The sequence below is a fragment of the Meiothermus sp. genome (assembly GCF_025056915.1).
Taxonomy (GTDB): Bacteria; Deinococcota; Deinococci; order Deinococcales; family Thermaceae; genus Meiothermus.
On the sequence record NZ_JANWVH010000003.1, the window covers coordinates 1 to 56,150 of the forward strand.

The 56,150-nt window shown below is 62.9% G+C and carries 54 protein-coding genes and 3 tRNA genes (1 of these 57 running past the window's edge); 37 read left to right on the top strand and 20 right to left on the bottom strand.

Annotation, left to right across the window (positions count from 1 at the left end; all coding sequences use genetic code 11):
• The 10 genes from NZN28_RS00880 to NZN28_RS00925 form a co-directional block, all read left to right on the top strand.
• Positions 1-195, top strand: a 195-nt coding sequence (locus tag NZN28_RS00880) for a hypothetical protein (protein ID WP_295394710.1), incomplete at its 5' end; no start/stop codon positions are given.
• An 89-nt stretch (positions 196-284) separates the two neighbouring features.
• Complete coding sequence (locus NZN28_RS00885; protein ID WP_295394712.1) at positions 285-758, top strand: type II secretion system protein; 474 nt, start codon at positions 285-287, stop codon at positions 756-758.
• Entirely contained in the window at positions 755-1,231 is a 477-nt protein-coding gene (locus NZN28_RS00890) for a type II secretion system protein (protein WP_295394715.1), read from the top strand. The genes NZN28_RS00885 and NZN28_RS00890 overlap by 4 nt, the downstream gene beginning before the upstream one ends.
• Before the next feature lie 9 nt (positions 1,232-1,240).
• The gene (locus NZN28_RS00895; RefSeq protein WP_295394717.1) at positions 1,241-2,107 is read left to right on the top strand and encodes a hypothetical protein; all 867 of its coding nucleotides are present in this window, start codon (positions 1,241-1,243) and stop codon (positions 2,105-2,107) included.
• Positions 2,095-4,008: a DUF4900 domain-containing protein gene (locus NZN28_RS00900; protein WP_295394720.1), complete on the top strand. Its 1,914-nt coding sequence runs from the start codon at positions 2,095-2,097 to the stop codon at positions 4,006-4,008. The genes NZN28_RS00895 and NZN28_RS00900 overlap by 13 nt, the downstream gene beginning before the upstream one ends.
• 28 nt (positions 4,009-4,036) lie before the next feature.
• Positions 4,037-4,621, top strand: a complete 585-nt coding sequence (locus NZN28_RS00905; RefSeq protein WP_295394723.1) for a response regulator transcription factor — start codon at positions 4,037-4,039, stop codon at positions 4,619-4,621.
• Positions 4,622-4,770: 149 nt separating this feature from the next.
• Positions 4,771-6,879 (top strand): pilus assembly PilX N-terminal domain-containing protein, encoded by a 2,109-nt coding sequence (locus NZN28_RS00910; RefSeq protein ID WP_295394726.1) that lies wholly within the window; start codon positions 4,771-4,773, stop codon positions 6,877-6,879.
• Positions 6,876-7,331, top strand: a complete 456-nt coding sequence (locus NZN28_RS00915) for a Tfp pilus assembly protein FimT/FimU (RefSeq protein WP_295394728.1) — start codon at positions 6,876-6,878, stop codon at positions 7,329-7,331. Before NZN28_RS00910 ends, NZN28_RS00915 begins: the two co-directional genes overlap by 4 nt.
• Positions 7,321-7,695: a prepilin-type N-terminal cleavage/methylation domain-containing protein gene (locus NZN28_RS00920; protein WP_295394730.1), complete on the top strand. Its 375-nt coding sequence runs from the start codon at positions 7,321-7,323 to the stop codon at positions 7,693-7,695. The genes NZN28_RS00915 and NZN28_RS00920 overlap by 11 nt, the downstream gene beginning before the upstream one ends.
• A 7-nt stretch (positions 7,696-7,702) precedes the next feature.
• Complete coding sequence (locus NZN28_RS00925; RefSeq protein ID WP_295394733.1) at positions 7,703-8,524, top strand: type II secretion system protein; 822 nt, start codon at positions 7,703-7,705, stop codon at positions 8,522-8,524.
• Here NZN28_RS00925 and lepA read toward each other — a convergent pair.
• Positions 8,521-10,320 (bottom strand): translation elongation factor 4, encoded by a 1,800-nt coding sequence (lepA, locus tag NZN28_RS00930; protein ID WP_295394735.1) that lies wholly within the window; start codon positions 10,318-10,320, stop codon positions 8,521-8,523. The genes NZN28_RS00925 and lepA overlap by 4 nt on opposite strands.
• A 275-nt stretch (positions 10,321-10,595) precedes the next feature.
• Here lepA and NZN28_RS00935 point away from each other — a divergent pair, with 275 nt between their 5' ends.
• From NZN28_RS00935 to NZN28_RS00945, 3 genes are all read left to right on the top strand, one after another.
• Entirely contained in the window at positions 10,596-11,435 is an 840-nt protein-coding gene (locus NZN28_RS00935) for an ABC transporter substrate-binding protein (protein WP_295394738.1), read from the top strand.
• Between the two features lie 269 nt (positions 11,436-11,704).
• The gene (locus tag NZN28_RS00940) at positions 11,705-12,682 is read left to right on the top strand and encodes an amino acid ABC transporter permease (RefSeq protein WP_295394740.1); all 978 of its coding nucleotides are present in this window, start codon (positions 11,705-11,707) and stop codon (positions 12,680-12,682) included.
• A gap of 175 nt (positions 12,683-12,857) precedes the next feature.
• The gene (locus NZN28_RS00945; RefSeq protein WP_295394742.1) at positions 12,858-13,601 is read left to right on the top strand and encodes an amino acid ABC transporter ATP-binding protein; all 744 of its coding nucleotides are present in this window, start codon (positions 12,858-12,860) and stop codon (positions 13,599-13,601) included.
• Between the two features lie 27 nt (positions 13,602-13,628).
• Here the strand turns inward: NZN28_RS00945 and NZN28_RS00950 are convergent.
• Positions 13,629-13,704 (bottom strand) — tRNA-Asn (locus tag NZN28_RS00950).
• Between the two features lie 277 nt (positions 13,705-13,981).
• Between NZN28_RS00950 and dnaB the strand changes: the two genes are divergently transcribed.
• From dnaB to uvrA, 3 genes are all read left to right on the top strand, one after another.
• Positions 13,982-15,334 carry a replicative DNA helicase gene (gene dnaB / locus NZN28_RS00955; RefSeq protein ID WP_295394745.1) on the top strand — a complete coding sequence of 451 codons (1,353 nt, stop codon included), beginning with the start codon at positions 13,982-13,984 and terminating at the stop codon, positions 15,332-15,334.
• Positions 15,335-15,370: 36 nt separating this feature from the next.
• On the top strand, positions 15,371-15,973 hold the full coding sequence (locus NZN28_RS00960) for a hypothetical protein (RefSeq protein ID WP_295394747.1): 603 nt from the start codon (positions 15,371-15,373) through the stop codon (positions 15,971-15,973).
• Positions 15,974-16,144: 171 nt separating this feature from the next.
• On the top strand, positions 16,145-19,084 hold the full coding sequence (gene uvrA, locus NZN28_RS00965) for an excinuclease ABC subunit UvrA (RefSeq protein ID WP_295394749.1): 2,940 nt from the start codon (positions 16,145-16,147) through the stop codon (positions 19,082-19,084).
• On the opposite strand, the gene NZN28_RS00970 is transcribed toward uvrA, so the two are convergent.
• The 4 genes from NZN28_RS00970 to NZN28_RS00985 form a co-directional block, all read right to left on the bottom strand.
• Entirely contained in the window at positions 19,081-19,701 is a 621-nt protein-coding gene (locus NZN28_RS00970; protein WP_295394752.1) for a deoxynucleoside kinase, read from the bottom strand. The genes uvrA and NZN28_RS00970 overlap by 4 nt on opposite strands.
• A 54-nt stretch (positions 19,702-19,755) precedes the next feature.
• The gene (locus NZN28_RS00975; protein ID WP_295394755.1) at positions 19,756-20,412 is read right to left on the bottom strand and encodes a deoxynucleoside kinase; all 657 of its coding nucleotides are present in this window, start codon (positions 20,410-20,412) and stop codon (positions 19,756-19,758) included.
• Positions 20,413-20,517: 105 nt separating this feature from the next.
• Positions 20,518-21,576 (bottom strand): trypsin-like peptidase domain-containing protein, encoded by a 1,059-nt coding sequence (locus NZN28_RS00980; protein ID WP_295394867.1) that lies wholly within the window; start codon positions 21,574-21,576, stop codon positions 20,518-20,520.
• Between the two features lie 150 nt (positions 21,577-21,726).
• Entirely contained in the window at positions 21,727-23,568 is a 1,842-nt protein-coding gene (locus tag NZN28_RS00985; RefSeq protein ID WP_295394757.1) for an arginine--tRNA ligase, read from the bottom strand.
• A 58-nt stretch (positions 23,569-23,626) separates the two neighbouring features.
• On the opposite strand from NZN28_RS00985, the gene NZN28_RS00990 reads away from it, so the two are divergent.
• Positions 23,627-24,745, top strand: a complete 1,119-nt coding sequence (locus tag NZN28_RS00990) for a M20 family metallopeptidase (RefSeq protein ID WP_295394760.1) — start codon at positions 23,627-23,629, stop codon at positions 24,743-24,745.
• Positions 24,742-25,218 carry a YbaK/EbsC family protein gene (locus NZN28_RS00995; protein WP_295394762.1) on the top strand — a complete coding sequence of 159 codons (477 nt, stop codon included), beginning with the start codon at positions 24,742-24,744 and terminating at the stop codon, positions 25,216-25,218. The genes NZN28_RS00990 and NZN28_RS00995 overlap by 4 nt, the downstream gene beginning before the upstream one ends.
• A gap of 358 nt (positions 25,219-25,576) precedes the next feature.
• Here NZN28_RS00995 and NZN28_RS01000 read toward each other — a convergent pair whose 3' ends face one another.
• From NZN28_RS01000 to wecB, 3 genes are read right to left on the bottom strand one after another with little or no spacing between them, the layout of a single operon-like run.
• Positions 25,577-26,362 (bottom strand): alpha/beta hydrolase, encoded by a 786-nt coding sequence (locus tag NZN28_RS01000; protein WP_295394765.1) that lies wholly within the window; start codon positions 26,360-26,362, stop codon positions 25,577-25,579.
• Positions 26,363-26,420: 58 nt separating this feature from the next.
• Positions 26,421-26,960: a peptidylprolyl isomerase gene (locus NZN28_RS01005; protein ID WP_295394767.1), complete on the bottom strand. Its 540-nt coding sequence runs from the start codon at positions 26,958-26,960 to the stop codon at positions 26,421-26,423.
• 51 nt (positions 26,961-27,011) lie between these two features.
• Complete coding sequence (wecB, locus tag NZN28_RS01010) at positions 27,012-28,145, bottom strand: non-hydrolyzing UDP-N-acetylglucosamine 2-epimerase (RefSeq protein ID WP_295394770.1); 1,134 nt, start codon at positions 28,143-28,145, stop codon at positions 27,012-27,014.
• 610 nt (positions 28,146-28,755) lie between these two features.
• Between wecB and NZN28_RS01015 the strand changes: the two genes are divergently transcribed.
• From NZN28_RS01015 to NZN28_RS01035, 5 genes are all read left to right on the top strand, one after another.
• Positions 28,756-30,141 (top strand): exopolysaccharide biosynthesis polyprenyl glycosylphosphotransferase, encoded by a 1,386-nt coding sequence (locus tag NZN28_RS01015; protein WP_295394772.1) that lies wholly within the window; start codon positions 28,756-28,758, stop codon positions 30,139-30,141.
• Positions 30,142-30,921 carry a WecB/TagA/CpsF family glycosyltransferase gene (locus NZN28_RS01020; protein WP_295394774.1) on the top strand — a complete coding sequence of 260 codons (780 nt, stop codon included), beginning with the start codon at positions 30,142-30,144 and terminating at the stop codon, positions 30,919-30,921. It begins immediately after the preceding gene.
• Between the two features lie 11 nt (positions 30,922-30,932).
• Entirely contained in the window at positions 30,933-31,922 is a 990-nt protein-coding gene (locus NZN28_RS01025) for an NAD-dependent epimerase/dehydratase family protein (RefSeq protein ID WP_295394776.1), read from the top strand.
• A 96-nt stretch (positions 31,923-32,018) separates the two neighbouring features.
• Positions 32,019-32,675: a M23 family metallopeptidase gene (locus NZN28_RS01030; RefSeq protein WP_295394778.1), complete on the top strand. Its 657-nt coding sequence runs from the start codon at positions 32,019-32,021 to the stop codon at positions 32,673-32,675.
• Between the two features lie 15 nt (positions 32,676-32,690).
• Entirely contained in the window at positions 32,691-33,305 is a 615-nt protein-coding gene (locus tag NZN28_RS01035) for a M23 family metallopeptidase (protein WP_295394779.1), read from the top strand.
• A 192-nt stretch (positions 33,306-33,497) separates the two neighbouring features.
• On the opposite strand, the gene NZN28_RS01040 is transcribed toward NZN28_RS01035, so the two are convergent.
• The 3 genes from NZN28_RS01040 to NZN28_RS01050 form a co-directional block, all read right to left on the bottom strand.
• Positions 33,498-34,652, bottom strand: a complete 1,155-nt coding sequence (locus tag NZN28_RS01040) for an MFS transporter (protein ID WP_295394782.1) — start codon at positions 34,650-34,652, stop codon at positions 33,498-33,500.
• Positions 34,653-34,747: 95 nt separating this feature from the next.
• Complete coding sequence (locus NZN28_RS01045) at positions 34,748-35,248, bottom strand: cupin domain-containing protein (RefSeq protein ID WP_295394784.1); 501 nt, start codon at positions 35,246-35,248, stop codon at positions 34,748-34,750.
• A 104-nt stretch (positions 35,249-35,352) separates the two neighbouring features.
• The gene (locus NZN28_RS01050; protein WP_295394786.1) at positions 35,353-35,871 is read right to left on the bottom strand and encodes a metal-binding protein; all 519 of its coding nucleotides are present in this window, start codon (positions 35,869-35,871) and stop codon (positions 35,353-35,355) included.
• 628 nt (positions 35,872-36,499) lie between these two features.
• Between NZN28_RS01050 and NZN28_RS01055 the strand changes: the two genes are divergently transcribed.
• The 4 genes from NZN28_RS01055 (at position 36,500) to NZN28_RS01070 (ending at position 40,109) form a co-directional block, all read left to right on the top strand.
• Positions 36,500-37,063: a TetR/AcrR family transcriptional regulator gene (locus NZN28_RS01055; RefSeq protein ID WP_295394788.1), complete on the top strand. Its 564-nt coding sequence runs from the start codon at positions 36,500-36,502 to the stop codon at positions 37,061-37,063.
• Positions 37,060-37,554, top strand: coding sequence for a CarD family transcriptional regulator (locus tag NZN28_RS01060; protein ID WP_295394791.1), 495 nt, complete (start codon positions 37,060-37,062; stop codon positions 37,552-37,554). Before NZN28_RS01055 ends, NZN28_RS01060 begins: the two co-directional genes overlap by 4 nt.
• Positions 37,555-37,656: 102 nt before the next feature.
• Positions 37,657-39,096 carry a circularly permuted type 2 ATP-grasp protein gene (locus NZN28_RS01065; protein WP_367275815.1) on the top strand — a complete coding sequence of 480 codons (1,440 nt, stop codon included), beginning with the start codon at positions 37,657-37,659 and terminating at the stop codon, positions 39,094-39,096.
• A 92-nt stretch (positions 39,097-39,188) separates the two neighbouring features.
• Positions 39,189-40,109: an alpha-E domain-containing protein gene (locus NZN28_RS01070; RefSeq protein ID WP_295394796.1), complete on the top strand. Its 921-nt coding sequence runs from the start codon at positions 39,189-39,191 to the stop codon at positions 40,107-40,109.
• Positions 40,110-40,271: 162 nt separating this feature from the next.
• Here the strand turns inward: NZN28_RS01070 and NZN28_RS01075 are convergent, their stop codons facing one another.
• From NZN28_RS01075 to NZN28_RS01085, 3 genes are all read right to left on the bottom strand, one after another.
• Entirely contained in the window at positions 40,272-41,108 is an 837-nt protein-coding gene (locus tag NZN28_RS01075) for a transglutaminase family protein (RefSeq protein WP_295394799.1), read from the bottom strand.
• Positions 41,109-41,246: 138 nt separating this feature from the next.
• Positions 41,247-42,197, bottom strand: a complete 951-nt coding sequence (gene rbsK, locus NZN28_RS01080; protein WP_295394801.1) for a ribokinase — start codon at positions 42,195-42,197, stop codon at positions 41,247-41,249.
• A gap of 133 nt (positions 42,198-42,330) precedes the next feature.
• Entirely contained in the window at positions 42,331-43,266 is a 936-nt protein-coding gene (locus tag NZN28_RS01085; protein WP_295394803.1) for a nucleoside hydrolase, read from the bottom strand.
• A gap of 79 nt (positions 43,267-43,345) precedes the next feature.
• On the opposite strand from NZN28_RS01085, the gene NZN28_RS01090 reads away from it, so the two are divergent.
• The 5 genes from NZN28_RS01090 (at position 43,346) to NZN28_RS01110 (ending at position 48,100) form a co-directional block, all read left to right on the top strand.
• The gene (locus tag NZN28_RS01090) at positions 43,346-44,362 is read left to right on the top strand and encodes a prolyl oligopeptidase family serine peptidase (protein ID WP_295394806.1); all 1,017 of its coding nucleotides are present in this window, start codon (positions 43,346-43,348) and stop codon (positions 44,360-44,362) included.
• A 41-nt stretch (positions 44,363-44,403) separates the two neighbouring features.
• Positions 44,404-44,667, top strand: coding sequence for a hypothetical protein (locus NZN28_RS01095; RefSeq protein WP_295394809.1), 264 nt, complete (start codon positions 44,404-44,406; stop codon positions 44,665-44,667).
• A gap of 173 nt (positions 44,668-44,840) precedes the next feature.
• Complete coding sequence (gene alr / locus NZN28_RS01100; protein ID WP_295394812.1) at positions 44,841-45,941, top strand: alanine racemase; 1,101 nt, start codon at positions 44,841-44,843, stop codon at positions 45,939-45,941.
• Positions 45,942-46,013: 72 nt separating this feature from the next.
• On the top strand, positions 46,014-46,334 hold the full coding sequence (locus NZN28_RS01105; protein WP_295394815.1) for a DUF3208 domain-containing protein: 321 nt from the start codon (positions 46,014-46,016) through the stop codon (positions 46,332-46,334).
• Positions 46,335-46,684: 350 nt separating this feature from the next.
• Complete coding sequence (locus NZN28_RS01110; RefSeq protein WP_295394818.1) at positions 46,685-48,100, top strand: DUF4832 domain-containing protein; 1,416 nt, start codon at positions 46,685-46,687, stop codon at positions 48,098-48,100.
• A 462-nt stretch (positions 48,101-48,562) separates the two neighbouring features.
• On the opposite strand, the gene NZN28_RS01115 is transcribed toward NZN28_RS01110, so the two are convergent.
• The gene (locus NZN28_RS01115; protein ID WP_295394822.1) at positions 48,563-49,099 is read right to left on the bottom strand and encodes an adenine phosphoribosyltransferase; all 537 of its coding nucleotides are present in this window, start codon (positions 49,097-49,099) and stop codon (positions 48,563-48,565) included.
• A gap of 159 nt (positions 49,100-49,258) precedes the next feature.
• Complete coding sequence (locus tag NZN28_RS01120) at positions 49,259-49,795, bottom strand: phosphoribosyltransferase family protein (protein ID WP_295394824.1); 537 nt, start codon at positions 49,793-49,795, stop codon at positions 49,259-49,261.
• An 82-nt stretch (positions 49,796-49,877) separates the two neighbouring features.
• Here NZN28_RS01120 and NZN28_RS01125 point away from each other — a divergent pair, with 82 nt between their 5' ends.
• Complete coding sequence (locus NZN28_RS01125; protein ID WP_295394827.1) at positions 49,878-50,309, top strand: bifunctional nuclease family protein; 432 nt, start codon at positions 49,878-49,880, stop codon at positions 50,307-50,309.
• Between the two features lie 14 nt (positions 50,310-50,323).
• The gene (locus tag NZN28_RS01130; RefSeq protein ID WP_295394828.1) at positions 50,324-51,088 is read left to right on the top strand and encodes a metallophosphoesterase; all 765 of its coding nucleotides are present in this window, start codon (positions 50,324-50,326) and stop codon (positions 51,086-51,088) included.
• Between the two features lie 173 nt (positions 51,089-51,261).
• Here NZN28_RS01130 and NZN28_RS01135 read toward each other — a convergent pair.
• Positions 51,262-51,338 (bottom strand) — tRNA-Ile (locus NZN28_RS01135).
• A gap of 122 nt (positions 51,339-51,460) precedes the next feature.
• On the opposite strand from NZN28_RS01135, the gene NZN28_RS01140 reads away from it, so the two are divergent.
• From NZN28_RS01140 to NZN28_RS01150, 3 genes are all read left to right on the top strand, one after another.
• Positions 51,461-51,537 (top strand) — tRNA-Pro (locus tag NZN28_RS01140).
• A gap of 210 nt (positions 51,538-51,747) precedes the next feature.
• Positions 51,748-52,194: an archease gene (locus tag NZN28_RS01145; protein WP_295394830.1), complete on the top strand. Its 447-nt coding sequence runs from the start codon at positions 51,748-51,750 to the stop codon at positions 52,192-52,194.
• 9 nt (positions 52,195-52,203) lie between these two features.
• Positions 52,204-53,631 (top strand): RtcB family protein, encoded by a 1,428-nt coding sequence (locus tag NZN28_RS01150; RefSeq protein ID WP_295394833.1) that lies wholly within the window; start codon positions 52,204-52,206, stop codon positions 53,629-53,631.
• Here NZN28_RS01150 and NZN28_RS01155 read toward each other — a convergent pair.
• Together NZN28_RS01155 and NZN28_RS01160 are read right to left on the bottom strand one after the other, a co-directional pair.
• The gene (locus NZN28_RS01155; RefSeq protein ID WP_295394835.1) at positions 53,628-54,218 is read right to left on the bottom strand and encodes a DUF305 domain-containing protein; all 591 of its coding nucleotides are present in this window, start codon (positions 54,216-54,218) and stop codon (positions 53,628-53,630) included. The genes NZN28_RS01150 and NZN28_RS01155 overlap by 4 nt on opposite strands.
• A gap of 27 nt (positions 54,219-54,245) precedes the next feature.
• Positions 54,246-56,150 carry the 3' portion of a heavy metal translocating P-type ATPase gene (locus NZN28_RS01160; protein ID WP_295394838.1) on the bottom strand. 591 nt of this gene lie beyond the right edge of the window, so 1,905 of the gene's 2,496 nt are visible here — the last part of the coding sequence; the start codon falls outside the window, past its right edge; its stop codon occupies positions 54,246-54,248.

Sequence of the window (56,150 nt, forward strand, 5' to 3'; positions counted from 1 at the left end):
GCCGCCTGGAAACTCGAAAACATGCGTCTCGGCCCAGACGCATTCTTGTTTTCGTGGGCGGCCACGTCTTTGAAGGGCGCGGTAAAAGGGCAGCTTGTGAAATTTGAACTTTTGGACTCAGCGCAAGTGGTCTTTGTAATCGAAGGGGAAAAGCGCTGTTTGGGAGGCCACGTAAAGGCCAATAGTCTCTTTTGAGTTTTTGATTATCGTTCGGATTAATGTAACGAACCGACCCCCAACTGGGGGTTCTTGGCATTTGCGTGTCAATCCAGACTGAAGCAGGTATGCATAAACCATCTGAGGCATCCTGTTGGCACATAAAAAACCCCAGAGGGTTCACCTTGCTGGAACTTTTGGTGGTCATGGCGATTCTGGGAGTAGCGGCTGGTCTTGGTATTGCGCAGTTGCGCAACCTGGGTGAACGTCAGCAAGCAGCTGCGACGGTGGACCAGATTCGCCAGCTTTTTTGGCAGGGGGCCACTGCGGCTGCTAGCCGTGGGGGCACCAACTTCCTGCTGGTGCGAAGCGGTAACACCCTGCGGGTGCAGTCCCAGACCGATGGAAGTATCTTGCGAAGCGTCACCCTACCGGCGGGCGTTACCTGTAGCCTGAGCGATGGTACGCTTGCCACTTTTACCTCGCCGGGCAAGGTCAATTATTCCAGCAGCTTTCCTGCCAATCGCCAGTTCACCGTCTCGGCCAATGGGCGAACCTTTACCCTGACCGCAACCCTTATTGGGGAGGTGCGTCGGCAATGAAAAACAAAGGCCTGACTTTTGTTGAAGTGATTGTAGCGGCTGGGGCCCTGGCTATCGTGCTGGGTCTGTTTACTACCTTGCTGGTGGGGAACATGCGCCAGACCAGCGTGGTAGGAGGGCGTGCCCAGGCCAACCAGCTGGCTATTTTTCTGGGTCGGCAAATCCTCGAGGCCGATGATAGGGCTCTACCTCCATCTAACAGCAGTCTTAGCTGGAACTATGGTCAACTGAACAACTCGAGTACCGGCTTTGCCAGCCTTACTGCCGAACAGCAGTTCGGCAACATCGCCCTCTACCGGGCAAGCATCACCAATCAGGGGGTTCCTTCTTGGGCCGGTAGTGGTTGGCAGGTCAACCAGTACCGCATAGAGGTTTGCTGGCGAAGCCCGGAGGGTGAACAGTGTGTGCGTCAGGCCATCATCGGCCCCTCGCCTGCTCAGGCGGGCAGCGAGATCGTGACCAATATCAACTAGGAGGTTATCTTGCGTCCCCAAGCTTTTACGGTGCTCGAGCTGTTGCTGGCTCTGCTGGTGCTGGTGATAGTAATGTCCATTGCCTTCAACACCAGCATTCAGGGCCTTCAACTCAACCAGTCGAACGAAGCCATCAGCACGGCTCAGAACAAAGCCCGGCGGGTGCTGGAAGTGCTCAGCCAGGATTTGCGTACAGCCGCCTTTGCCATCGTAACCAATGCTCCTTTCAACAGCAACACCACCAGTATCTCTTTCGCCCAGGTGGCCGGCGGCGCCGGCTATACGGTGAGCGCAGTGGCAGGTAGCACCCTTACGCTGGTCAGCAACTCCGCCACCCTGGCCAGCGAGATTCCCGTGGGGAGCCGACTGGTGGTTGTGGATGGCAATGGCAACGCCGTACTGACCCGCACCAGCAGCCTGCCCGTAGCGAGCGGTTTGAGTACGTACACCCTGACCACCACCTGCAACAACCTCCCCGTCACCGCAACCTCGCAGACCCTGGCCTCGGTCATAAACCTGATGGGATATAGCTACGATACGGCTAACCAGAAGCTGGTTTATCAGGTTCAAGGGGATGCAGCTACAACCGATGTGGCCTTTGATGTGACCAACTTTCGCATTGACTACGTCTATCAGCGCCGCACGAGTACCGCAGTTACTGAGGAGCGCAACCCCAGTGGCTATCTGGTCAGTGGTCGCGTGCAGCCCTACTTTACCAGTGGTGGAGCGGAGTTCTTCCTGCGTCGCGTGCAATTCACCCTGGGTATCCAGATACCCCTACGGGGACGGAATGTCGAGCGTACCTACACAGGACAGGTAGATATGATCAACACCCTTTACTACCAAGCAAAGGTGGTGAATGTATGCAACCCATGAAGCACCCCCAGGGCATTGCCATTGTGGTGGCCCTGACCGTTATCTTGTTGCTAAGCGTAATCAGCGGCCTTATTTTCACCCGAACCATGAACGACCTGCGCACCAGTCGGGACAACACCGCACTGGCCCAGGCCATTAACCTGGCCCGGGGGGGAGCTGTGGCCGCTTCGGCCTTGCTATCCAACGAAGTGCGGGCCAGCTTAGAGAGCATTGCCCGCTCTGCCAACCCCAGCGCGGGCGGCATCAGCACCAGCGATGTCTGGTACTACGGGGGCAATAGCACCCAGCCCATCCCGGCCACGGTTGCTACACGACTGGCCATCCTGGCCGCCAATCTACAGACCAGTGTCAACAGCACGATTTGCAGTCGAAACTTTGCCCCAGATGGCTCTGGGGCCACTGTGCAGGTGCGAATCTTCTTTACCACGGCAGCGGCCTGTGGCCAGGCTTTCCCCTCAGCCGCCCAGCTACCCTCGGGGTATGTGGTGGATAACGACAACAACCCCAACACGCCGCTCACCCGCCAGGTGCAAGGTTATGCGCTGCCCTACGTAATGGTGGTGACTGCCTCGCCCGGCACTCCCTACCAGCGCAACGTTCTGGTACAGGGTGAGTATCGCTTTTTGCTGACCAACGGTAGCTTTGCCCGTTATGCCCTGTTTACCAACCAGCACCGAACCCGTTCCAACACAGCAGTCTGGTTTACCGGCAGTACGCTGTTTGATGGGCCGGTGCATACCAACGAACGCTTCCGGTTTTCCTTCAATCCGTGGTTTGGGGGCTATGTGACCAGTGCGGGTTGCTCCGATGCCGGGGCAAGCAGTTGTAATGGCACTATCAGTCCTGGGGCCCATTTTGGCTCGGGTAACAACACCACCTTCCTTTCACCCTCCCAGATGGCCAACCCCAATGCCCCTACCTGGACCAGCGGGGGTATCACCCATGCGCCTGTATTCGAGGGCAATCCCAAGGTCAACTGGCAGGAACCTTTTATTCCCATGCCGGTCAACGCCCAGAATCAGCGTGACGCGGCAACCGTGGGGGGACTTCTTCTCAACTTCAATGTGGCCCGCCTAACCCTGTATGCTGGCGATGCGACCGGAGCGCGCCCGACCTGTAATAGTTCCGGGGTGTGCAGCCCGGCTACCTCGACGCATCAGTATATTGAGGTTTGTCGTACCGCAGCCTGCACCGGTAGCGACCGTATTCTTTACCGCTATGCAGCCGACGGCATCCTCTACCGTCACAACGGGAGCTGGCCTGGCGTGGTGGAGCGGGCCAGTTTCAACGGGATGATCTTTGCTGAAGGGAGCATCAGCAACCTTACGGGCCCGGCTCGCACCGATAGCACCGACCCGGACACGGCGCCTCCTGCCCTGGCCCATTTCGCCCAGCTGACCGTGGCCAATGCTGGCAGCGGACGCAATATTCAGATTCAGGGCGATTTGAAGTATCAGAACCCTGCTTGCAGCGGGAACCCGTCCCGGAGCGGCAACACTGTTACCCGTGCCACCTGTAATAACCTTACGGCGGACAACATCCTGGGGGTGTATAGCCAGGATGGGGATATTCTGCTGGGCGACGGCACCAACAACTCCCTGCAAGACCTCACCGTGCACGGGGTGCTCATGACCTCCAGAGGCGAGGTTGCCGTGCAGAATTTCAGCACTATTGCGCCGCGGGGTTCCATTCGACTGCAAGGAGGTATTATCCAGTACACCTACGGAGCCTTCGGTCAGTTCAATAGTTCTACCGGAACCATGACGCAAGGCTACGCCCGCCAGTTCACCTACGATCCCCGGATGCAAGACCGCGCACCCCCTTTTTTTCCAACGACCGGAGTTGTGCAGGTCAGTGTGGCCACCCCCCTCAGCTTCGGCCAGCGAGAGCAGGTGTATTAGAGGCGAACGCAGTTATAGTAAATGACGGATGCGCCTGCTGATTGCCGACGACCACCCCCTGTTCCGCGTGGGCCTGCGGGCCGCCCTCGAGCGCGAGGGGTTCGAGGTGGTGGGGGAGGCCAACGATGGCCAGGAAGCCCTGAACCTGTGCTTGCAACTGCTGCCGGACGGGGTGGTCCTGGATGTGCGGATGCCGCACATGGACGGGATTACCACCACACGTATGCTTCGTGAGCATCGCTACCTGGGCCTGATTGCCCTCCTGACCACCTTCAACGAGCCGGTCTTGGTTCAGCAGGCGGCCTATGCAGGCGCCGATGCCTACTGGTCGAAGGAGCTACCCCCCGAGGCCCTGGCCGAGCGCCTGCGCCGGCTCAGCCTGGGGCAAGAGCCCCGCCTGCGGGCGCCCGAGCTGCCCAAACTGACCGTGCGTGAGCAGGAGGTCTTGCAGTGGATGGCCCAGGGGCTTTCGACCAAAGAAATCGCCCGCCATCTGCACATTTCGCCCGAAACCGTCAAGGATCACCTGGTGCGGCTCTACGAGAAACTCGAGGCCCGCAACCGCGTGGAGGCCCTCGAGCGCGCCCGCAGCCTGGGGCTGCTCAGCATTTGAGGATTCCGGGCATGGCTCTCGCTGCGTTCGGCCCGATATAGGCCCCCCTTTTTTCGAAGCTGCCCGAGCCTCACCCCCCAAATGGGGGTGTTAGAATTCAAGGGGCTTGCACATCATTCAAGTAGGTTTGAAAGACGCGGAGGCATTCTATGCCTAACACCAAGGGAATTACGCTGGTTTCGACGCTGGTGTTCATGTTTATCGTGATTATTCTGGTCAGTGTGGCCTCCCTCACCTCGCTCAACAACCGCCGCAACGCCCAGGATGCGCTGCGCACCTCGCAGGCCCAGTTTGCCGCCGAGGCGGGCCTCGAGCGGGCGGTGGCCCGGCTGTGGCACCAGGTGCTTTCGGAGGCCACCTCCTCCAGTGTGACCGGCTACCGGCAGGCCCTGGAGCGGATGGGCCTGACCAATGGAACCACCATCAGTAGCCTGTTTGGTCAGCCCCAAAACCTTGGGGATGGAAGCCGCTTTGAGGTGCGGGTCTCCAGGCGTGACACCACCACCCCCGCCGGTGAACCCCAGATCGAGCTCACCGTCGTTTCGACCGGCACCCTCGCCGATGGAACCACCCGCCGCTTGCAGCAGGTATTCCGAGTTGCGCGGGCCCCATTTCCCTTCGATTATCCCTTTCTGACCAACAAAGCCGACTGCATTTTTTGCCACCTCGAGGTGCGCAGCATGGACGCCTTCCGGGGCGACCCCAACCCCAACGACCCCAGCACCTGGTGGCGGCGAATCAAGGTGGGGGTGCTGGAAGACCTGGTCATGCGCGATGAGCAGGAGGCGGGCATTGTGCACGGCTCGCTGGTCACCCGGGGCACCGTGCGCCAGCAGTATAGCGGTCGCCTCGAGCCCTCTACCCGCTACTTCACCACCCTCGAGCCAGGCCAGACCCGAATCCGTTCGGCCACGCCCATCCGCCCCACCCCCGCCGACTGCCGCCAGCCCAGCAACTGCGCCACCACCCAGAACCTGTACTACAACTACCCGGACGGCAGCAACCTGGCTGCCTTCGGCAACCGCTACCCCGATGGCGAGCTACCCGACTTTTTCCCGCTGCCCATCCCCGACGATAACAACAACCGCCTGATTGACGATGCCGAGTGGCTCGATGAGGTTCAGGCCAGCCTGGAAAACCGCAACGAAAACTATTTTGCGGGCAGCATCACCGCTCCTGCACGGGTCAACCCCAGCGACATCGCCTGGCCTGGGGGTTCCGCGCTGCAAACGCTCGACTCGGCAGCACTGGGCCTCTCCCGCAACAACGTCATCCTGGACGGCTCGGTAACCCCCATCACCCTGAGCGGAACGGTGTTCATCAACGGCGACGTGGTCATCCGAGGCCGGGTGCGGGGCAGTGGAACCATCCTGGCTCGAGGCAATGTGTACATCCTCGGCGACCTGACCTACGACTGCGGGCAGGGCAGCACCCCGCAAGCCTGCGACTACCGGGAGCCGAGCCGCTTGCCGCAGCTCAACCTGATTGCCGGGGGCAATACCCTGATGGGGGATTTCCTGAGTATAGATACTTTTACAGCGGAAAATCTCAACCTGCTCCAGGCCAATCGAATTCAACTGCCCATGGGGGCCTGTCGGGCCAACCCGGCGCAGCCTGGGTGTGGGAGCGGCGCATCGGTAACCTGGCAGCGTGATCCCCTCTACCGGCCCAACCTGACCCTGACCGAGGTGACCAACTTCAACCGCAGTGAGTTGCAGCGCTGGTTGCGCAACAACGCCTACCGGCCTCGCTTTTACACCTATGGCGAAAACGAGGTTTACTTTGGCGATGGCTGTGAGCACGACCCCACGCGTTACAGCAGCTACCAGACCCTCCGGGCGGGGGCCCGGGTGCACACCTGCCAGGGGGATCGCTCGCTGGGCAGCGTAACGCTGAGCCAGGCTCAGGTGAACGCAATTCAAAGCCGCGCGGTGAGGTACGAGGTGACCTCGAGCTTCTTCGACAACACCTCCCTCAAGCAGCTCTGGAACGACTCGGCGCGCAACCGTCCGGCTGGCCCCCTTCGCACCGACGGGCTGCTCTACTCGGCCAACGCCATTTTCAGCGTGATTCAGAACGGTCGCGGCTACAACCTGGGGGGGCGCTGGGACCTGCGAGGGGCCCTGGTGGCGGCGGACACCGGCGTGCTGGCGCCGGTCAAGCTCGACATCTACCACGATGCCCGTCTGCGGCCCCGCATTCCGGGGGGTCAGCAGGCCCAGCTCAGCCGGGGTATATGGGAAGTGGTGGGCCAGTGAAAAGACTCTGCCCAAAGGGCGTCAGCCTGGTTGAGTTCCTGATTGTGCTGGCGGTGCTCGGCATCCTGCTGGGGGTGGGCTTGGTTTCGTTGCGGGCCTACCAGCAAAGCCTGGTGATTCGTGAAGCGGCGACCTTGGTGGCGACCGAGCTGCAAAGCATCCGCCAGCAGGCCCGGCGGCAGTCGGTCAACTTTTCCTTTCAGGCCAGCCCCAGCACCAGCAGCTACCGCGTGGGTCGCACCAGCCAGCTGGCCTCCCTCCCGAGCAAATCGCTGCCCTCAGGGGTGGTGTTTCAAAGCGTACCCTCGGGCGGTACCGTCCGATTCGATGCCCCCTATGGCATTGTGACCAGCGGAGCCAACAGCAGCTTCGTCTTGCGGGGGCCGGGCAACAGGGTGCTGAACGTCCACGTGGTGGGTCGAACCGGAAAGGTGGTGGTGCGTGCGCCGTAGCGGTTTTTCTTTTGTGGAGGTGATGGTCGCTCTGGCCATTCTCTCCCTGACCATTTTGATTTTGACCTATTTTGGCTCGAGCTTCACCCTCACCCGCAACGCCCAGATTGACACCCAGGCCCAGGCCTTTGCCCGGAGCTACTTCGACACCGTGCGGGCCAACTGGTCGAGCAAACAGGCTTTCAATGCTGCGGTGTTGCCCACGCTCACCCCGCCCAGCGGGTTCAGCAACCCCACGGCCAGCCTGAGCGCCGTCCAGACCATCGGAACCCAGGTGGTGCTGCGCCGGATCACCCTGCAGTTCACCGGCCCGCAGAACCGCTCTTACCGCTTCTCCACCGAGGTGGTTCTGCCTCCTTTGTAGAGGTTGCATGCGAACAACAGGCCTTACCCTCATTGAAATGCTGATTGCGGCCCTGGTGGGCGTGGCCATCCTGGGCTTGATTGCGGCCGGACTGCGCAGCAGCAGCGACAGCCTTCGGTTTGTGCAAAACTCCCAGCTCCTCACCGAAGACCTGCGCAACGCGGGCAACCTGGTGAGCGATTACATCGCCAAGGCCGCTTTTATCTATCCCCCCGGGGTGACCCTGACCATCGGCAGCACCGGGGGCTACACGGTGCGAAACCCCAACACCAACAACAATACCTGGCGCATCGGCCAAGACCCGGCCATTGCGCTGTTGTGGCCGCCCACGGTGGAGAATGGGGTGGAGGTGGTCAAGTTTGTGATGATCTACCCCCTCAACCGCGGCTGGGTGGTGAGCCAGGCCACAGGCGCCGAAAACCCCGGCCCCGACCCCGCCAACAACAACAAGTGGCTGCTGTACATCTATGAGCGCAACCTCCAGGTTGGCTCCAGCCGGCTTCCCAACGGACTGCCGCTCACCATTCCCACCGACCTGAGCGGTAGCTCGGGCAACCTGCTGGCCGACTATGTGCAGCCGGGGGGCTTTGCGGTGAGCTATAGCGACTGCCTGGGCTTCGACGAAAATGGCCTGGCCACCGCAGCCCCCTGCCCCCCAACCCCCCCGACGCCCCTCCGTGCCGAGCACAGCGCCGCACGGGTGCGTTTTTCCCTGCAGGGTGAGATCCGCCAGGGTGGGCGGGACGCCCGCGTGCCCGCAAGCCCCCTTCGCTTTGAAGCGGCCCCCCGCAACCTGCCTCTTCGGCTGACCGAGGTTACCCTCAACTAGTCGCGCCCCGCCGACAACACCGCCAGGAAGGCCTCCTGGGGCACGTCCACCTTGCCGATGGCCTTCATGCGCTTCTTGCCTTCTTTTTGCTTTTCCAGGAGCTTTTTCTTGCGGGTGATGTCGCCCCCGTAGCACTTGGCCAGCACGTCCTTGCGCAGGGCCTTTACGGTGGCGCGGGCAATAATCTTGCCCCCGATGGCGGCCTGGATGGGCACCGCAAACTGCTGGCGCGGGATGACTTCGCCCAGCTTGTCCACAATCTCGCGCCCGATGCTGTAGGCCTTGTCTTTGTGGGCAATGAAGGCCAGGGCGTCCACCGGCTCTTCGTTGACCAGGATGCTGACCTTGACCAGATCGCCCTCCTGATAGCCGATCTGCTCGTAGTCCATGGAGGCATAGCCGCGGCTGATGGACTTCAGGCGGTCGTGGAAGTCGTAGAGGATTTCGCCAAAGGGCACCTCGTAGACCAGCTCGACCCGCTTGCCAACATAGTGCATGTTGCCCATCCTGCCGCGCTTTTCCTGCAAGAGCTGCATGATGGCCCCCACGTATTCTTCGGGGGTGTAGACTGTAAGCTTGACGTAAGGCTCGTAGATGGCCTCAACCTTGTCCGGGCTGGGCAGCTCGGAGGGGTTGTGAATCTCGAGTTCGCTGCCGTCCGAGAGCTTGACCCGGTAAATCACGCTGGGGGCGGTGGAGATGAGGTCGAGGTCGAACTCGCGCTCGAGCCGCTCCTGCACAATCTCGGCGTGCAGCAGCCCCAAAAAGCCGCAGCGGAAGCCAAAGCCCAGCGCCTCGGAGGTTTCCGGCTCAAAGGAGAGGGCTGCGTCGTTGAGCTTGAGCTTTTCCAGGGCCTCCCGCAGCCGGTTGTAGGCCTGGGTGTCGGTGGGGTAGAGGCCGGCAAACACCACCGGCTTGGCCGGCTGGAAGCCCGGATAGGGGGCCTGGCAGGGGTTCTGGGCCGAGGTGATGGTGTCGCCGACCTGGGCATCGCCTATCTCGCGGATGGAGGCCGTTACCCAGCCGACCTCGCCGGGGCCGAGCCGCGCTACGGGCTCGAGGGCACCGGGCCGGAAGACCCCCACCTTGTCCACCTCGAACTCCTTGCCGGTGGACCAGATGCGGATTTTGTCGCCGGGCTGGATGCTGCCGTCCATAAGGCGCACATAGGGAATCACGCCCTGGTAGGCGTCGTAGATGGAGTCGAAAATCAGGGCCTGGGTGGGGTTTTGGGCAGCGCCCTTGGGGGCCGGGATGCGGGCCACGATGGCCTCCAGAATCTCGTCCACCCCCTGACCGGTCTTGCCGGAGGCAAACACGCAGTCGTCGGCGGGGATGCCCAGCACCTCCTCCACCTCGAGGGCCACCTCCAGCGGCTGCGCGCCGGGCAGGTCAATCTTGTTAATCACCGGGATGATGGTGTGCTCGTGCTCCAGGGCCAGGTAGAAGTTGGCAATGGTCTGGGCCTCCACGCCCTGCGAGGCGTCCACCACCAGCAGCACCCCCTCCACCGCGGCCAGAGCCCGGCTCACCTCGTAGCCAAAGTCCACGTGGCCGGGGGTGTCAATCAGGTTGAAGATGTAGGTCTGGCCCGACCGGCTCTCGTAAAACAGGCGCACCGCGCTGGCCTTGATGGTGATGCCGCGCTCGCGCTCGAGCTCCAATGAATCCAAAAACTGCTCGCGCATTTCCCGATCCGAGACCGCCTTGGTCATCTGGAGAATGCGGTCGGCCAGCGTAGACTTGCCGTGGTCTACGTGCGCGATGATGGAGAAATTGCGAATCCGCTCCTGCACAACCCACCATTGTAGCGGATGCTAGGGCAAACTCTGTAAGGAAGGCCGTGGCCGGGATCGCTCAAGGCCCGGGGCCCGAAGCGGAACGCTTCACGACCTGCAAGATGCGCCCTCAAACCCGCCAGGTGCGCCGGTGGAAATCTGCAAAAGTAAGCCCAGGCATCGGCTTCGCCGTGCGGGCGGAATCCGGCTCGAGCATTGACACGCCCATCTGGGTTTTGTAATGATGAGCACGACGTTTTGTTGGAATCCAGGCTCCAGAGGGAGGTTCGACCATGAAACGACTGTGGATGGCAGGTCTAGCAGCTCTTGCTTCGCTGGGAATGGCCCAGACCAAGATTGGCAACTGTGAGGTGACCGGCCAGAAGGGGCAGTTCCCCATTCGTCCGGCCATCGCCGGTCAGCTCACGGTGCAGACCAACCTGCCGGGGCCGGGCTTCTGGAACGGCGACAGCCCCGCGACCATCAAGGACGGCTTCGAGTACTGCCTGGCTGCCAACATCGCCCACCGCGCCGGGCTGGACAAGGTGGTGGTGCAGAACGTGGCCTGGGATGCTTTGATTGCCGGCCAGACCCGCAACTTCGACTTTGCCCTCTCGCAAATCACCATCACCGAGGCCCGCAAGCGGGTGGTGGACTTCTCCCGGCCCTACTTCTCCTCCGACATCGGCGTGCTGGTGCGCTCCGCCGATAAAGCCAAGTTCAACAGCCCGGCCAGCCTCAAAACGGCTCGGTTGGGTGTTCAGCAGGCCACCACGGCGGCCAAGTTCCTGAGCGAGACCCTGAAGCACCCGCAAAACCTGACCCGGGTCTTCCCCGATGTGGCGGCAGGCTTTACCGCCCTCAGGGCCGGGCAGATTGATGCCTTCATCATTGACACCTCGATTGTGCTGTCCGAGGCCGGCAAGTCGGGTGGGGCGCTGGCGGTGGTGGGGCAGTTCCAGACCGGCGAGAACTACGGCGCGCTGTTTGCCAAGGGCAACCCCAACCGGGCGCAGATTGACAAAATCCTGGAGGCGCTGGAAAAAGACGGCACCCTCAAAAAGCTCTCCCAGACCTACCTGGCCAAGGAATGGGGCATTGACCCCACTTCGGTGCCGCTCTGGCGGCCCTAGCCCTGGACCATCGTTCATGGTCCATAGTTCTTGGGCTGCAACTTGAGACCCGTGGCCTTGGGGGCGTAATCAAGCGGCGATGTTCCAGCTCGGGGGTGCAGGGATGCGCCCCCGGCTTTTTCCGGTAAAATCGCTTATCCATGAGGGAGCCGGGTTCAAACAGCAAGGAAGTGCGGCGACGTAATCCGACCCTGCCTCGGGATGGCTCTGGATTTGCTTGGCTGGCGCTAACGCTGGCCATTTTGCTCTGGCTGGCGACGGTTTGGGTCATGTGGCAGGTCAAGCAGGTCATGACCGCCAATGGTTTTCAGGCGCTCTGGGCCGATATATTGCTGGGGCTGGTGGCGATTTTACCCCTGGGGCTTTTGTTTCCGGCCAGCCAAAGCCTACGTCAGTCGGGGGCGGCCCGGCGGGCCTTGCAGAGCGAAAACCTGATTGCCGCCCGGGTACATGGCTCAGAAGCCCACACCTGGGCCTGGTTTACCCTGGGCTACGCCGGGGCGCTTTTGCTGTTTCTGCTGTTTGTGCTGTTTTTTATCGCCAACAACGTGGCGGTTGGGCGCACGTTTTTCCAGCTCGAGCTGATTGCCAACTCCTTTGGCCTGATTCTGCAAGCCTTCTGGATTAATGTGGTGATTTTCCTGTTCGCCGGTTTTTTTTCCCTGGTCTGGGGCCTGGTGGTGGCCATTGCCAAGCTCCTGCCCGGCAAACCGGCCCAGCCCATTCGCTTTATTGCCACCTTTTACACCGATGCCTTCCTGAGCCTGCCCTCCATCATTGTGATTTACCTGATTGGCTTTGGCCTGCCCCTCACCGGGATTGGCTTTTTTCGCAACCTGCCTCTAGAAGCCCTGGCGGTGCTGGCCCTGACCCTGACCTACGGCGCCTACATGGCCGAGGTCTACCGGGCAGGCCTCGAGAGCATCCACCCCAGCCAGTGGGCTGCGGCCCGCAGCCTGGGCCTCTCCTACGGCCAGACCCTGCGCTTTGTGATCATCCCGCAGGCGGTGCGGCGCATCATTCCGCCCCTGCTCAACAACTTCATCGGGATGCAAAAAGATACCGCGCTGGTCAACGTGGTGGGGGTCATTGATGCCTTCAACCAGGCCCGCATCATTGCCTCCAACGACTTCAACCTCTCCGCCGTGACCACCGTGGCCATCCTGTTTATCCTGATCACCATCCCCCAGACCCGGCTGGTGGATCGGCTGGTGGAGCGCGACCGGGCCCGTTTCCGCCAGGGTTAGCGAGGATGAAGGCCATGAACCCTCTCCTGCCGCCTACCCTGGCCCTTCGTGCGGGGAGGGCTTCTGGGCCCGGCCTGGTCAGGGGTACTGCTGAGGAGCAGCCCAGGCTTTCGGCCAGTGAAGTTTGGCCGTTCTCTGGCCGCAGGGGCCGGGCTTTTGACTGGGAGGGCGCTGCATGAGCTTCCTGGAAATCAAGAACGTACGCAAGCGTTTTGGCGCCAACGAGGTGCTGCGCGGCCTCAACCTGAGCGTGGAGGAACACCAGGTGGTCTGCCTGATTGGGCCGTCGGGCTGTGGCAAATCCACCTTGCTACGTTGTGTGAATGGCCTCGAGGAGATTCAGGGCGGCGAGATTCGGTTGCATGGCGACCGCATCACCGGGCCGGGGGTGGATCTGAACGCCCTGCGGCGCGATGTGGGGATCGTGTTTCAAAGCTTCAACCTGTTCCCCCACATGACCGTGCTGCAAAACATTACCCTGGCCCCCACGCAGGTGCTCCGAATGCCGGAGGCCGAGGCCCAGGAGAAGGCCCTGGCCCTGCTGCGGCGCATTGGCCTGGAGCACAAGGCCCGGGCTTACCCCGACCAGCTCTCGGGCGGCCAGCAGCAGCGGGTGGCGATTGTGCGGGCGCTGGCCATGGAGCCTATGCTGCTCTTGCTGGACGAGATTACCTCGGCCCTCGACCCCGAGCTGGTCTCGGAGGTGCTGAACCTGCTGCGTGAGCTGGCCCAGGAGGGCATGACCATGATTCTGGCCACCCACGAGATGGGCTTTGCCAAGGAGGTGGCCAGCAAGGTCTGCTTCATGTACGAAGGGGTGGTGCACGAAGAGGGCCCCCCCGAGCAGATTTTTGCCCACCCCCGGCACGAGCGCACCCAGCAGTTCCTGTCCAGCATCATCGAGGCCGGGCGGCTATGAAAAAAACCCAGGTTTCCCTGGGTTTGCTGGCTCCGCGAGCAGGGCTCGAACCTGCGACCATTCGATTAACAGTCGAACGCTCTACCAGCTGAGCTATCGCGGAACGCCTCGCCGATAGGCAGATAAAAATATAGCAGAGCCTGGTATAGTTGGCAAGCACGCCTGACCTCAGGCCCGTTTGGTGTGCGGTTCCATCCGGGTCTTGTCTGTTCAGCCGGCGATTTTCCTGATTCCAAGCGGCCTTCGGGGAACCGGCCTGGGGAGCGGGGTTAACCGCTCAGGAAGAGAGAGGGAAAATGAGCCTGGGCTGACCTTTGCCAAACCAGCCTGGATTGAATAGAGTAAGAGCTTGCTGATATTGGTTGAATAGGAGTATTGGCATGGCAACCACCCTAGAGGGCCGCGTACCCCCCCACAACATAGATGCCGAGGCCAGCGTGCTGGGCTCGGTGCTGCTGGACAGCGAGGTGCTGGACAGGCTCGAGGGCCTGCTGGCTGCCGATGCCTTTTACAAAGAGGCCCACCGCAAAATCTGGGAGGCCATGGTGGCGCTGCGGGCCCGGCGCGACCCGGTGGACCTGGTGACGCTCTCGGAGCAGCTCAGGCAAAGTGGGGAGCTCGAGAACATCGGCGGGCTCTCGTATTTGGTGGGGCTTTCGGAACACACCCCCACGGCGGCCTACGCCGACTACTACGGGCGGATTGTGGCCGAGAAGTGGACCCTGCGCAAGCTGATTGCAGCGGCGGGCGAGGCCATGAAGATGGCCTACGACGAAGAGGGGAGCCTCGAGGACATCCTCGACACCGCCGGACGCAAGGTGCTCGAGGTCTCCACCCAGGGGGCCCGCTCGGAGTTCCAGACCATGAAGGAACTCGTCCACCAGACCTTCGAGCACATCCAGTTGCTCTACGAGAACAAGGGCCAGGTGGACGGCATCAAGAGCGGTTTCCGCGAGCTCGACGCCCTGATTGGCGGCCTCACCAGCGGCTCGCTCAACATCATTGCGGCCCGGCCCAGCATGGGCAAGACCAGCTTTGCCCTGACCATTGCGCAAAACGTGGCGCTGCGGGGCGAGGGGGCTGGGGTGGCCATCTTCTCGCTGGAGATGCCCGCCGTGCAACTGGTCACCCGCATGCTCTGCTCCGAGGCCCGCATTGACATGAACCGGCTGCGCCAGGGCCAGCTCACCGACCGCGACTTTTCCCGCCTGGTGGACGTGGCCGGGCGCATCTCCGAGGCGGCCATCCTGATTGACGACACCTCCGACATGACCCTGATGGAACTGCGCGCCCGCGCCCGCCGCCTGCACGCCCAGCACAAGCTGGGGCTGATTGTGATTGACTACCTGCAGCTGATGTCCGGCCCCGGCGGTGGCAAAAACGGCGGCGAGAACCGCCAGCAGGAGATTGCCCAGATTTCCAGGGGCCTTAAGGGACTGGCCCGCGAGCTGGGCGTGCCGGTGATTGCCCTCTCGCAGCTCTCCCGGGCGGTGGAGTCGCGCCCCAACAAGAGGCCCATGCTCTCCGACCTGAGGGAAAGCGGGAGCATCGAGCAGGACGCCGACCTGGTGATGTTCATCTACCGCGACGAGTACTACAACCCCCACTCCGAAAAAGCCGGCATCGCCGAGATTATCATCGGCAAGCAGCGCAACGGCCCCACCGGCACCGTGGAGCTACAGTTCCACGCCCAGCACGTGCGCTTCAACGACCTGGCCAAGGACGAAATTTGACCCTGCCCAAAGGCCACCGGCGGCTACACTGCAAGGGTGCGGCTGGTCTGGCTCCTCATCGTCCTGGCGGGCAGCACCTTCTGGTTCATCCGGGAGGTGCAGGCCCGGCCCATTGCCCGCCCGCCGGGGGTGCTGGCCCCCTATGCGCCTTTCCAGGCCCCGCTGAGGCCACAGAGCGAGGTGCGGCTGGAGAAACCCGGCTATCAGTTCAGGCCGGTGGCCCATTTCGAGCTCGAGGCCCGCGTGCTCTCCAAACGTCTCTACCGCTACGATGCCGCCGCGGCCATTGCCCCGGTGGACCTGGCCCTGGGCTGGGGCCGGATGTCCGATACCGCCGTGCTTCGCCGGCTGAGCATCCGCCAGTCGGATCGCTTCTACTTCTACGCCTGGCGCGGGGAGCCCCCCATCCCGGCAGAGGAAATAGTGGTCAGCAGCGCCAACATGCACCTGATTCCGGGCAACGACCAGATTCGGCTGCGCCTGGAGCGGGTTAAGCCCGGCCACCTGGTGCGCATCCAGGGCTTTTTGGTCAACGTGACGGGCCCCCGGGGCTTCTACTGGAACACCTCCACCGTGCGCCACGACAGCGGCAACGGGGCCTGCGAGATTGTCTGGGTGGCCGACCTGGCGGTGCGGTAGGCGGAGGGCCAAACGAGCCGGAAATCCGGGCCAGCCAGGCTTCATCCACGGGTTGCGTTTGGGCCGCCGATGCCGCCGTTTTGGGTTGATCCAAAAGCTCCATAATACACCTTATCCGCCATGGAGCGTATGTTATTTACATAACCCAGGCCTGGGTGTTATAGTGCACGGATGGACAGAATTATCGTCCGGGGAGCCAAAGAGCATAACCTGAAGAACATTACCGTTGAACTGCCTCGGGGGCAGTTCATCGTCATTACGGGGGTCTCGGGCTCGGGCAAGAGCACCCTGGCCTTCGACACCATTTACGCCGAGGGGCAGCGCCGGTATGTGGAGAGCCTTTCGTCGTATGCGAGGCAGTTTTTGGGGGTGATGGAAAAGCCCGATGTGGAGAGCATCGAGGGGCTTTCCCCGGCCATCTCCATTGACCAGAAGACCACCTCGCACAACCCGCGCTCCACGGTGGGTACGGTCACCGAGGTACACGACTACCTGCGCCTCCTGTTTGCTCGGGTGGGCACCGCCTACTGCCCCCACTGCGGGCGGCCCATCGAGCGGCAGTCGGCCTCGGAGATTACCGACCGGCTTTTCCAGAAGCCCGAGGGCACCAAGGCCATCCTGATGGCCCCGGTGGTGCGGGGGCGCAAGGGCGAGTACCGCAAGGAGTTCCAGCAACTGCAAAAAGAGGGCTACGCGCGGGTGCGGGTAGATGGGGTGATCTACACCCTGGAAGAAGCCCTGGGGCTCAGGCTGGAGAAATACGAGAAGCACGACATTGACCTGGTGGTGGATCGGGTGGTCTTGAAGCCGGAGGAGCGCGCGCGCATCGCCGAGTCGGTGGAGCTGGCGCTGTTGCGCGGCGAGGGGCTGATGCGGGTTTTGTACCCCGAAACGGGCTCCGAGGAGCTTTTCTCGGAAAAGTTTGCCTGCCCGGAGCACGGGAGCGTGCTGGAGGAGTTGGAGCCCCGCATCTTCTCCTTCAACGCGCCCTACGGGGCCTGCCCGGACTGCTCGGGCCTGGGCTACAACCAGGTCTTCGACCCCGAGCTGATTGTGAACCCCGAGCTCTCGCTGGCCGAGGGGGCCATCATCCCCTGGAGCAAGGGCCGCGACAACGGCAAGGGCTACCTGTGGGATCGGCTGCGGGCCCTCTCCGAGCACCTGGGCTTCGACATGAAGACCCCCTTCAAGCAGCTCTCGCCGGAGGCCCAGCAGGCGGTCTTGCACGGCCTGCCCGAGCCTTTCGAGGTGGTCTTCCGGCGCAACGGGCGTGAGACCATGCGCTTCATGGTGAGCTACGAGGGGGTGATTCCCTGGCTCGAGAACCGCTACCACGAGACCGAGTCCGAAGGGTTGCGCGAGGCCCTGGAGGCCTACATGACCCTCAAGGCCTGCCCGGCCTGCGGAGGTACGCGCTACAAGCGGGAGGTGCTCTCGGTGCGGGTGGGCCAGTTCAACATTGCCGAGGTCTCCAACCTGCCGGTGCGCGAGGCCAAGCAATTCTTCCAGGCGGTGGCCCACAACAACCTGCTGGAGGTGGGGGAGCGGCTCAGGCCCTTTCGCATCCCCCTCGAGGGCCTGGCCGAGCCCCGGGAGCTGCGCAACCTGAACGAGTTCCAGATGCAGGTGGCGGCCCCCATCTGGCGCGAGATTTACAGCCGGTTGGGTTTTCTGGAGGATGTGGGCCTGGACTACCTGACCCTCGACCGTGCAGCCAACACCCTCTCGGGCGGCGAGGCCCAGCGCATCCGGCTGGCCACCCAGGTGGGCTCCGGCCTGACCGGGGTGCTCTACGTGCTGGACGAGCCTTCCATCGGGCTGCACCCCCGCGACAACCAGCGCCTGTTGGCCACCCTCAAAAAGCTGCGCGACCTGGGCAACACCCTCTTGGTGGTGGAGCACGACGAAGAGACCATGCGCGAGGCCGACTGGATTGTGGACATGGGGCCGGGGGCCGGGGTGCACGGCGGCGAGGTGGTGGCCGAGGGGCGGCTGGAAGACATCCTGGCCCACCCCACAAGCCTGACCGGGGCCTATCTGCGGGGCACCAAGCACATTCCCGTGCCCAAAACCCGGCGCAAGGGCAACGGCAAGTGGCTGGTGGTCAAGGGGGCCCGCGAGCACAACCTCAAGGGGGTCAACCTGCGGATTCCCCTGGGCAAGTTTGTGGCCATCACCGGCCCCTCGGGGTCCGGTAAGTCTACGTTGGTTCACGACATCCTGTACGCGGCGCTGGCTCGAGACCTGATGCGGGCCAAGGCCATCCCAGGCCGCTTCGAGGGCCTCGAGGGCATGGAGCACCTCGACAAGGTCATCGAGATTGACCAGTCGCCCATTGGCCGCACCCCCCGCTCCAACCCTGCTACCTACACCGGCATTTTCGACGAAATTCGGGACCTCTTCTCCAAGACCCCCGAGGCCCGCAAGCGCGGCTACGAGGCCGGGCGCTTCAGCTTCAACGTCAAAGGCGGGCGTTGCGAGGCCTGTGGGGGCGACGGCACCAAAAAAATCGAGATGCTCTTCCTGCCCGACCTGTACGTGCAGTGCGAGGTCTGCAAGGGCAAACGCTACAACAAGGAAACCCTGGAAGTTAAGCTGCGCGGCAAGAACATCGCCGATGTGCTGGACATGACCGTGGAGGAGGCCCTCGGCTTCTTTGAAAACATTCCCACCATCGCCCGCAAGCTGCAACTGATGGTGGACGTGGGCCTGGGCTACATGAAGCTGGGCCAGCCCTCGCCCACCCTCTCGGGCGGCGAGGCCCAGCGCATCAAGCTCTCCACCGAACTAGGCCGCCGCTCCACCGGGCGCACCCTCTACATTCTCGACGAGCCCACCACCGGCCTGCACTTCGAGGACACCGCCAAGCTGCTCTCCGTGCTGCACCGCCTGGTGGACGGGGGCAATACGGTGGTGGTGATTGAGCACAACATGGACGTGGTCAAGACCGCCGACTGGGTGGTGGACCTGGGGCCCGAAGGCGGCGCCCGCGGCGGCCAGATTGTGGCCGAAGGGACCCCCGAGGAGGTAGCCCAGACCCATAGCCCCACCGGAGCCTTCCTGGCCCGGATTCCCGAGATCAGGCAAAAGGTGGGGGTGGCGGCAGACTAAACCAAAGGGGTGCTCAGGCCGTAGGCCTCCAGCATCCGAAACATCAGCTCGCGGGCTTCTTCATCGTCGGCATAGTTGACGGTGTCGCTGGAAATGACCAGCACCGGGGAGAGGTCGTAGGCCCCGACCCAGGCCTCGTAGAGCTGGTTGAGCGAGGCCAGGTACTCGGTGGGAATGCTTCGCTCATAGTCCCGCCCCCGGCGGGCGATGTGGGCTTGCAGGGTTTCGACCGAGGCCCGCACGTAAATCAGCAGGTCGGGTTTGCGCAGCGCCGGCGCAATGCCTTCGTAGAGGGCCAGGTAGGTTTGCCAGTCCCGCTCGGAGAGGTGGCCCTCGAGCCACAGGTTCTGGGCGAAGATAAAGGCGTCCTCGAACACCGTGCGGTCCTGCACCACGTGCAAGGCGGGGTTGATTTGCTTCAGGTGCTGCGCCAGCCGCTTGGCCAGGAAAAACACCTGCGACTGGAAGGCCCAGCGCCCCATGTCGGCGTAGAAGTCGGCCAGGTAGGGGTTCTCGTCTACGGCCTCGTAGACCGGCAAAAGCCCATAGCGTTCGGCCAGCAGCTGGGTCAGGGTGGACTTGCCGGAGCCGATGTTTCCTGCAATGGCGAGGTACATGGTGGTTGAAGGTTCTGAGTGGGCCGGAGGCCAGGGTGGATTAAGAAGCGCTTTTCAAGAGGGCTCGAGGCGGGCCGGGCTCGAGGCAGGGCCAGTTCGACCCGCCTCGCTGGCCGGGATGGCCAGCCTTTCCTGCACGCGCCGCACAATCCAGTCCCGGTCGGCTTCGCGCTCGGCAAAGTCGAACTCCTGGGTATCCAGAACCCACAAGGGATGTGGATAGGTGGCAAAGTGGCGTTCGTAGAACTCGCTCAGGCGGGCCAGGTACTCAGGTTCCATCTGCTTTTCGAAGACGCGCCCCCGGCGGCGGATGCGCTCCAGTATCACCGGCAAGGGGGCCCGCAGGTAGAGGGTCAGGTCGGGGGTGGGCAGCTTGGGCGAGAGGTGGGCGTAGAGGTCGTGGTACAGCGCCCACTCGGCCCCGCTCAGGTTCATGGCGGCGAAGATGGCGTCCTTGTCGAAAAGGTAGTCGGCCACCACCCCCCGGGCAAACAGGCTGGGCTGGGCGAGGGTTTGCAACTGCTTGTAGCGCGAGAGCAGAAAGAACACCTGCACCTTGAAGCCGTAGCGGGCCGGGTCTTGGTAGAAAAGCGGCAGGAAGGGGTTATCCTCCACCACCTCATGCAGGCTCTCGGCCCCCAGCCGCTCGGCCAGCAGCCGGGCCAGGGTGGTCTTGCCCACCCCAATCACTCCCTCAATGGCGATATACATCTGCTTAAGGCTAAAAGCTAAACGACTAAAGCGGAAGACTTGACATCTTCAAGCCAGGCGCTAAAGGCCTGGAGCAAGCGTTCAGCCCTGGGCTTGAAAGGGCCTCTAGCGTCTGGCAACCATGGTCAGGGTCACATCCAGCCGCCGCCCGTTGCGCCAGATGGTCAGGTTGACCCGGTCACCCGGGCGGTAGCGGGCGATGGTCTGGGTTACCTCGCCGGCGTTGCGCATGGTGCGGCCATTCACGGCCAGGATGACATCGCCCAGGCTGACCAGCTTGCCGCGCTGGTCGCGCTGGGCCGGGCGCAGGCCGGCGCGCGCGGCGGGGCTGCCGGGCTGCACCTTTTCAATCATGGCCCCACGGGTGGAGAGCAGGCCCACCCGCCCCAGCAGAATGGGGTCGAGTTCGCCCAGGTCGAGCAGGGTGGCCCCCAGGTTGCCCCGCTGGGGCACCCCGAAGCGCTCGAGGTCGCTCACACTCTGCCGCACCAAATCGCCCGGAATGGCCACCCCCACCCCGCCCACCCCGCTCAGGTCGCCCAGGGTGGCGTTGGCCACCCCCACCACCCGGCCCTGCAAATCGAGCACCGGGCCTCCGGAGTTGCCCTGCACAATGCGGGCATCGGTGAAGAGCAAATCGCCGATTTCCGCGCCCACCTCGGGGTCGAGGTCGTTTTTCTCGGCGGCGGTGGGGCCGGTTCCGGCCAGAATGCCATAGGAGGCCAGGTTGCGCTGGCCAAAGGGGCTGCCAATCACCACCAGCCCCATCCCCACCGGCAGGTTTTGCGAACTGCTGAAGGATAGCTGGGCCGGGGCGGTCACCCCCTGTACGGTCAGGATGGCAATATCAATGCCCTTGTCCACCGCAAACACCTGGGCCGGGAAGGAGCGCCCGTCGAACAGCTCCACGCTGATATCGCGTAAATCCTGCACCACGTGGTAGTTGGTGATGATGCGGCTGGGCGCATAAAAAAACCCCGACCCGTTGGTGGGGCCTTCGTTGCCGGTCTGGGGGTCGCGCAGGATGCCAGATATCTTGACCACAGCGGGTAAAGCCCTGCGAATGACCTCCACCCGGGCCACCTCCTCGGGGGTGGTCAGGCGGGGTGCCTGGGCAAGGGCCGGGGTCAGCGCCAACAGGGTGAGGAGGGCAATCGTGCGCATCGTCAACAAACCGTTTTCATTCTCATATGCGCTGGGTGAGTAATCAATAGCTGCTCAGAAACCGCCCGAAGAGGGGTTATCTCCCTGGAACGGGATTCTGCGGTCGAACAGGCGCTCTGGCGGTGTTCAAGAAACCTTAATCTGCCCAATCTACATGACTTCGGGTGCTTGCAAGCCCAGCAGTTCCAGCCCTTGCCCAAGCGTCTGCCGCAGGGCCCGAACCAGTTTCAGGCGCACGCCGCGCAGCCCCTGGGGGGCGGTCAGAACCGGGGTGGCCGGCTTTCCATCCGGGGTTTTGGCGTTGTAGAAGCTGTTCCAGGCGGCGGCCAGCTCGAGCAGGTACTGGGCCAGGATGTGCGGGGCCTGGTTTCGGGCGGCATCCTGAATGGCTTGGGGGAAGCGCAGCAGATTTTTGGCCAGGGCGATTTCATGGGCGGTGGCCTGGCTGTAATCGGCCTCCTCGTGCAAAACCCCCTGTTCCTCGGCTTTGCGCAGGATGGCACCGGCCCGCGCGTAGGCGTACTGGATGTAGGGGCCGGTGTCGCCCTCGAGGCTCAGGGCTTGCTCGTAGCGGAAATCAATCTGCTTTTTGGCCTCGGTTTTGAGCATGGCGAAGCGCACCGCGCCCACCCCAATCTGCTCGGCGGCCTCTGCCGGGCTGGGGTGGTCGGGGTTCTTCTCGGCCATCACCGCCCGCACCCGCCGGACGGCCTCGTCCATCACCTCGTCCACGCTGACCACGATGCCCTTGCGACCGGACATCTGACGGCCCTCGAGCAGCACCGTCTCGTAGGCTAGGTGGAAGCATTTTTCGGCCAGGTCGTGCCGGCCCTCGACCTCGAGCGAGGCCTGAACCACCCGCAGGGCATGGCTCTGCCGAGCGTCCACCACGTTGATGGTCTCGCGGGCTCCCCCAAAGGACATCCGCGCCCCCTCTGGATGGGTGCTGTAGAGCCGGGCGCCGCTGGGCTGGGTGTCGTACTCCACAAACTTGAGGCCCTGTAAAAGCCCCATCTTCCAAAACTGCAGGGCGATGTCCTTGGCGGTGTAGGTGCTGGTGCCGTTGGAGCGGATCAGCACCAGGTAGGGGTCTTCCAGGCCCGGAATGAAGGCGCTGGTGTCCATCACCAAAGCCCCGGCGTACTTGCCCTCGGTAGGCCGCAAGACGTAAGGGGAGTCCTCCAGGGCCTGCATGGCCTGGCCCAAAAGCCCCTCCCGCACGATGTCCGACTCCCACACCAGGGCGTCGTACTCGGCCCCCAGGCGGTACATGGTTTGCAGCTGGGCCCGCAAAATGCGCTCGACCTCGCCGCGCAGCTCGCCGGCCTCGAGGCGGTGCAGGGTCTCCTGCACGCCTTGTTCGATGGCCGCTTTCTTCTGGGGGTCTTCCATTTCCTGGTGCAGCCGCACGTAGGCCTGGCCCACCCAGTGGTCGTACTTGGCCCCGGCGGGCGGGTTTTCCAGGCCAAAGTACTTCAGGGCAAACAGGCTCTCGGCGGCTTGCCGTCCGGTGTCGTCAATGTAGTTCATCACCTCCACGCTGCGCCCGGCAAAGCGCAGGATGCGGGCCAGCGAGTCGCCCAGGCAGATGTTGCGCAGGTGACCCACGTGCAGTTCCTTGTTGGGGTTGACCGAGGTGTGCTCCAGGAGCACCTTGCCCTCGGTTGGCGGGAAGGGGGTCAGGGGTAAGGTGGCCGTCTGCACCAAGAAAGCGGGGTCTAGCTCAAAGTTAAGGTACCCGCCGACCACAAAGGTGCGCCTGACCCAGGAGGGTTGCTGGATGTTCTGCGCTAAGTCGGCGGCAATCTGCGGGGGAGCCTTGCGCAGGGTGCGGGCCAGGCTCATGGCAATGGGCGTGCCATAGTCACCTTCCTTGCCCGCCGGGGTTTCCTGCACGATGATTTCAGGCCATTCGCTCAGCCCCAAAGCTTGCAGGGCCTGGGCGAGGGTCTCCTTGAGCAGGGCTTTGATATCGGGGCGATGGGCTAACACCGCAATAGGATAGCAGAAAGATTCACCTTGGCCCGCCAGGGGCGTTAGTATGGGCCCTGTGAAGCCCATCGAACACCTGCAACCCCAACTGCCGGCCATCCTGCAAGACCTGGAGGCCATTGTGACCCTCGAGGCCCCCTCCCACGACCTTCCCGGTCTGGACAGGGTAGCCCGCTGGATTGCGGCCCAGTTTGCGCCCTTTGGCAGCCTCGAGCGCCAGGAGACCCCCAACGGCCCCATGCTCCGGGTACAGGTGCCGGGCAGCGGCAAGAAGGTCTTGGTGCTCTGCCACTTCGACACCGTGCACCCGGTGGGGGCTTTTGCGGTGCCCTGGAAGGTGGAGGGGGAACGGGCCTACGGCCCCGGCGTCTACGACATGAAGGGCAACATCGTGCAGCTTCTGTGGGCCTTGCGCACCAACGCGGCCCTGGGGCTCAGCCGGCCCAGCCTCGAGCTCCTCTTCACCCCGGACGAAGAGGTGGGTTCGCAGGCCTCGCGGGCGGCCATCGAGGCCGGGGCTCGGCGCAACGACCTGGTGCTGGTGCTGGAGGCCCCTATGGGCAACGGCGACCTTAAGGTGGCCCGCAAAGGGGTGGGCCAGTACCGCCTCACCGCCCACGGCAAGCCCGCCCACCAGGGGGTTGAACCGGAAAAGGGCATCAATGCGATTGTCGAGCTGGCCCATCAGATTCCCAGGATTGTGGCCCTGCAAGACTGGAACCAGGGCACCACCCTGGGGCCCAACGTGGTCAAAGGCGGCACCACCAGCAACGTGGTGGCGGCCACGGCCTGGGTGGACATAGACCTGCGGGTCTGGACCATGGCCGAAGCCGAACGGGTGGAGCGCGAGCTTCGGGCCTTGCAGCCGGTGCTGCCTGGCGCGTCCCTGTCGCTCGAGGGCGGCCTGAACCGGCCCCCCATGGAGCCCTCGCCAGCCTCGCTCGAGCTTTTCGAGCTGGCCCGGCGCATCGGGGCCGAGGTGGGGCTGCAACTGGGCCCTGGGCGGGTGGGGGGCGGCTCCGATGGCAACTTTACGGCGGCGCTGGGCGTGCCCACCCTGGACGGGCTGGGCCTGTTCGGCGAGGCCGCCCACCAGCTCACCGAAAACGTCTATATCCCGCAAATTCCGGCCCGCATTGCGCTTTTGTGCGGCCTTCTGGACGAGCTTTCCCGATGAAGCTTTCCCCCAGCGCACAAAAGGTGCAGGATGCCCTGCAACAGCGGGGCTTTGGTCATCTGCAGGTGCAGGAGCTGACCGCCTCGACCCGCACCGCCCAGGAGGCCGCCCATGCAGTGGGTTGTAACGTGGGCCAGATTGTCAAATCGCTGATTTTTCGAGGGGCCACCAGCGGGCAACCCTATCTACTGCTGGTTTCAGGGGTCAACCGGGTGAACACCCACCGGATCGAAGCAGACCTGGGGGAAAAGCTGGTCAAGCCCGATGCCGATTACGTTCGCAGCGTGACCGGGTTTGCCATTGGTGGGGTGCCGCCGGTGGGTCATGCCCAACCGCTAAAGGCCCTGGTGGATTCCGACCTGTTGCAGTACGAGCGCATCTACGCTGCTGCCGGAACCCCTTTTGCGCTGTTTGGGCTTACCCCAGACGAACTGCTGGCCCTGACCGAGGGCCGCGTCACGCAACTCACCTGAGCCAGGCGCTCATCCACCAGGAAACCCTCTTTGCATGAACACCCTGCTGACCAGAGCGCTCTTCACATATTTAGAGCCATTCGACTATAAGAAAGCCTTGTCCTGGACAACAGTGGCCGCCTGGAAACTCGAACACATGCGTCTCGGCCCAGACGCAACGCAGACAAGCGTGCCTCACCGAGGTGAGGCACGTCTCTTTGTCCCTTCTCGTTTTCGTGGGCGGCCACGTCTGTGAAGGGCGCGATATGCGAGCGGTGAGGCAGGGAGCGGGGTGGTAGAGGACAGGTGCTACCCTCGCCCGACCACCTCCTCTCGCCTTGTGTATCGTTGAAAGTTGCCTGTACACCCGAAGCTGGTTCTAGAGGTGCCGCTCGAGCCACTCGCTGATGTCCTGCAAAACCTGGGCTTTGTCCAGGTCATTGTGGGGCTCGTGAAAACCGCCGGGGTAGATGCGCAACTCCTTGTCGGTGAAGGGAATTTCTCTGAACAGCCAGCGGGCCCCCTCGGCCTTGTTGATGCTGTCGGCTTCACCGTGCAGGATGAGCAGGGGGTCGCGGATGTCCTTAACGCCCGCTTTGACCAACTCGATGGTTTGCAGCACCTCGGTGCCCCAGCGGGCGCTGACCCGGTTATGCACCAGTGGGTCGCTGCGGTAGGCCCGCACCACCTCGTTATCGCGGGAGAGGGCCTTTACGTCCAAATTCAACCGGAGGGGTGCGGTGGGCCAGATTTGGGAAAGCAGGCGGGCTACCCAGACCAGAAGTGGAGAAGCCGGCTGACCGGGCTCAATCAGAACCCCACTCACGATGGCCCCCCGCAAACCGGGGGGCTGCTTTTCCAGATAGTCCAGCACAATCAGGCTTCCCATGCTGTGGCCGTAAAGGAACATGGGAAGAGGGGGTTCACGGGTCTCCACAAAATTGCGAAACAGCGTGAGGTCAAGCCAGTAATCATGCCAGCTGTCAATGTGCCCGCGCTGCCCGGGGGAGCGGCCATGCCCCCGAAGGTCGGGGATGTACACGGCATAGCCTTGGGGAACCAGATGCTTGATCAGGTTGGTATAGCGTCCGCTGTGCTCGCCGAACCCATGCATGACCAGCAGCAGAGCCCGGGGCCGCTCGGGCCGCCAGGCCTGATAGAACAATCTTTCTCCACCTGAACCCGTGAAAATACCTTCCTCACCTTGCATAGTACCGGAAGCATTATACGCGCCGGATTGACAAAATTTTGACCGGCTCCAGGATCCACTGACCCTGCACGGGGGGCGTATCGCCCCCTGTGGGCCGCTGTTGAATTTGCCGCACAACCTCCATACCCCGAACCACCCTTCCAAAGGCGGCAAAGCCCTGTCCATCCGGGTTGCGCTTGCCGCCGTAGTCCAGCTCAGGCTGATTCCCAATGCAGATAAAGAACTCCGAATGGGCCGAGTCCGGCTCCAGGCGGGCCATCGAAAGGGTACCGTCCAGGTGACGGAGGCCCGTCTGGGCAGTGGTTTCCAGGGGGATGGGGGGCAGCTTGGCCGGATGCTCGCCCATCCCCAGCCCGCCCTGGATCACCTCGATCTTGACCGGGCTCTGGGCCTGGTTATCGAGCCGCACGGCGCGGTAGAACGTTGCACCCTGGTAGCGGTTTTCATCCACATAGCGCAAGAAGTTGGCCACCGTAATGGGGGCCTGGCCGGGGAAGAGCTCGAGCACCATCTCGCCCAGCTCGGTTTGTATCGAAACTCTTGGGTTTTCCATGGACCGCCGACTTCCTTTCCGGCGCTTGCCAGGACTAAAGCGTTGGCAACTTCAGGGCAGACGGGGGCCTTGCCAATCCGCCGGACGTTCAGAAAGGCCCAGGCGCCAGGCCACTCCCTGGGCACAGCGTTCGGCGGCTCTTCCGTCGCCATAGGGATTGGGCCGATTGCGCATGGCCTCGAGGGCCGCCTCATCCGAGAGCAGGGTGTCAATGGTGGCATAGACCTGCTCAGGGTCGGTGCCGGCCAGCTTCAGGGCTCCCACCGCCAGCCCCTCGGGCCGCTCGGTCACGTTGCGCAACACCACCACCGGCACCCCCAGGGTGGCCCCGCTCTCCTGTACGCCCCCGGAGTCGGTGACCAACAGGGTGGAGCGTTTCATCAGGCCGGCCATTGCGCCAAATTCCAGTGGTTCCAGCAACTCGAAGTTGGACAGCCCCTCCAGCTCGGGGTAGACCGCTTCGCGCACGGCGGGGTTCAGGTGCACCGGATAGACAAAGTGGCACTCGGGGTGGGCCTTAGCAACCCGTGCCAGAGCCGCTGCCAGCTCGCGCATGAAGGGGAGGTTCTCCCGCCGGTGCATGGTCACCCCCACAATGCGCTTGCCTTCGGGTAGAGGCGGGGGGGTGCCGCGTTGGCTGGCATACAGCACGGCATCCACCTCGGTCTGTCCGGTCACGATGATGTTTTGCGCGGGCTTGCCCTCGCGCAACAGGTTTTCCCTGGAAGTAGGGGTCGGGGGCAGGTCCAGGTCGGTGAGCACGTCGGTCAGGCGGCGGTTGGCCTCCTCGGGGAAAGGCTCTTGCATATTGAAGCTACGCAGGCCTGCCTCTACGTGGGCTACCGGAATTTGCTCGAAGAAAGCCGCCAGGGTCACGGCAAAGGTGGTCAGGGTGTCGCCGTGCACCATCACATAGTCGGCTTGCAGTTCCCTCAGTTTGTCGGCTGCCGCAGGCACGATGCGCCCCATCAGGGCCGGCAGGGTCTGGCGGTCGGTCATCACCTGAAGGTCTGCGTCGGGTACGAGGTCGAACACCCGCAAGGCGTCCTCGAGCTGCGTGCGGTGCTGCCCGGTTGAAAGCACGATGGTCTCGATGCCAGCCTGCTTACGCAGGGCAAAGATCACCGGGGCCATCTTGATGGCCTCGGGGCGGGTGCCAAAGGCCAGCACTACCCGCTTGCGCATGGGGTCTCCTGGTTATTGCTGTATAAAGAAAAAGCATTCATGCCGCAACACAGTGTACACACTCCAGAGGCACGGAAGGCGGGTGGGGTTTGTGCTTCTATTTGGGTGTTGTACCCAGTCTGTGAGGTTGGTTATGGTCGAAATTCGGTGCGCCAGCAAACTTCTAAAAGCCTACATGCCAGATTGGACGAGTTGGTCATCGGACTTGACCGACCGAAGGCAGCGCGCTGGAAGATATAATCACCAGAATTTTGCGGACTATCCCTATAAGGCCAGCATCAGCCAGAAAGTCGAGTTACTTCTAGCAAACCTTGGCCGGGTGATTGTTTGTACTGCTCAGGATGCAAATTTCGGGGTTGAGCGTTTCTTGTAAGAATACAAGATGGGCGTTAACCCGTCGTTACTGCGTTAAGGATGGTGAATTTTCCATAGCATTTTGACAGGGATGCCCTAGCATTCTCCTAAGCGCACACCGGTGTGCGTAGACTTTTACATAAAACAACCATTGAGTGGAAGGGTCATTATGGCGCAATGGGGAATCACTTGGGCGGCCAGCCAAAGAGAGGATTTGCGCGCAAATAACGTGCGAAACAGGCGAGCCCCGGCTTGGGTGCCGATTATTCTGTGGTTGACGGATGTGCTGGCCCTCGAGCTCTCCCTCGGCCTAGCCATCCTGGTGCGTGAGACCCTTCTGACCTGGTGGCCCAACGGGCTAACTTGGAGTGATTACGCCCTTTTGGCTTTCATCATCGCAACCTTTCCTTTGGGTTACATGTTCTGGGCGCTCTATCCTGGTTACGGGATTCATCCGGTCGAGCGAATGCGCCGAACCTTCCTTATAACGGTGCTGTTATTTCTAACCGCGCTGCTGATCTTTGCCATCCTACCGGCCACTCGCCCCTTAGGAGCAATTCTCGTTGCAACTGGCGCATTTGCCGTTTTTTTGGTGCCGATTCTAAATGCCTTGGCGCGTGAACTGCTGATCCGGGCCGGATGGTGGGGTTATCCAGTGGTGATTCTGGGAGCGGGCTTGATTGGCGCAATGGTGGTCAGGGCATTACGCCATGAACGGTACCTGGGCCTGGTGCCGGTGGCATTTCTGGACGACGACCCACAGAAACAGGGTCGGCTCGTCGAAGGGGTGCCCGTGCTGGGGCCGCTCAGTATGGCCGAGCAAGTGAGCAGACAGGGGGTGCGGGAAGCCCTGGTGGCTATTTCGAGCATTGGTCGGGCAGAACTCAAAGAACTTGTACACAGGTTGCCTTTTTTCCACGTCACGGTCATACCCGATTTGGGCGAGCCCACCATTGACTGGTTTTCGGTGCGAAGCCTGGGGCGGATACATGGCGTGGCGGTTCGTAAAAATCTGCTGCTTCCCCGGAACCGGGTCATGAAGTGGTGGATGGATCGGTTGCTGGGCTGGCCGCTATTTGTGCTCAGCCTGCCGCTGATCTGGCTGCTGGCTTTGTGGGTGCGCCTGGTCAGCCCCGGCTCGCCTTACTTCACCCAGACCCGCGAAGGTCTTGGGGGCCGGTCCATCAACATCCTCAAGCTGCGCACCATGTACCCCGATGCCGACCAGCGCCTCGAGCGTTACCTGGCCGAGAACCCCGAGGCCAAGGCCGAGTGGGAGCGCTCCTTTAAGCTCAAGCGCGACCCGCGCATCCTGCCTGGGGTGGGCCACTTTCTGCGCAAGACCAGCCTGGACGAGTTGCCCCAACTCTATAACGTGGTGCGGGGGGAGATGAGCCTGGTCGGGCCGCGGCCCTTTCCGGCTTACCACCTCGAGCGCTTCTCGCCAGAGTTCCGCCAGCTGCGCCATAGCGTGTTGCCGGGCATAACCGGCTTCTGGCAGGTGCTGGCCCGCTCCGACAGCGACCTCAAACTTCAGGAAGAACTGGACACCTACTACATCCGCAACTGGTCGCCCTGGCTGGACGTGTATCTGCTATTTCGCACCGTGCTGGCCGTGCTGGGTTCCAAGGGGGCGTATTGAATGAAAGAGTTGGCCATTGAGCGAACCAATGTGCTGGGCGTGGGCATCAGCGCCATCAACATCCCGATGGCGCTCGAGGCCCTCGAGGACTTTATCCAGCGAAAGCATCGCACCTACGTGTGCATTACCGGGGTGCACGGGGTGATGGAGAGCCAGGCCGACCCCGAACTGCGCAAAATCCACAACCAGGCGGGCCTGGTCACCCCCGACGGGATGCCCATGGTCTGGCTGAGTCGCCTGGCCGGGCACAAGCACGTAGACCGGGTATACGGCCCCGACCTGATGCTGGCCGTTTGCCAGGCTTCCTTGCACAAGGGATACCGTCACTTTTTCTACGGCGGCCACGAGGGGGTTCCCGAACTTTTGCGGGACAGGCTACAGGAGAGGTTTCCGGGCCTGCAGGTGGTCGGCACCTACTCGCCTCCCTTCCGCCCCCTTACCCCGGAGGAGGACGCCGCCATTGTGGCCCAGATCAATGAGGCCCGGCCCGACATCGTGTGGGTGGGTCTCAGCACCCCCAAGCAGGAACGCTGGATGGCCACCCACCTGGGCAAAATTGAGGCGCCGGTGATGATCGGGGTGGGAGCCGCCTTCGACTTTCACGCGGGCCTCAAGCCCCAGGCCCCCCGCTGGATGCAACGCAGCGGTCTGGAGTGGTTGTTCCGCATGCTCTCCGAACCCCGGCGGCTGGCCCGGCGTTACCTGCAAAATAACCCCAAGTTTGTGATGGCAGTGCTGATGCAAATGCTGGGCCTGCGTCGCTACAAGTTAGATACCTGAGGAGGAAAGGCATGAAAACAGCTCTCGTTTGTGGTGCAGGTGGATTCATCGGTGGGCATTTGGTCAAGAAACTCAAAGCCCAGGGCTACTGGGTACGCGGGGTGGATCTCAAACGGCATGAGTTTTCGGAAAGCCCGGCTGACGAGTTTGTGGTGGGCGACCTGCGCGACCCCCGTCTGGTGGCCGAGGTGATTGACCGGAAGTTTGACGAGGTCTATCAGCTGGCCGCCGACATGGGGGGGGCCGGTTTTGTTTTCACCGGCGAGAACGACGCCGCCATCATGCACAACTCAGCCCTGATAAACCTGAACGTGCTGGAGGAGCTGCACCACAAGGGCGTGGGGAAGGTCTTCTACTCCTCTTCAGCCTGCATGTACCCTGAGTACAACCAGCTCGACCCCTCCAAGCCCGTAACCGCCGAGGACTCGGCCTACCCGGCCATGCCCGACAGCGAGTATGGCTGGGAGAAGCTCTTCAGCGAGCGTCTCTACTTCGCCTACCACCGCAACTACGGAATCGATGTGCGGGTGGCCCGTTTTCACAATATCTTTGGACCGGAAGGCACCTGGGAAGGAGGGCGCGAGAAGGCCCCCGCCGCCATGTGCCGCAAAGTGGCCGAGGCGCCAGAGGGGGGGGTCATTGAGGTCTGGGGCCCCGGTACCCAAACCCGCTCCTTCCTGTACGTGGACGAGTGCCTGGAAGCCATCGAACGCTTTATGAACAGCGACTATATTGGCCCTCTCAACATTGGCTCGGAGGAGATGATCAGCATCAACGACCTGGCCCGCATGACCATCGAAATCTCCGGCAAGAACCTCACCATCCGCAACGTTCCGGGCCCCGTCGGAGTCCAGGGGCGTAACTCAGACAACACCCGTATCCGTGAGAAGCTGGGCTGGGCCCCGCACCGCCCGCTGCGCGAGGGCATGGAGCGCACCTACGCCTGGGTGGCCGAGCAGGTGGCCAAGAAACGGAAAGCCCAAGAGGCTCTGGTGCGATAAGGCATTTCTGGGCATGGCGCCCCGACTTTGGTCGGGGTTTCTTGCGCTTCTAACCCAATTTTCAAGCCGATCCGTCAAGCTACGAGGGTGCACTGGATGGGTTTTTTTGTGCTTATTCTGGTCTTATTTTCGCTGGTCATGGCGCAGCAACTGCGTTTTATCCCCACCCAGCCGTACGCAACCCAGCGGGGCGCGTGCATTCCGGCGCCGGCTCCCCGAAATCCCACCGAGCAGTCTAAGTGGGAGGAGTGGCCGGGCTACCGCGAGCGCATTGCGGCCCTGGCCCCGCATCTTTCGGGTGAACCCGACCCGGTTTTGCTGATGCCGGTGCAGGGGGTGCGGGTGCGGCAGATTTGGGACAGCTTCGGGGCTTTGCGCCCCGGAGGCCGCCGCCATGAGGGGCAGGACATCTTCGCCCGGCGGGGCACCCCGGTTTACTCGGCCACCGAAGGCTATGTGCTGCGGATGGCGTATGGCCCGGTGGGGGGGTTGCAAATTTTCGTGCTGGGGGCTGGTGAGAAGCGCTACTACTACGCGCACCTCGAGCGTTTTGCACCCGGCCTGCGGGAGGGCGACTGGGTCACGCCGCAAACCCTGTTGGGCTACGTGGGCAACACCGGCATCGCCCGGGGCACACCGCCCCACCTGCATTTTGGCCTCTACGAGGGCGGGCGCGAAACCTGCAACTACCGGGCTCTCGACCCCCTCCCCCTGCTGCGCGACCGCGACTGGCAAACCCTTGCAAGGCGGTAAGGAGTTCAACCCTTCGTGAAAAACACCCTGGCCTTCCTGTTGCTGCTGGCCTTGAGCGCCTGCGTGTGGCCGCGCTCGAGCCCGCCAAATCCTGGGAGCGAAGCCCCCGACGAAAGCCCCGGAACTGGTTGGACCCGCCTTGACGACTATGGTCGCCTGCTGGCCCAGCCGCCCGATGGCGAACTCCTGATGCCGGTGCGGGGGGTGCAGGTGCGCCAGGTAACCGATACCTTTCTGGCGCCCCGCCCGGGTGGGCGGTTGCACGAAGGCCAGGACATCTTTGCGCCCAGGGGAACCCCCGTCTACGCGGCCACCGAAGGTGTGGTTGTCCGGATGGGTTATGGGCAGCTGGGGGGCTTGTTTGTGATGGTTCTGGGGCCAGGGGGGCGGCGTTACTACTATGCCCACCTCGACCGACATGCCGAGGGCCTGCAAGAAGGCGACTGGGTGAGCCGACAGACCCTTTTGGGCTATGTGGGCAATACCGGCAACGCCCGCGCCACGCCCCCGCACCTGCACTTTGGGGTGTACGGCAGCCGATGGCGTCTGGATGACCGGGTGATTAATCCCCTGCCCTTGTTGGCCAACCGTAACTGGCAGACCCTGGACGAGAAAGCGAACGACCCCTAGCAAAAGGCCGAAAGCCAAAAGCTTCGAGTTGAACCCTCAAAGAGGAATGCACCATGATCGCAGCCCGGCTCCCGAGGCTTCGACGCTGCAACTTTCGGCAAAATGCCACTTTCTTGAAGGCAGCGGCGGGCAACGGGGGTTTGGGATTGGGGCACAGGGTTTGATGCCAGCTTTGCTTGAACCCTTTGCATACTAGCCGGCTCTGGGCCGCAGCAGGCCGGCCAGCAAGGCAATCACCACCGCCAGACCCGCCACCAGAGCAAACGACACCCGCAGCGAGGTGGAGTGGGCAACCAACCCAATGACCGGAGGCCCCGCCAGAAAGCCCAGGTAGCCAAGGGTTGCCACCGAAGCCAGGGCCACGCCGGGTTGCACCCCCGGCACACGCCCTGCCGCGCTAAAAGCCAGGGGAAACAGGGTGCAGTAGCCCAGCCCAACCATCACAAAGCCCAGCAAGGCGACCTCTGGGCGGGCTGCCAGCAGGGTCATGACGAAGCCACTTGCGGCCAGGAGACCGCCCCCTCTGGCCAGGGCAACCGGGCCGAAGCGGTCGGTGAGGGCATCGCCGGTCAGGCGCCCCACGACCATGGCCACCGAAAAGGCCGAGAAGGCCAGTGCTGCCACGGCCTCACTGCTGCCGATTTCCTGCTTCATGAACACCGCGCTCCAGTCGGCCACTGCGCCTTCGCCCAGCCCGGTGCAGAACACAATTAAGCCCAGGCCCAGGAGCACGCCCCGGGGCCACACAAAGCGAGGCCCAGTTGGGGCGGGCCGAACCTCCAGCAGTTGACGGGAGGCCCAGAGCATTGCCAGCCCTGAGGCCAGCGCCATCCATGTGAAAAAGGGGAGCGGTGCGATTGCGGCGGCAGCCGCCGCCCCCCCCAGAGCGGCCCCCACCAGGCCCCCCAGGCTGAAGAGCGCGTGAAAACTGGACATGATGGGCCTTGCGTAGCGCTTCTCGGCCTCCACAGCCTGGGCATTCATCGAGATGTCCATGGCGGCGTTGGTGAAGCCAAACACAAAAAGCGCCAGGGCCAGCGTCCAGCCGCTGGGAGCCAGGGCCAGGAGGGGGAGCGAAAGGCAGTTGCTCAGGGCCGCCAGCGTCACCACCGGGCGGCTGCCCCAGTGGGCAATCAGCCAGCCGGTCAGGGGCATGGCCAGCACCAGCCCTACGGGGCCACCCAGCAACACCAACCCCAACTCGCCGGTATTGAGGCCCAGATTTTGCTTAATGGCCGGAATGCGCGAAACCCAGGCAGCCAGGATGAAGCCGCAAACAAAGAAAGTCAGGTAGATGGCGAGTCTGGCCAGGGGCAGGTGTTCTGGTCTGCGGGGTGTTGCACTCATAGCATCGATCCTCTCAATGGCTAGATTCGCTGGCTGAAGGCTTCGGTCAAGGCCCTGCTTTGATAAGCAACCGACGAAGCCACTGGACATTGGGCTTATCGGGTCAACCTCTCGATCAGGTCTCGGTGCTGGGGGAACTGCTGGGCCAGTTGCGCCCGCTGGGCCAGCTCAAAGTCGGCGAAGTCGAAACCGGGGGCTATGGTGCAGCCGACCAGGGCGAAGGTCTGGGGTGCATCCAGGCTGGCGGCAAACCAGTAACCCGCTGGAACAACTTGCTGAAAGGACTGGCCCTGGCCGGGGTCTGGGCCCAGATGCAGACGGGAGAGTTCCCCTAAAGGCGAAATGAGCCATAAAGTCAGCGAACTGCCGGTATAGAAGTGCCAGACCTCATCGCTCGTGAGCCGATGAAAAGCCGAAAAATCGGGGTGTTCCAGCAAGAAGTAGATGGCGGTTGAAAAAGGCCGCTGGCCCTTGTAGCGGTGGGGCAGGTGGGGTTCGGCGATGGCCTCGTCGGCCTTATAGGTTTGCCGATAGAACCCACCCTCCGGGTGCGCCGCCAACCCCAGATAATCCACCCAAAATTTCGCGCTATGCATACTGATTCCACTCCTTTGCGGCTTGATGGTCTGGAACGAGGGGCGAGAACATTTGCAAGCAGCGTCTTCGATCAATGCAAGCGCATGGTCAGACGAACTGGGGCCTAACGACGGCGCTTCGCCGAGCGCAGCAGGCTACCTGAATCGGGCCAGATGCCATCGGCGATCAGGTGTAGCCACTGCGAGGCATAATACCCCAGTACCCATGCCCACAAAATTTCCTGGGGAGGGGCTTTGAGCCGGGCTTGAAGGTTGAAGCTGAGTCCCAGGTAGTCTGCGATAGCGGTGAGGCCCCAGTACAGCACCACCCCCATTGCCCCCAGGTACAACAGGCGCGTTAGAGGGCCCACAATCCAGGTGTGGGAAAGCCCCCGGTGGGCAAACATCCAGCCGTAGGGAACCCAAAACCAGCCCAACCAACCCCAGCGCCCCTTGGCCCGCACCTGCTGTTCGGCCAGGTCTAGATCGGGGGTAATCAGAAATGTTCCGATCAAGAAACTGCCAACAAAGGCCACTGCGACCGGTTGGGAGATGTCAACTTCCTTTTGGTAGACCCAGTAAGCGGCGGAGGCCAACCCCAACACACCCATATTGATGGCTTCGTGAACGCGACCCGAAGGCATTTGCGTAGTTTACAAGTTTGTGTCGAGGGGTATGGCGACAAGCGAACCACACCTAAGGCCTACGAACCCACAGGCTGCAAACCCAAGTCGAAGGCTTCAACAACAGGAATCTGATGCCCCACCCTTCCATTCACCTGCCTGGCCTTGAAGAATGCCGCTGCCTGCTTGGAAGGGCAGGCGCATGGTTTAGGGCCTTGATGAACCTTGTGATGCCATCTTTGACCCAACAATGTGCGAACTGAAGGTGCGATGTGGCAAGGGGCAATCGGTAGAGACCCCTACGTTACCTGCAACCAACCGCCCCCTTCTTGAAAGCAGCCTGAACGCACAAAGTTGGTATAAATCGCTGCAACCGCCGGTTCCTGCGTTTTGCCGAAAGCTCGGAATCGTCTCGAGGTTGCACCCCATCCACACCCGCTGCATACTTTTGCAAACCATTTTCGATAATTTTGTCCTTGTCAGAAAATATGGCACTGTGCGGGTCTTTGAAGTAAGCCGAACCCGCTGGCGGGAGTATCGAACCAAATTCGTAAAACCCTGTCTGAGACAGCTTTGCAAGATATGACCAACTTGCTGCGGGGTCTCGGTCTCATCTACATCCCCAGGGGTTCTGCTACACTCTACAGGCGTGACCGTGGAGGCTCGGACTGCCCCCAAACGCGAAGTGATCCTCGAGGCAACCATCCGAGTTCTAAGAGACCGGGGGTTGTCGGGCCTGAAAGTCGAGGAAGTAGCCAGGGAAGCCGAAGTCGGCAAGGGCACAGTTTACCTTTATTTCCAGGATAAACAAGACCTGCTGAAGGCGCTGGTGGAGCACCACACGTTTTCTTACTACCAGAAAGTAGAGAAAGTGGTGAACCAGAGCGCTTCTTTCCGAGACCGACTGGCCGAAGTGTTGCGGCTTCGCATCGCTTGGGTGGAGGAGTGGCGCGGTTTGTGGGCGGCGGTGGCCCGGGAGGCCCATCCCGAGGACACCACCGGCTGGCTCAAGGGCATGCACGAGCATTACCAACATTTGCTTGAAAAGCTGGTGCAGGACGGCAAGGCCAGGGGCGAGGTGCGCCCCGAGCTGGATACCAGCCTGACGGCAGCCAGCATTGCAGCCCTGGCCTGCAACCCGCAGCTCGAGTTTCCACGGGAAGCCTACCTCGAGCACCTGCTTGGGGTCTTGTTGAAAGGAGTGGCGTTGTGAGCGAATACCGTCCAGGAGATAAGGTTGTTTTGCCGCCGTATGGCGTAGGTGTGGTGGCGGGCATCGCCCAGCGTTCGGTTGCCGGTTCGGACAAATCGTATTATCAGGTCGACTTTCCCGGAACCCGTTCCAAGGCTTACGTGCCCGTAGAAGCCCCGCAAACGACCCGCCTGCGTCGGGCCTTGTCACCGGATCAGGTGAATGAAATTCTGGCCCTGCTGCGCGAGGGCCGCCTGCCCCTGCCCCGCCAGTGGGCCGCCCGTCACCGCAAGACCACCGAAATTCTGGCCGACGGCGACCCCTTCCGCATCGCCACCCTGGCCGGCCAGCTCCGGGCCTGGGAACTCGAAAAGGGCCTGCCCGACCTCGACCGCCAGGCCCTGCGCCGGGCGCTGCACCTGCTGGCCGAGGAGATTTCCCAGGTGATGGAAATAACCCTGGACGAAGCCCGCAAGCTATTCGAAGAGACGGTGGGCGAGAGCCTCAACTGAACCCAAGTCCGGCCCAAGGACAAGGCCCCCTCAAGGGGGCCTTTTTTGCTGGCCCGTGCTGGATAATTATTCGCCGAACGGTATAATCCCTGCATGAAGCAGATGGCGGGCTGGTTCACGGGCTACCAGAGCCCGGTATTCGACGAGGTATTCGAGGCCGAAGGCAGACCGCGCCGGCACTATGTGGAGATAGTGAACCGCTTTAACGAGCTGGGGCTCGAGGATTTCCAGCGCCGCCGGGCCCTGACCGAACTGGCCTTCCGCAACCAGGGCATTACCTTCCAGGTTTACGGCGACCCCTCGGCGGCGGAGCGGCCCTTCCCACTGGATATTTTTCCACGGGTGATTCCCGCCGCCGAGTGGCAGGTGGTCGAACAGGGCCTGATTCAGCGGGTCAAGGCGCTCAATTTATTTCTGAACGACATATACAACGGCCAGCATATCCTCTCAGACAATGTGCTGCCGCCGGGGCTGGTGCTCAAGCACCCGCAGTACTACCGGCAGGTTCACGGGGTCAAGCTGCCGCATGCGGCCTTTACCCATGTGGCCGGGATAGACCTGGTGCGCGATGAGCAGGGGCAGTACCGGGTTCTGGAGGACAACCTGCGCACCCCCTCGGGGGTTTCGTATGTGCTTTCCAACCGCCGGGTGATGAGCCGGGCCTTTCCCCAGCTGCTTTCCAAAGCCCGGGTGCGCCTGGTGGAGGATTACCCCGATATGCTGCTGAGCACCCTCAAAAGCCTCTCGCCCCGCGATGTGGCCGAGCCCTGCGTGGTGGTGCTGACCCCAGGCCCTTTCAACAGCGCCTACTTTGAACACATGTTCCTGGCGCAGCAGATGGGGGTGGAGCTGGTAGAGGGCTCGGACTTGTTTGTGGACGAGGGGCGGGTCTGGATGCGGACCACCGCCGGGCGGCAGCAGGTGGATGTGATTTACCGGCGCATTGACGACGACTTCTTAGACCCCACGGCCTTCCGGCCCGACTCGGTGCTGGGGGTGCCGGGCCTGGTCAGGGTTTACCGGGAGGGCCGGGTGGCCATTGCCAATGCCATCGGCAATGGGGTGGCCGACGACAAGGCGCTGTACGCCTATGTGCCGCGCATAATCAAGTATTACCTCAACCAGGAGCCCATTCTGCCCAATGTACAGACCTATCTGGGGGCCGAACCCGATGGAGCCGACTACATCCTCTCCCACGCGGCTGAACTGGTCATCAAGAAGGTGGATCAGTCGGGGGGGTACGGGATGCTGATTGGGCCACAGGCCAGCAAGGCCCAGCTGGCCGAATACCTGAAGCAGGTGCGGGCCGAGCCCCATAATTTTGTGGCCCAGCCGGTGGTGGGGCTTTCGACCAGCCCCACCTATGCCGAGGACACCCAGACCTTTGAGCCGCGCCACATTGACCTTCGCCCGTTTGTGCTGGTAGGGGAGCGCATCCGGGTGCTGCCGGGTGGGCTCACTCGGGTGGCGCTGCGGCGGGGTTCGCTGGTGGTGAACTCCTCGCAGGGAGGGGGGTCGAAGGACACCTGGGTGCTGTCGTGAGCGGGGCAGGGGGGCGAGGCGAGAAGTGATGAAGCGAGCTTATTTCTGGGCTGCTGGACCATTGCTCTCCTTGAGCGTCAAACGGAGTCGCCATGTTGAGCCGAATCGCTGAAAACCTCTACTGGCTGGGGCGTTACGTTGAGCGAGCCGAGAACACGGCGCGGTGGTTGGATGTGAACTACTATGCGGTGGCCGAAGCCCCGGTGGAGGGTATTGCGCCCGGCTGGTGGGGGCGCATCTTGCGGGCTTTGGAGGTGGAGAACCTCGAGCCCAGCGAAGAAACCGTGGTGCAGTGGCTGGCCTTCGATTTGCAAAACCCCAGCAGCATCCGCAACTGCATCTGGCGGGTGCGGGAAAATGCCCGCACCACCCGCTTTCACCTGAACCTGGAGATCTGGGAGGAGGTCAACCGACTCTACAACCAGTGCTACCACAACACCGAGCAGGTGATGGCCCAGGAAAGCCTGCACGAGTATTGCGTAACGGTACGGGAGGCCAGCCATCAGATGATGGGCATTGCCGAAACGACCCTGCCGCGCGACCTCGGTTTTTACTTTATGCGCTTGGGCCGCTACCTCGAGCGGGCCGATAACATGCTGCGGGTGTTGCAGGCGTACATTGGCGGGGGCGAACTATCCAGGGAAATCGAGGTGCAGAACCACTTCAACCGCTCGCTCCTGCGCAGCGTGGGGGCGCTGGAAGCCTACCGCAAGGTTTATCACACCACCCTCGAGCTACCCCGCATCGGCGAGTTCCTGCTTTTGAACAGCGATTTTCCCCGCAGTGTGCGCTTTTGTGTGGATGGCCTCAAGCGGGCTGCCGAAGCGGTGCGCCGCCACAGCGATGGGGTGGGCGGGGAGGCCGTCCGCAAGGTGGGCAAGCTCGCGGCCACGTTGGAGTATCTGGAAAACGCCAACCAGGTCTTCAAAAAACGCGACCCCGACCTGGAGGAGTTGCTGGAAGAACTGGCCGACATTCACGCAGAGCTGAGCCGGGTGTACTTTGGCTACTGACCCTCACGCATAAGAGACCCCCGACCCTCCGCTGCCCTTGCCGCCTGTAGGTGCCAACTTTACCGCGCTCTTCACAGATGTGGCCGTCCTCCAGGCGGTCACTGTTCGGTTCAGGGCAGGTCTTTCTCGAAGTCGAATGGCTCAAAATGGGCGAAGAGCGCTCTAGCCTGTGGCCAGCGGTGTTTGCAGGGCCTCGACCCTGACCAGTACATTCAGGCTTTCCTTACCTCCCCCGCGTCGCAGCCCTTTGAGGGGTGGGCAGTCGTCGTAGTCGCGCCCGTGAGCTTTTTTGACGTACTGTTCGGTGACGATGGAGTTGTTGGTGGGGTCGTAACCATACCAGCCCGAGCCGGGCACAAAGGCTTCGACCCAGGCGTGGCTGCCCTCTGAACCCACCCCCGTGGCCAGATACCCCGAAACATAGCGGGCCGGAATGCCCACGCTGCGCAGGACGGCCAGCATGGCCTGGGCGTAGTCCTGGCAGACTCCGGCCCGGCCCTCGACAAACTGGATGAGAGGTGTGTCAACCTGGGTGGCTTTGGTGTCGTACTTGAAAATGCGGCTCAGGTGCTCGGTGACCTCCAGCAGGTAGCCGTGCAGGTCTTCGCGGGGGTTGGGGCGGCGCAGCGCCAGAAGCTCGAGCCAGTTGTGGTGCAGCGGTACGCGGGGGGTGGGCGCGAGGAATTCAAAAAAGCGAGACTCGAGGCTGCTCAACACCTGAACCGGCACCGGGTTTGGCTTGGGAACTGCGAAGGTAACCACTTTGGCCTGCATCTCGACCCGCAGCTGCTTGTGAGGCCTGGTCACTTGAAAATCGTAGACCCGGTTGTGGAAGTAGTCCTGTCGGCTGCGGGGCAGCGAGTCGGGCGAGATGTTCAGGCGAAACTCCAGAAGCCCCTGGCGGTGGTCGTCTACCGGATAGAGCCACAGCTCGTTGAAGGAGTCCCAGGCATCGTCGGGGTAGAAATACTCGGTCAGGTGGTATACCGATAGCAACACAACCAACAGCCTAGCAAAAAATGAATCCGAGGGGGGTTTGAGGCCCTGGCTTCAGGTGTAGAGCCGCCCCTTGCCTGCGGAGAAATTGAGCGCCTGAAGCAGAAACAATGGCCCTGGCGCGTATGCCCGAAAGCCCGCTCACGACTCGAGCCTTGCCTCCACGTCGTCCCGCCAGGGCAGCGAGGACTGAGCCCCGACCCGGGTGGCGGCCAGGGCCCCGGCCACGCAGCCGCGCCGCACGGCCTGGGGCAGGGCCTTCCCTTCGCAGATGGCGGTGGCCAGCGCCCCGATAAAAGCATCCCCAGCGCCGGTGGTGTCTACCGCTTCAACCTTGAGAACCGGCTGATGGCCCGAACCCTCGGGCCCTACCCATACGGCCCCTTGCTCGCCAAGCGTAATCACCACGGTCGGGGTTTTCTCCGCCAGTACCCGGGCGACCTCGAGGGCCATTTCGGGTGAGTCGGGCCGAACCCCGGTCAGGCCCAGGGCTTCGCTTTCGTTGATCACCAGGATATCCACGTGCTCGAGCAGCTTTTCCGGCAATTTCTGCGCGGGCGCGGCGTTCAGGATGACCCTGGCCCCGGCCTGGCGGCCCAACTCGGCGGCGCGGCGCACGGTATCGAGGGGAATCTCGAGTTGCAGCACCACCACCCGAGCGCCTTCAAACTCCGCGGGCGAAAGGTTTTCGGGCCGGAGGCGGTGGTTGGCCCCCGGTGAGACGATGATGGTGTTTTGCCCCTCGTCATTCACGGCAATAAAAGCCACGCCGGTGGGGGCTGCGATGGGAATGGTCGCGTTTACGTTGATGCCCTCGCGCTTGAGGGCATTGCGGAGCTGGTTGCCAAACTCATCCTGTCCCACCCGGCCAATCAGCCGCACCCCACCCGGCTGGGCAACGACTGCCGAAGCCCCTTTTGCCGGGGGCTGGCTGCGTCCCAGCATGCGCGCAGCAGCCACGGCCTGGTTGGCCCCCTTGCCGCCGTGATGGGTCTCGTAGTCGGAGCCCAGCAGGGTTTCGCCCGGAACCGGGTGCCGCCTGACCCTCACGACCAGATCCATGTTGATACTTCCGACCACGACAATGCTCATGGCTCATAGCTTACAAGGGCCCGAAGCCCAGGGCTAAAAGCTGAAAGCCCAGGTAAGTCGAGCAGGGCTGCATCTTGCGCGATAGGCGATTAGGGGTTGAAGGCCGGAGGGCGTTCTGGCTACAGGCCATCGGCTATGCATTTTGATAGCGACCGATGCGCTCCACGAGCAGGTCGTAAAAGCCCTCTGCGTCAATCTCCAGGCCCACCTCGCAGTTGGGTTGCTTGCCGGTCACGTGCCAGTAGTCGCAGACCGTGCGCCCGAAGGCCAGCCCCTCGTTGGCCTCGATTTCCACATTGAACAGGGCGGTCTTGAACAGGTCGGGCCGCAGCAGGTAGGCCACCGCACAGGCATCGTGGATGGGGGCGCCGTCCCACTTGTAGCGCTGGCGGTGGTGTTCGCGGAAAAACTCGAGCAACTCCGCCGTGAAAGCCCCAACCCGGGTGCCCAGGGCGCGGAAGCGCTCCACCCGGGCCGGGTGGGCCACGGTCTGATGGGTCAGGTTAAGGCCCATCATGACCAGCGGAACCCCGGCCTCAAAAACAATTTTGGCCGCGTGGGGGTCGCACAGAATGTTAAACTCGGCGCTCGGCGACCAGTTGCCGATGTCAATGGAGCCGCCCATCAGCACGATTTCCCTGATTTGCGGAACGATGCGGGGCTCCAAGCGCATGGCCAGGGCAATGTTGGTCAGGGCCCCCACCGGCACCAGGGTTACCTGGCCGGGGTGCTTGAGCACCTGCCGGATGATGAAATGGACGGCGTGTTCTGGCTCGGCCTGGCCGGTGGGGGTGGGGAGGTGGGGGCCTTCCAACCCCGAGACCCCGTGGACGGCCTCGGCGCTGATGCGGTTGCGCACCAGGGGGCGGTCGGCGCCGGCGTAAATGGGCACCGTTTTGCCCAGCAGTTCCCGCACCACCAGGGCATTGCGGGTGGTGCGCTCGAGGCTCACGTTGCCGTAGACGGTGGTGATGCCCAAGACCTCGAGTTCCTCGCTGGCCAGGGCCAGCATGATGGCGATGGCGTCGTCGTGTCCGGGGTCGCAGTCGAGGATGATTTTGCGCGGCACGACCCACAGCTTACCGCAAAAAACCGGTTGTGCAGCGTTGGGGGGGGGTAGCCGGTGGCCCAAAGTGTACAATCGCTTCATGCGCAGGTGGATTGGCCTGTGGGCGCTGGCCTGGGGCCTGGCCGGTTGCACCGAGCCTTCGCCGGTGGGCTTGGGCGGGTGGGAATCGGTGCAGACCCTTTATCGGGATGCATTTTTGCTAAGGGAGAAAGTCGCGTACCGCAGCGGGGGCCTGAAGGTTTTCGGGCAGGTGTGCCGCCCCAACCGCCAGGGACAGTTTCCCATCGTGCTCTGGAACCACGGGGGCTTTGAGGGTCTCCAGGTAGAGGATGAGAATCTTTGTCAGAACCTGGCTCTTTTGGGGTATGTGGTCTTGATGTCTTCCTATCGCGGCGAGGATGGTTCCGAGGGGGCCATTGAGGTCTGCCAGGGCGAGGTGGACGATGTATTGGAGATGCTGGCCATTGGGCGCACCATGCCCTACGCCAATCCCAGCCGGGTGGCGGTAGCAGGGGGTTCGCACGGGGGCTGCATTGCCCTGCGGGCGGTGCAGAAGGGTGCGCCAGCCCAGGTTTTAATTGATATTTTCGGGCCTACCGACTGGGCCACGGAGTACCGCCAACTGGAGCAACTGGCCGCCTCCAGCGACCCGCTCAAGAAGCAGCTGGCCCAGCAACTCGGCGACATCATTCGCAGCCGCCTTGGCGGCACGCCGGCCCAGGTGCCCGGGCGCTACCGGGAGCGCTCCCCCGTGGCTGATGCGGCCAGCCTGCGCAACTGGCCCGGTTCGGTTCTGGTGGTGCACGGGGCTTTGGACTGGGTGGTGCCGCCGGAACAGTCCTGTAATCTGGCCCAAGCGGTGGGGGGGTTCACCCACTTCCGAATTACCCGCACCGGTGCCACCTCGAGCACCGCGCCTGCCGGGTGCGCGGGGGCGGGGCTGAGCTGGAGCGGGGGTGAGGTGCCCAGGGGGCAGTGGGCGGGAAGGCGCTACCTGCTGGTCTACGACGAGTTCGGCCACGGCGACGGCGAGCAGGCCGGTCTGGCTGTGCTGGATGCGCTCAACTATCTGGGTAGCAAATTCCCGGCCAACTGATGGGCAAGGGCGGGCTGAGTGCAGTACGGTACAATTGCTTCATGCTCGAGGTCAAAGAGGCGGTCAAAATCGCCACCGAATACATCCAGACCCTGTTTAGCGAAAAGCAGATTCCCGAGCTGCGGCTCGAGGAGGTCGAACTCTCGCCCGACAACCAGTTCTGGGAGGTGACCCTCTCCTTTGTGGTGCGCGAACCCACCGCCTACCTGAGCTTAGGCGATGCGGCCCGCACCCGCGAGTACAAGATTTTCCGCATCAACGCCGAGACCGGACAGGTGCAGAGCATGAAGATTCGCAAGGTTTAGAGCGCTCTTCGCACATTTAGAGCCTTTCGACTATAAGAAAGCTTTGTCCTGGACAAAAGAGTGGCCGTCTGGATGGGCGGCCACGTCCGTGAAGGGCGCGATAGGCCCCCGGCTTTGCGGGCGTTTTGACCCACGGCTATCGGCTTTGGGCCATCAGCGATACACTGGCTTGCATGCGACCGGCCTGGCTGGAAGTTAATTTCGATTCCCTGGCCCACAACTTCCATCTCTTGCGCAGAAGCGCAGGAAACGTGGCATTGATTGGGGTGGTCAAGGCCAACGCCTACGGCCACGGGGCGGTTGAGGTGGGCAAGGAGCTGCTGCGCCTGGGGGCCTGGGGGCTGGCCGTGGCCACTACCGAGGAAGCCCGCGAGCTTCGGAAGGCCGGCATTGTGGCCCGCATTTTGTTGATGGGGAGCCTGCACCCCCAGCAAGCCAGGGAAGTGCTCGAGCTCGACCTGATTCCTTCGATTTCGACCCTCGAGAGCGCCCAGGCCCTCAACGCGCTGGGCAAAAACGTGGCGGTGCACCTCGAGTTCGATACCGGCATGGGCCGGGTGGGTTTCCAGCCCGAGGAAGCACCCCTGGTCAAGGAACGCTTCGCCTGCTTCGAAAACCTGCTCATTCAGGGCATCTACTCGCACTTTGCCGATGCCGAGGAGGATGAACCCTGGACCAGGGAACAAATCGGCCAGTTTCAGCGGGTGCAGCAGGTTTTTGGGCCAGGCTACTTTTACCACCTGTGCAACACCGCCGGAACCGTCAACTATGGTGAGTATGGCCTCAGTGCGGTGCGGCCCGGGATCGGCTTGTACGGCCTGCTGCCCAACCTGGGCCTGCGCCCCATTGCCCGCCTGCTGGCCAAACCCACCCAGGTCAAGGAACTTCCGCCGGGGCGCAGAATCGGCTACAGCGGCCTGTACACCACCCAGGGCCGCGAGTGGATTGCCACCCTGCCGGTGGGGTATGCCGATGGCATGCCCCGGCTGGTATTCAACCGGGCTACGGTTCGTTTTTACCCAGAGCGCGGAGCCCCCTGCATCTGTCCGGTGGTGGGGCGGGTCTCGATGGACCAGATTACGGTGAAGATTCCCGCGCCGGTGGGGCTCGATCAGGTGTTCGAAGTGGTCACCCCCGACTTTAGCCCCACCAGCAGCCTGTGGGGCTGGGCCGAGCTGACCGGCACCGTGAGCTACGAACCGGCGGTGCGGCTTTCGCCCCGGTTGCCCAGGGTCTATGTGCGCGATGGGGTTGAGGTCACGCGGGTAGAGTAGAGGTTTTTGAAGGGTTGAGCGAAACCACTTTTGCTTTTTGATACTGTGGGGAAAATCAGATATGTGGTTGCGATGAAAGCCATCAAGCTGTTTCAGGGGTATCTATGGCACCCCAAAGACCTGGCCTTCGACCCCCGCGAGGCCCTTCCCCGCCAGCTCGGGGCGGTGCATGTGCTCATAGACAAAGTGCGGGCCCCCATGACCTTCTTTGAGGATGGCACCCCCACCGAGACCCAGCAGTTCTACCAGGTGACGCTGCTGGTGCGAACCGAGCAGGAACCGGCCTCGCTGAAACCCCTGGCCGAGTCGGTGAGCCGGGAACTCGGGCCTTACCTCGAGGCCACCCCAAAGGAGGTAGGCTGGCAACTGCTGGAAGATTTGCGGCCCATCTGAGGTTGGGTAGTTGGTGAAGCCAGTGCTTTCGCTGTTCCGCTCATCCGTCGTGCTGCGGAAAACTGAAGTTGAAGGTCGCAAGCCCTGCCAGCCGATAGCGGACGGTTTACAGTCGGTAGCCCAACGAGCGCAAGCAAGCCTTGACGGTTAACTGTGGCTTGCCCACTCGAAAAGCCCTTTGTGAGCTTAAGAAGCATTGCAGATTCACCCAACCCTGATTGAGGCAGTAGTTTCAAGATTTCCTGTCCCGATGAACGAAATCTGGCCAAAAAGCTCAAAGTTGGCTTAAGGTCTCCTCATGCAACAAGGGGGGGCCGCCCTCTTAGACTATCGGGGCGGGTGTTTGAGCAATGAACAAAAACTTTAGCCGAGTTTTCCTGGCCCTGGGCTTTGCCGTACTCCTGACGGCTTGTAGCAGCCTCGAGGCCCCAGTCCCCACCCCGCCCACCCCAACCCCTACCCCAACACCCCCCCCTTCGCCCGCCCCCACCCCAACCCCGCCTGCAGGCAAGACCATTACCTATCAGTCCAGCAACGAAAACTTCCTCAATCCCGAGCGTGGCTTTTATGTCAGCATTCCCCTCACCGAGGAGACCAACCTGAGCTGGGTCAAGCCCCAACACCAGGTGACGGTGGTGCACTCGTATGTGCGGCTCGATGCCTACCGCACCTCACCGGTGCCCCAAACCTATATTGCGCAGGTGACGCGGGGTCTCGAGGCGGCCCGGCGGGCTGGGCTCAAGGTGGTGCTCCGCTTTGCCTACAACTTCGGCTTCGAGGCCGATGCGCCCCTGGACTGGGTGCTGCGCCATATCGAGCAGTTCCAGCCCGTGTTGCGCGACTACAAGGACGTCATCCTGGTGCTTCAGGCCGGCTTTATTGGGGCCTGGGGCGAGTGGCATGCGTCCACCAACGGCCTGACCTCGCTGGCCAACAAGCGAACCATTCTCAACGCACTGCTGGCCGCGACGCCCACCGACCGCATGGTGCAGTTGCGCTACCCCGGCGATCTGCTGGCCCTTTACCCTACACCGGTGGATAGCAGTACCGCCTACAGCGGGAGCAACCAGGCCCGCGTGGGCCACCACAACGACTGCTTTTTGTCGGGCCCCGACGACACCGGCACCTACAACCCCATCAGCCAGAAAAGCGCCATGCAAAGCTATCTGGATCGCATGACCGAGTTTACCGCGGTGGGTGGGGAAACCTGCCAGGTCAATCCCTCGCAGCACCGCACCGACTGCTCCACGGCCCTGGCCGAGATGCGTCGCTTCCGCTGGAGCTACCTCAACCTGACCTTCTACCGCCCCGCCATAGACCGCTGGCGGGCCGAGGGCTGCTTCGACGAGATTGCCCGACGCTTGGGCTACCGCTTCCGCCTGGTGCGGGCCGTGGTTCCCGAGCAGGTGAGCCGCAGTGGGCGCTTGCAGATGAGCCTCGAGATTGCCAACGAGGGCTTCGCCACCCCCTTCAACCCCCGCCCGGTGCAGCTGGTGTTGCGGGCCCGGGGTACCCAGACCGTCTATACGGTGGCGGTGGACAGCGATCCCCGCCGCTGGACGGCTGGGCAGACCACCACCGTCACAGTGGATGCGGCCCTGCCCGCCAACCTGCCTGCCGGGGACTACGACCTGCTGCTGCACCTGCCCGATGCTGTGAGCGGACTCTCGAGCCGCCCCGAGTATGCCATCCGGCTGGCCAACCAGAACACCTGGGAAGCCAGCACCGGCTACAACAACCTGCAAACCATCCTGAGAGTTGAATAGGGATATCGAGAATTCCGGAACCTTCCAGGCGCACATTGGCACGGGTGCCCTGGTCTGAAAGAAAAGCACCGTTTCCGGCTTTGCCTGTGACCCAAGCGAGCCTGCTGCCCTCAGGCAGCGCCGAGCGTGCCGTTCGGATTGCGGCAGCATGGGCTTGACCCTGGCTTTTGTGGTTGTGCATGGGGATGAGGTCTTCGGCCTTGTGGGCTGCCCGAAAGAGGTGGCCTGGCAGACCCGCCACCATCCCCGGCGGGCCGCAGCATGAGCTATCGCGACAGACGTGGCCGCCCACGAAAACGAGAAGGGACAAAGAGACACGCCTCACCGAGGTGAGGCACGCTTGTCTGCGTTGCGTCTGGCCCGAGACGCATGTTTTCGAGTTTCCAGGCGGCCACTGTTCGGTTCAGAACCAGGCTTTCTCGAACTCGAATGGCTCCTAATATGTGAAGAGCGCTCTAAATTTCAGGCTGTTTGCAGGATGGGAATCTCGGATAAAGCCGTGAGGGGGAGCTTGCTGGTGCCCTGGTGGAAGGCTGCCAGGCGGGCGACCACGTTGGCCCCCGCTTTTTTGGCCACTTTTTCCAGGGCCATCATGGTTCCCCCGGACGAGACCACATCAAAGATCAGGGCTACGTTGTGCCCCAGCAGCTTTTCAGCCATGCGGCTATCCAGCCAGAGGGTCTCGGTCACGCCCAGCGTCAGCGATTCCACCTCCTGGATGATGGGGTCTTGCATGTAGGGTCGGCGTTTGCGACGCACCACCACGTAAGGTTTGCCAGAGATGGCGCTCATGGCATGGGCCAGCACAATGGGGGAGGTCTCGAGGGTCAGCAGGGTATCGGTCTCGGGGGGCAGGTGCTTGACCAGGGCCTCCGCCGCAGCCTGCACCAGCTCCACATCGCCCATAATCTCGACCAGGGGGATATGCACGCCGGGCAGGGTCTCGACCACCGGTACGTGACGGGTTATTTTTCCAATCGTGATGGGATAGGTTTCCATAGGTTTGCGCTCCTTGTTACACCAAGGCCATAGCTTATTCGAACACCATGAGTATACGTGTGAATGGGCTTGTACAGGGGTTATCCGACCCTCTTGCGCTTCCGCCAGACCTCAGCTGGCCGGAAGGGAAGCCAGCCCTGGTATCTCGGTTCCAGCCAATCAGTCAGGTTTGAACAGGGGCAGGTGCCCCAGTGCAATCACATCGTCTCGAGGGGAACCCTCGGTGAATACCGCCATCACCGCCCCCACCACCCCGCCCACGTCGGTGATGAGGTCGGACAGGCCCTTCAGGGTGCTACCCGTCGAAACCACGTCGTCTACAATGGCGACCTTCTTGCCTTTGAGCAGCGGGACGTCGGTGCCGTCCAGTACCAAAAGCTGCGGCTTCCCGGTGGTGATGGAGATGACCGTGCGGGAAACAGGGTTAATCATGTAGGGTTTCTCGGTCTTGCGGGCGACCACGTAGGGCCTGCCGGTCAAGCGTGAGAGCGCATGGGCCAGCGGCACCGCCTTGACCTCGGGCGTGACCAGGGTGTCAATATCGGCGGGCATGCGCTGGGCCAGGGCGGCTGCGGCCTCTTCGACCACCTCGGTATCGCCCAGCATATTGAAGAGGGCCACCGAGACCTCCGGGCCCACCTGAACCACCGGCAGCTCCCGATGAACGCCGGCAATCTTCACGGGATATGTTCTCACGCCCCCTAGTTTATCGGGTTCGGGGCCCTGCGGACAGGGGAACTTTCAGGCCGACCTCAGCCAGGCCGCGTATACTCAGGGCATGGTGCCTGCTCGCATCGAAGGCATGGGGGTTGACCCCGGCAACGGCAACCTGATTGTAATGCTCAGGGCCGAAAACAACCTGTTTTTACCGGTGGTCATCGGGGCCTTGGAGACGCAGAACATCATGATTCACCTCTCCGGTGAAAAGCCCCCCCGACCTCTGGGGCCCGACCTTTTCTACAACACCCTGGAACTGCTCGGTGTGAAGGTGCTGCGCCTGGAAATTGTCGAGCTCAAAGAGGGCACCTTCTACGGGCGGCTGGTGCTGGAACAACGCGGTCTGGAGTACGAGATTGACTGCCGCCCCTCCGACGGCATGGCCCTGGCGATCCGGGCCAATGCCCCCATTCTGATTGCCGAGGATGTGCTCAAGGTGGCCGGCGTCAGCGAGGCGCAGATCAACCGGCAGGGCGGAACTCCCAAAGCCTAGCGCCCGGAGGCCAGATGCGCAAACTTCTTGGGTGGCTGGTTTTTGGCCTTTGCCTGAGCGCCGCTGCCCAGCGGGTAGCGGTCATTGGCGACTGGGGTGCGGAAAGCCCGCACCGGCCCCTGGTGGCTGCGGCCCTGCGCGAACAACATCAGCAGAGCGCGCTGGACGCTTTGCTTACGGTGGGCGATAACTTTTACCCGCGGGGGGAGCCCATCCTGAAATATCTCCAGGACTTACCCCCGGTTCGCATCTTCCCGGCTTTTGGCAACCACGACGCACCGGCCCTGCAGAAGCAGCTCGAGCTTTTCAAGGTCAAGCAACCTTACTACACCGTCCGGCTGGGGAGCGTTGAAGTGTTTGTGCTGTACTCAGAGGACTTCGGCCTGGCCCAGCGGCGCTGGCTCGAGGCTGCCCTGAAAGCCTCCGGGGCACCCTGGAAGATTGTTGCGCTGCACCGTCCCCTCTATTCCTCCGGGCCGCATGGGGGTGCCCGCAGCCTGCGACAGGCCCTCGAGCCCCTTTTCACCCGGTACCGCGTATCGCTGGTGCTATCCGGCCACGAGCATAGCTACGAGCGGCTCGAGGCCCGGGGCATCGTCCATATTGTCACGGGCGGTGGCGGTGCCTGGTTGCGCGGGTTTGTCAGCGTGCGACCAGAGAGCAAAGTACGGCTCAAAAGCCCCCACTTCCTCATCCTGGAAGCCAGCGCAGAACGGCTGAGGGTGGTGGCCTACAACGAAAAAAACACCGTGATTGACCAGGTGCAGCTCGGGCAATAGAACGACCGGGCGCAGGTCTCAACCCGGCGATTGCTTTAGGGGGTGTTCGGTTTGCGCCCCTGAAGAGACCGCCGAATTCTTCAATTGCAGGCGGTCAAATGGGCTTTATCCGCACGGGTGTCGTGTTTGGCTAAACAAACAGGGCGCTACTTCCACGAGTAGCGCCCTGGACTTGGTGGGCGATCCGGGACTCGAACCCGGGACCTCACGCTTATCAGGCGTGTGCTCTAACCAGCTGAGCTAACCGCCCCCGCAGCGAGTAATGAGTATAGCGGTGGCCTGGCGGGAGGTCAAGCCAACGTGTTGACGATTCGGCCCCGGGTCGCTAGACTTGACTGTGCGCCTGCGGCCCTGGCCCAGGTTCCACAGTTTCGAGGCGTAGCGCAGCCTGGTAGCGCACACCTTTGGGGTGGGTGTGGTCGGAGGTTCAAATCCTCTCGCCTCGACCAGAATCAGCGCCGTTCGGGAAAGACTCCAAACCGAGTCCAACCCGAACGGTTTTTTGACCAGTAGCGTAGCGCCTTCAATCCCACCTGCCCAGTACATCAAGATAGAAGGCCTGCCAGACCAGCTCCTCACGTGCCAAAGCAGTTCGGGGGAAGTTTCGCAGTAATGCCCCGGTAACAGCCCTACCCTACCCTGATCTAAAGGAGGGCCCTATGACCACGCAGCTTGGGCGTTGGGAGCACTTTGATCACCAGGCCGACGTGGGGGTGCGGGGTATCGGCCCGACGCTGGATGCTGCCTTTGAACAGGTCGCCCTGGCCCTCACTGCTGTGGTCACCGACCCCGCCCGGGTGCGGCCCATCCAGGCGGTGGAGATCGAGTGCGAGGCCAGCCGGGTCTCGCTCCTGCTGGTGAACTGGCTCAACCGGCTCGTTTACGAGATGGCCACCCGCCATATGCTTTTTGGCCGTTTTGAGGTACATGTGAGCCCACCCGACCTGGGGGGTACGCTGAGCCTGTACGCGCGGGCCTGGGGGGAGCCTGTGGACCCCGAGCGGCACCAGCCCGCGGTGGAGGTGAAGGGGGCCACCTACAGCGAACTCGAGGTCGCCAAGAACCCGGCGGGCCACTGGGTGGTGCAGTGTGTGGTGGACGTTTGAGGAGGGGGTATGGACACAACCCGTCTCATGCAAAAAAGCGAGTTTGAGTGGTGGCTCGAGGCCACCCCGCCCATGCGCGTACCGGGCATTTTATACGCCAGCGAAGCCCTGCTGCGGGAGATGGACGACAAGGTGCTGGAGCAGATGGCCAACGTGGCCAGCCTGCCGGGGATTGTGCAGGCTGTGTATGCCATGCCGGATGCCCACTGGGGGTACGGCTTTCCCATTGGGGGCGTGGCCGCCTTCCGGGAGGACGACGGCGTGGTCTCGGCAGGGGGGGTGGGGTTCGACATCTCCTGTGGGGTGCGGACCCTGCACACTGGCCTGACCGTAGAGGACCTTGCGCCGCTCAAGGCAGACCTGGCCCAGGGCCTCTTTCGCCATGTGCCGGCAGGGGTGGGCAGCGTGGGCAAGATTCATCTGGAGCCGGATGAACTCGATGCCATGCTGCAAGGCGGGGCCGAGTGGGCGGTGAAGCGGGGCTATGGAAGGCGCGAAGACCTCGAGCGCATCGAGGAGCATGGCCGCATGGAAGGGGCCCGGCCCGAGATGGTCTCCGAGCAGGCCAAGCGGCGGCAGGCCGACGAGATGGGCACCCTGGGCTCGGGCAACCACTACCTCGAGGTGCAACAGGTCACCGAGGTGTATGACCCAAGCGTGGCCGATGCCTTTGGGGTGGCGGTGGGCGATGTGCTGGTGAGCATCCACAGCGGTTCGAGGGGGCTGGGCCACCAGGTCGCCACCGACTACGGCAGGCGCATGATTGAGGCCGCCCACCGGTACGGCCTGGAGCTGGCCGACCTTGAGCTGGCCTGTGCCCCCATCCAGTCCGAGGAGGGCCAGGCCTACCTGGGGGCCATGCGGGCCGCCATCAACTGCGCTCTGGCCAACCGGCAGATTCTGACCCACCTGGCCCGCGAGGCCTTCGCCTACCTGCTGCCCAGGGCCGACTTGCGCCTGATTTACGATGTTTCGCACAACACCGCCAAGCTCGAGACCCACCTCGTGAACGGGCAGCCCCAGCGGCTCTACGTTCACCGCAAGGGCGCCACCCGCGCCCTGGGCCCCGGCCACCCCGACCTTCCCGATGCTTTCAGGGCGGTGGGCCAGCCGGTCTTGATTGGGGGCACCATGGGCACCGCCTCGTACATCCTGGTGGGCACCCCCGAGAGCGAGGCCCGCTCCTTCAGCTCCTCCTGCCACGGGGCCGGGCGGGCCATGAGCCGCCACCAGGCCCTCAAGCAGTGGCGGGGGCGCGAGCTGGTCAAGCAACTCGGCGAACGCGGGGTAATCGTGCGGAGCCCCTCCCCCAGGGGCGTGGCCGAGGAAGCCCCCGGCGCCTACAAGGACGTGACCGCCGTGGTGGACGCCGCTCACGCCGCCGGGCTCTCGCGCAAGGTAGCCCGGCTCGAGCCCCTCATCTGCATCAAGGGTTAAGGTTGTTCCTTCAACCACTGCCGGAACTGCTCAATTTCGCGGCTCTGTACCGATATAACGCCCTGGCAAAAGCGCTTGAGTTCGGCCCGTGCGGCTTGCTTTAAGCACGCTCTGGACATCTCCACCGCGTCTTGATGGTGGGGAATCATGCCCTCCAGAAAGGCCCGGTCTACCGGCATCTCATGGCCGGGCATGGTCTGCATGCCCATCAAGGAAGCCTCCATCATGGGCTTCATGTCGGCCCGCATCATCTGCAGGTAGCGCTGGCTGGGGGCTACGCCATACCAGGCTTTGAGCCAGCCGGTCAGTTGCGCTATTTCCCTGTTCTGCACGGCCACAATTGCCTGGGCCGCCTTGCGGATGCGGGCATCCCTGGAAACCTTCAGTATGGCCCCCGCCATCTCCACCGCCCCCTTGTGATGCTCGATCATCATGGACATGTAGGCGATGTCGAAGTTGCGCCCGGAAAGCTTTTGGAGCTCGTTCATGGACTGCATGGCCATGCTGCCGTGGCCACTGTGGTCGGTCTGGGCCAGGCCCCACCCGAGCAGCAGGGCCGCTAGAAAGCCGAAGATTCCTCTGTGCATGTTTCCTCCTCAAGCAGCGGTGAAGGCTTAGACCTGGGGGGCCAGGGTTCCTGTCCTCGCCTTGACTGAAGCATCGAGCAACGGCTTGAACGAGCGCAGCCGCAGGGCGTTGGACAGCACAAACAGCGAAGAAAGCCCCATGGCTGCCCCGGCCAGCATGGGCGAGAGCAACCAGCCCGTGAAGGGGTGCAAGACCCCCGCCGCCACCGGAATAAGAAGCACGTTGTAGGCGAAAGCCCAGAACAGGTTGAGCCGGATATTCCAGAGGGTTGCGCGGCTGAGCGCGATGGCGTTGGGCACCCCACGCAGGTCGCCCGACATCAGAATGACATCGGCAGCCTCTATGGCAATGTCGGTGCCGGTGCCGATGGCCAGCCCCACATCGGCCTGGGCCAGGGCCGGGGCGTCGTTGATGCCGTCGCCCACAAAGGCAACCCTGGCCCCGGAACGTTGCAGTTGTTGCACCGCCTGGGCCTTGCCTTCGGGCGGCACCTCGGCCAGCACCCGGTCTATGCCCAGCTGACGGGCGATGGCCTGGGCGGTACGGTGGTTGTCGCCGGTCATCATGGCTACCCGGAAGCCCAGCCGGTGCAGGGCCTGGATGGCCGCCGGGGTGCCTTCCTTGAGGGGGTCGGCCACCGCCAGGATGGCCGCCAGCTGGCCGTTGAGGGCGGCGTAGAGCGGGGTTTTGCCCTGCTCGGCGAGCTTTGCGGAGAGGGCGCTGAAGGGCGCGGTATCCACCCCCAGTTGGGCCATGTAACGTTCTGAGCCCACGTCCACCCGGTGCTGCGCGACCTGCCCGGTCGCGCCCAGGCCCGGCACGGCCCTGAAATAAAGCGGCTCCCGCAAGGCCAGCCCCCGGGCCTGGGCGGCCCGCACGATGGCCTTTGCGATGGGGTGCTCGGATTTTTGCTCGAGGGAGGCCAGCAGCCCGAGTACCTCTGCCTGGTCAAAGTCCAGGGCTTCAAAATCAGTCAGTTCGGGGCGGCCCTGGGTCAGGGTGCCGGTTTTGTCGAGGGCCACGATGCGGGCCTCCTGCAGGGTTTGCAGGGCTTCCCCGCTGCGGAACAAAACCCCCAGCTCGGCGGCCTTGCCGGTGCCCACCATCAGGCTGGTGGGGGTGGCCAGCCCCATCGCGCAGGGGCAGGCGATGATCAGCACCGCCACCGTGTTGACCAGGGCATAGGTCAGGGCTTTTTCGCCGCCCAAAACCAGCCACATCCCCGCCGTGAGGGCGGCCAGAACCAGCACCACGGGTACAAAGACTGCCACCACCCGGTCGGCCAGGGCCTGAATGGCGGGTTTGGAGGCCTGGGCGTTCTCGACCAGACGGATCATCTGGGCCAGCAGGGTGCCTTCGCCCACCGCCGTGGCCCGGAAGGTCAGGGTGCCGCTCTGGTTGAGCGTACCCCCCACCACCCGGCGGCCCTCGCTTTTGGCCACCGGCAGGGGTTCGCCGGTCAGCATGCTCTCGTCCACGTAGCTGTCCCCCGAGACCACCACCCCATCCACCGGAATTTTTTCGCCGGGGCGCACCATCACCAGGTCGCCCACCAGCACCTCGTCCACCGGCACTTCCAGCTCGGCCTGGCCTTCCCGGAACACCCGGGCGGTTCGCGGCCTTAAGCCCAGCAGCTTTTTCATGGCCTCGCTGGCGCGGCCCTTGGCGATGGCCTCGAGGTACTTGCCCAGCAAGACCAGCGTGATGACCACCGCCGAAGCCTCGAAGTAGACGTGCCGGGCCTCTAGCGGGAAGACCTGCGGCCAAAGCACCACCGCCAGGCTATAGAAATAGGCCGCCGAGGTGCCGATCATGACCAGGCTGTTCATGTCGGGCGAACCCGCCCGCAAGGCCGCCCAGCCGTGACGGTAAAAGCGCAGCCCCGGCCCGAACTGCACCGGGGTGGCCAGGGCCAGCATCACCCAGTTCCA

What these genes read in the sequence shown, in the direction of transcription:
- NZN28_RS01065 (WP_367275815.1), top strand. Translation starts at nt 37,657, where the DNA reads ATGGCGGGCTGGTTCACGGGCTACCAGAGCCCGGTATTCGACGAGGTA.
- NZN28_RS01155 (WP_295394835.1), bottom strand. Translation starts at nt 54,218, where the DNA reads ATGCACAGAGGAATCTTCGGCTTTCTAGCGGCCCTGCTGCTCGGGTGG.
- alr (WP_295394812.1), top strand. Translation starts at nt 44,841, where the DNA reads ATGCGACCGGCCTGGCTGGAAGTTAATTTCGATTCCCTGGCCCACAAC.
- NZN28_RS01050 (WP_295394786.1), bottom strand. Translation starts at nt 35,871, where the DNA reads ATGCCTTCGGGTCGCGTTCACGAAGCCATCAATATGGGTGTGTTGGGG.
- NZN28_RS00925 (WP_295394733.1), top strand. Translation starts at nt 7,703, where the DNA reads ATGCGAACAACAGGCCTTACCCTCATTGAAATGCTGATTGCGGCCCTG.
- NZN28_RS01150 (WP_295394833.1), top strand. Translation starts at nt 52,204, where the DNA reads ATGGACACAACCCGTCTCATGCAAAAAAGCGAGTTTGAGTGGTGGCTC.
- NZN28_RS01025 (WP_295394776.1), top strand. Translation starts at nt 30,933, where the DNA reads ATGAAAACAGCTCTCGTTTGTGGTGCAGGTGGATTCATCGGTGGGCAT.
- NZN28_RS00900 (WP_295394720.1), top strand. Translation starts at nt 2,095, where the DNA reads ATGCAACCCATGAAGCACCCCCAGGGCATTGCCATTGTGGTGGCCCTG.
- rbsK (WP_295394801.1), bottom strand. Translation starts at nt 42,197, where the DNA reads ATGAGCATTGTCGTGGTCGGAAGTATCAACATGGATCTGGTCGTGAGG.
- NZN28_RS01095 (WP_295394809.1), top strand. Translation starts at nt 44,404, where the DNA reads ATGCTCGAGGTCAAAGAGGCGGTCAAAATCGCCACCGAATACATCCAG.
- NZN28_RS01020 (WP_295394774.1), top strand. Translation starts at nt 30,142, where the DNA reads ATGAAAGAGTTGGCCATTGAGCGAACCAATGTGCTGGGCGTGGGCATC.
- NZN28_RS01090 (WP_295394806.1), top strand. Translation starts at nt 43,346, where the DNA reads ATGCGCAGGTGGATTGGCCTGTGGGCGCTGGCCTGGGGCCTGGCCGGT.
- NZN28_RS00945 (WP_295394742.1), top strand. Translation starts at nt 12,858, where the DNA reads ATGAGCTTCCTGGAAATCAAGAACGTACGCAAGCGTTTTGGCGCCAAC.
- NZN28_RS01030 (WP_295394778.1), top strand. Translation starts at nt 32,019, where the DNA reads ATGGGTTTTTTTGTGCTTATTCTGGTCTTATTTTCGCTGGTCATGGCG.
- NZN28_RS00910 (WP_295394726.1), top strand. Translation starts at nt 4,771, where the DNA reads ATGCCTAACACCAAGGGAATTACGCTGGTTTCGACGCTGGTGTTCATG.
- NZN28_RS01130 (WP_295394828.1), top strand. Translation starts at nt 50,324, where the DNA reads ATGCGCAAACTTCTTGGGTGGCTGGTTTTTGGCCTTTGCCTGAGCGCC.
- NZN28_RS01115 (WP_295394822.1), bottom strand. Translation starts at nt 49,099, where the DNA reads ATGGAAACCTATCCCATCACGATTGGAAAAATAACCCGTCACGTACCG.
- NZN28_RS01125 (WP_295394827.1), top strand. Translation starts at nt 49,878, where the DNA reads ATGGTGCCTGCTCGCATCGAAGGCATGGGGGTTGACCCCGGCAACGGC.
- NZN28_RS01070 (WP_295394796.1), top strand. Translation starts at nt 39,189, where the DNA reads ATGTTGAGCCGAATCGCTGAAAACCTCTACTGGCTGGGGCGTTACGTT.
- NZN28_RS01005 (WP_295394767.1), bottom strand. Translation starts at nt 26,960, where the DNA reads ATGGAAAACCCAAGAGTTTCGATACAAACCGAGCTGGGCGAGATGGTG.
- NZN28_RS00905 (WP_295394723.1), top strand. Translation starts at nt 4,037, where the DNA reads ATGCGCCTGCTGATTGCCGACGACCACCCCCTGTTCCGCGTGGGCCTG.
- NZN28_RS01045 (WP_295394784.1), bottom strand. Translation starts at nt 35,248, where the DNA reads ATGCATAGCGCGAAATTTTGGGTGGATTATCTGGGGTTGGCGGCGCAC.
- NZN28_RS01110 (WP_295394818.1), top strand. Translation starts at nt 46,685, where the DNA reads ATGAACAAAAACTTTAGCCGAGTTTTCCTGGCCCTGGGCTTTGCCGTA.
- NZN28_RS01105 (WP_295394815.1), top strand. Translation starts at nt 46,014, where the DNA reads ATGAAAGCCATCAAGCTGTTTCAGGGGTATCTATGGCACCCCAAAGAC.
- NZN28_RS00935 (WP_295394738.1), top strand. Translation starts at nt 10,596, where the DNA reads ATGAAACGACTGTGGATGGCAGGTCTAGCAGCTCTTGCTTCGCTGGGA.
- NZN28_RS00980 (WP_295394867.1), bottom strand. Translation starts at nt 21,576, where the DNA reads ATGCGCACGATTGCCCTCCTCACCCTGTTGGCGCTGACCCCGGCCCTT.
- NZN28_RS00970 (WP_295394752.1), bottom strand. Translation starts at nt 19,701, where the DNA reads ATGTACCTCGCCATTGCAGGAAACATCGGCTCCGGCAAGTCCACCCTG.
- NZN28_RS00995 (WP_295394762.1), top strand. Translation starts at nt 24,742, where the DNA reads ATGAAGCTTTCCCCCAGCGCACAAAAGGTGCAGGATGCCCTGCAACAG.
- wecB (WP_295394770.1), bottom strand. Translation starts at nt 28,145, where the DNA reads ATGCGCAAGCGGGTAGTGCTGGCCTTTGGCACCCGCCCCGAGGCCATC.
- NZN28_RS00975 (WP_295394755.1), bottom strand. Translation starts at nt 20,412, where the DNA reads ATGTATATCGCCATTGAGGGAGTGATTGGGGTGGGCAAGACCACCCTG.
- NZN28_RS01040 (WP_295394782.1), bottom strand. Translation starts at nt 34,652, where the DNA reads ATGAGTGCAACACCCCGCAGACCAGAACACCTGCCCCTGGCCAGACTC.
- NZN28_RS00940 (WP_295394740.1), top strand. Translation starts at nt 11,705, where the DNA reads ATGTGGCAGGTCAAGCAGGTCATGACCGCCAATGGTTTTCAGGCGCTC.
- NZN28_RS00885 (WP_295394712.1), top strand. Translation starts at nt 285, where the DNA reads ATGCATAAACCATCTGAGGCATCCTGTTGGCACATAAAAAACCCCAGA.
- NZN28_RS00890 (WP_295394715.1), top strand. Translation starts at nt 755, where the DNA reads ATGAAAAACAAAGGCCTGACTTTTGTTGAAGTGATTGTAGCGGCTGGG.
- NZN28_RS01145 (WP_295394830.1), top strand. Translation starts at nt 51,748, where the DNA reads ATGACCACGCAGCTTGGGCGTTGGGAGCACTTTGATCACCAGGCCGAC.
- dnaB (WP_295394745.1), top strand. Translation starts at nt 13,982, where the DNA reads ATGGCAACCACCCTAGAGGGCCGCGTACCCCCCCACAACATAGATGCC.
- uvrA (WP_295394749.1), top strand. Translation starts at nt 16,145, where the DNA reads ATGGACAGAATTATCGTCCGGGGAGCCAAAGAGCATAACCTGAAGAAC.